Origin of the sequence: Oscillibacter valericigenes (genome assembly GCF_016902445.1) — a bacterium.
Taxonomy (GTDB): Bacteria; Bacillota; Clostridia; order Oscillospirales; family Oscillospiraceae; genus Oscillibacter; species Oscillibacter avistercoris.
Window position 1 is genome coordinate 57,101 of sequence record NZ_JACSNX010000003.1, and the last position, 53,926, is coordinate 111,026.

General features: G+C 62.1%; 61 protein-coding genes and 1 other RNA gene (2 of these 62 cut by a window edge). 24 read left to right on the forward strand and 38 right to left on the reverse strand.

From position 1 onward, the window contains the following. The 3 genes from H9X91_RS03800 to H9X91_RS03810 form a co-directional block, all read left to right on the forward strand. Positions 1–1,103 carry the 3' portion of a [FeFe] hydrogenase, group A gene (locus H9X91_RS03800; RefSeq protein ID WP_204802684.1) on the forward strand. Its footprint begins 604 nt before the window's first position, so only the last 1,103 of its 1,707 coding nucleotides appear in the window; its start codon lies beyond the left edge, outside the window; its stop codon occupies positions 1,101–1,103. A 142-nt stretch (positions 1,104–1,245) separates the two neighbouring features. Next, positions 1,246–1,653 (forward strand): ribonuclease Z, encoded by a 408-nt coding sequence (locus tag H9X91_RS03805; protein WP_204802686.1) that lies wholly within the window; start codon positions 1,246–1,248, stop codon positions 1,651–1,653. Beyond that, entirely contained in the window at positions 1,650–2,507 is an 858-nt protein-coding gene (locus H9X91_RS03810; protein WP_204802688.1) for a DNA/RNA non-specific endonuclease, read from the forward strand. Before H9X91_RS03805 ends, H9X91_RS03810 begins: the two co-directional genes overlap by 4 nt. Before the next feature lie 47 nt (positions 2,508–2,554). On the opposite strand, the gene H9X91_RS03815 is transcribed toward H9X91_RS03810, so the two are convergent. Then, positions 2,555–2,794, reverse strand: coding sequence for a hypothetical protein (locus H9X91_RS03815; protein ID WP_204802690.1), 240 nt, complete (start codon positions 2,792–2,794; stop codon positions 2,555–2,557). A 141-nt stretch (positions 2,795–2,935) separates the two neighbouring features. On the opposite strand from H9X91_RS03815, the gene H9X91_RS03820 reads away from it, so the two are divergent. From H9X91_RS03820 to H9X91_RS03830, 3 genes are read left to right on the forward strand one after another with little or no spacing between them, the layout of a single operon-like run. Beyond that, positions 2,936–3,439 carry a GreA/GreB family elongation factor gene (locus H9X91_RS03820; protein WP_204802692.1) on the forward strand — a complete coding sequence of 168 codons (504 nt, stop codon included), beginning with the start codon at positions 2,936–2,938 and terminating at the stop codon, positions 3,437–3,439. 30 nt (positions 3,440–3,469) lie between these two features. Then, the gene (locus H9X91_RS03825) at positions 3,470–3,820 is read left to right on the forward strand and encodes an arsenate reductase family protein (RefSeq protein WP_204802694.1); all 351 of its coding nucleotides are present in this window, start codon (positions 3,470–3,472) and stop codon (positions 3,818–3,820) included. Next, positions 3,817–4,782, forward strand: coding sequence for a tRNA dihydrouridine synthase (locus tag H9X91_RS03830; RefSeq protein WP_204802696.1), 966 nt, complete (start codon positions 3,817–3,819; stop codon positions 4,780–4,782). Before H9X91_RS03825 ends, H9X91_RS03830 begins: the two co-directional genes overlap by 4 nt. A 48-nt stretch (positions 4,783–4,830) precedes the next feature. Here the strand turns inward: H9X91_RS03830 and H9X91_RS03835 are convergent, their stop codons facing one another. Next, positions 4,831–5,250 (reverse strand): PPC domain-containing DNA-binding protein, encoded by a 420-nt coding sequence (locus H9X91_RS03835; protein WP_204802698.1) that lies wholly within the window; start codon positions 5,248–5,250, stop codon positions 4,831–4,833. Positions 5,251–5,395: 145 nt separating this feature from the next. On the opposite strand from H9X91_RS03835, the gene H9X91_RS03840 reads away from it, so the two are divergent. After that, positions 5,396–6,046 carry a helix-turn-helix domain-containing protein gene (locus H9X91_RS03840; RefSeq protein ID WP_204802700.1) on the forward strand — a complete coding sequence of 217 codons (651 nt, stop codon included), beginning with the start codon at positions 5,396–5,398 and terminating at the stop codon, positions 6,044–6,046. A 50-nt stretch (positions 6,047–6,096) separates the two neighbouring features. Here the strand turns inward: H9X91_RS03840 and H9X91_RS03845 are convergent, their stop codons facing one another. The 11 genes from H9X91_RS03845 to H9X91_RS03895 form a co-directional block, all read right to left on the reverse strand. Further along, positions 6,097–7,206, reverse strand: coding sequence for a PTS sugar transporter subunit IIC (locus tag H9X91_RS03845; RefSeq protein ID WP_204802702.1), 1,110 nt, complete (start codon positions 7,204–7,206; stop codon positions 6,097–6,099). Between the two features lie 113 nt (positions 7,207–7,319). Next, the gene (locus tag H9X91_RS03850) at positions 7,320–7,832 is read right to left on the reverse strand and encodes a transcription repressor NadR (RefSeq protein WP_204802704.1); all 513 of its coding nucleotides are present in this window, start codon (positions 7,830–7,832) and stop codon (positions 7,320–7,322) included. Between the two features lie 95 nt (positions 7,833–7,927). Then, positions 7,928–8,629, reverse strand: a complete 702-nt coding sequence (locus H9X91_RS03855) for an ABC transporter ATP-binding protein (RefSeq protein ID WP_204802957.1) — start codon at positions 8,627–8,629, stop codon at positions 7,928–7,930. 11 nt (positions 8,630–8,640) lie between these two features. Next, positions 8,641–9,462, reverse strand: coding sequence for an ABC transporter ATP-binding protein (locus H9X91_RS03860; RefSeq protein WP_243414420.1), 822 nt, complete (start codon positions 9,460–9,462; stop codon positions 8,641–8,643). Positions 9,463–9,481: 19 nt separating this feature from the next. Then, positions 9,482–10,558, reverse strand: a complete 1,077-nt coding sequence (locus H9X91_RS03865) for a branched-chain amino acid ABC transporter permease (RefSeq protein ID WP_243414414.1) — start codon at positions 10,556–10,558, stop codon at positions 9,482–9,484. Positions 10,559–10,567: 9 nt separating this feature from the next. Next, positions 10,568–11,488 (reverse strand): branched-chain amino acid ABC transporter permease, encoded by a 921-nt coding sequence (locus H9X91_RS03870; protein ID WP_204802708.1) that lies wholly within the window; start codon positions 11,486–11,488, stop codon positions 10,568–10,570. Between the two features lie 153 nt (positions 11,489–11,641). After that, positions 11,642–12,835, reverse strand: coding sequence for an ABC transporter substrate-binding protein (locus tag H9X91_RS03875; RefSeq protein ID WP_204802710.1), 1,194 nt, complete (start codon positions 12,833–12,835; stop codon positions 11,642–11,644). A gap of 90 nt (positions 12,836–12,925) precedes the next feature. Beyond that, positions 12,926–13,186: a hypothetical protein gene (locus H9X91_RS03880; protein ID WP_204802712.1), complete on the reverse strand. Its 261-nt coding sequence runs from the start codon at positions 13,184–13,186 to the stop codon at positions 12,926–12,928. A gap of 261 nt (positions 13,187–13,447) precedes the next feature. Beyond that, positions 13,448–14,623 (reverse strand): 4-hydroxybutyrate dehydrogenase, encoded by a 1,176-nt coding sequence (locus H9X91_RS03885; protein ID WP_204802714.1) that lies wholly within the window; start codon positions 14,621–14,623, stop codon positions 13,448–13,450. 75 nt (positions 14,624–14,698) lie between these two features. Beyond that, on the reverse strand, positions 14,699–15,673 hold the full coding sequence (locus tag H9X91_RS03890) for a transketolase family protein (RefSeq protein ID WP_204802716.1): 975 nt from the start codon (positions 15,671–15,673) through the stop codon (positions 14,699–14,701). Positions 15,674–15,687: 14 nt separating this feature from the next. Continuing rightward, a complete protein-coding gene (locus tag H9X91_RS03895; protein WP_204802718.1) occupies positions 15,688–16,521 on the reverse strand; it encodes a transketolase in 834 nt (277 codons plus the stop codon). Between the two features lie 105 nt (positions 16,522–16,626). Between H9X91_RS03895 and H9X91_RS03900 the strand changes: the two genes are divergently transcribed. From H9X91_RS03900 to H9X91_RS03920, 5 genes are all read left to right on the forward strand, one after another. After that, entirely contained in the window at positions 16,627–17,130 is a 504-nt protein-coding gene (locus H9X91_RS03900) for a hypothetical protein (RefSeq protein ID WP_204802720.1), read from the forward strand. 25 nt (positions 17,131–17,155) lie between these two features. Beyond that, on the forward strand, positions 17,156–18,160 hold the full coding sequence (locus H9X91_RS03905; RefSeq protein WP_204802722.1) for a LacI family DNA-binding transcriptional regulator: 1,005 nt from the start codon (positions 17,156–17,158) through the stop codon (positions 18,158–18,160). A gap of 58 nt (positions 18,161–18,218) precedes the next feature. Then, positions 18,219–18,947 carry a PHP domain-containing protein gene (locus tag H9X91_RS03910; RefSeq protein WP_204802725.1) on the forward strand — a complete coding sequence of 243 codons (729 nt, stop codon included), beginning with the start codon at positions 18,219–18,221 and terminating at the stop codon, positions 18,945–18,947. Then, a complete protein-coding gene (locus H9X91_RS03915; RefSeq protein WP_204802727.1) occupies positions 18,944–19,822 on the forward strand; it encodes a PfkB family carbohydrate kinase in 879 nt (292 codons plus the stop codon). Before H9X91_RS03910 ends, H9X91_RS03915 begins: the two co-directional genes overlap by 4 nt. Positions 19,823–20,112: 290 nt before the next feature. Further along, entirely contained in the window at positions 20,113–20,511 is a 399-nt protein-coding gene (locus H9X91_RS03920) for a hypothetical protein (RefSeq protein WP_204802729.1), read from the forward strand. A 55-nt stretch (positions 20,512–20,566) separates the two neighbouring features. Here the strand turns inward: H9X91_RS03920 and H9X91_RS03925 are convergent, their stop codons facing one another. Continuing rightward, positions 20,567–21,931: an MATE family efflux transporter gene (locus H9X91_RS03925; RefSeq protein ID WP_204802731.1), complete on the reverse strand. Its 1,365-nt coding sequence runs from the start codon at positions 21,929–21,931 to the stop codon at positions 20,567–20,569. Between the two features lie 183 nt (positions 21,932–22,114). Here H9X91_RS03925 and add point away from each other — a divergent pair, with 183 nt between their 5' ends. The 6 genes from add to H9X91_RS03955 all read left to right on the forward strand — a co-directional run bounded on the left by add (position 22,115) and on the right by H9X91_RS03955 (position 26,988). After that, complete coding sequence (gene add, locus H9X91_RS03930) at positions 22,115–23,122, forward strand: adenosine deaminase (protein ID WP_204802733.1); 1,008 nt, start codon at positions 22,115–22,117, stop codon at positions 23,120–23,122. A gap of 89 nt (positions 23,123–23,211) precedes the next feature. After that, positions 23,212–23,547 (forward strand): hypothetical protein, encoded by a 336-nt coding sequence (locus H9X91_RS03935; protein WP_204802735.1) that lies wholly within the window; start codon positions 23,212–23,214, stop codon positions 23,545–23,547. Positions 23,548–23,683: 136 nt separating this feature from the next. Then, positions 23,684–24,958 (forward strand): aspartate aminotransferase type Ic, encoded by a 1,275-nt coding sequence (locus H9X91_RS03940; RefSeq protein WP_204802737.1) that lies wholly within the window; start codon positions 23,684–23,686, stop codon positions 24,956–24,958. Further along, positions 24,955–25,824 (forward strand): radical SAM protein, encoded by an 870-nt coding sequence (locus H9X91_RS03945; protein WP_204802739.1) that lies wholly within the window; start codon positions 24,955–24,957, stop codon positions 25,822–25,824. The genes H9X91_RS03940 and H9X91_RS03945 overlap by 4 nt, the downstream gene beginning before the upstream one ends. 363 nt (positions 25,825–26,187) lie before the next feature. After that, on the forward strand, positions 26,188–26,460 hold the full coding sequence (locus tag H9X91_RS03950) for a CD3324 family protein (RefSeq protein WP_204802741.1): 273 nt from the start codon (positions 26,188–26,190) through the stop codon (positions 26,458–26,460). A 126-nt stretch (positions 26,461–26,586) separates the two neighbouring features. After that, positions 26,587–26,988 (forward strand): RNHCP domain-containing protein, encoded by a 402-nt coding sequence (locus tag H9X91_RS03955; protein ID WP_204802743.1) that lies wholly within the window; start codon positions 26,587–26,589, stop codon positions 26,986–26,988. A 40-nt stretch (positions 26,989–27,028) separates the two neighbouring features. On the opposite strand, the gene H9X91_RS03960 is transcribed toward H9X91_RS03955, so the two are convergent. The 11 genes from H9X91_RS03960 to H9X91_RS04010 form a co-directional block, all read right to left on the reverse strand. Further along, positions 27,029–27,895 carry a YitT family protein gene (locus tag H9X91_RS03960; RefSeq protein WP_204802745.1) on the reverse strand — a complete coding sequence of 289 codons (867 nt, stop codon included), beginning with the start codon at positions 27,893–27,895 and terminating at the stop codon, positions 27,029–27,031. Positions 27,896–28,090: 195 nt separating this feature from the next. Continuing rightward, a complete protein-coding gene (locus H9X91_RS03965; protein ID WP_204802747.1) occupies positions 28,091–28,516 on the reverse strand; it encodes an aspartate carbamoyltransferase regulatory subunit in 426 nt (141 codons plus the stop codon). 17 nt (positions 28,517–28,533) lie between these two features. Then, positions 28,534–29,454, reverse strand: a complete 921-nt coding sequence (gene pyrB / locus H9X91_RS03970; RefSeq protein ID WP_204802749.1) for an aspartate carbamoyltransferase — start codon at positions 29,452–29,454, stop codon at positions 28,534–28,536. 205 nt (positions 29,455–29,659) lie between these two features. Then, positions 29,660–30,301, reverse strand: a complete 642-nt coding sequence (gene pyrE, locus H9X91_RS03975; RefSeq protein ID WP_204802751.1) for an orotate phosphoribosyltransferase — start codon at positions 30,299–30,301, stop codon at positions 29,660–29,662. A 125-nt stretch (positions 30,302–30,426) separates the two neighbouring features. Beyond that, positions 30,427–31,131, reverse strand: coding sequence for an orotidine-5'-phosphate decarboxylase (gene pyrF / locus H9X91_RS03980; protein WP_204802753.1), 705 nt, complete (start codon positions 31,129–31,131; stop codon positions 30,427–30,429). A 39-nt stretch (positions 31,132–31,170) separates the two neighbouring features. Next, the gene (locus tag H9X91_RS03985) at positions 31,171–32,085 is read right to left on the reverse strand and encodes a dihydroorotate dehydrogenase (protein WP_204802755.1); all 915 of its coding nucleotides are present in this window, start codon (positions 32,083–32,085) and stop codon (positions 31,171–31,173) included. Continuing rightward, on the reverse strand, positions 32,079–32,816 hold the full coding sequence (locus H9X91_RS03990; protein ID WP_204802758.1) for a dihydroorotate dehydrogenase electron transfer subunit: 738 nt from the start codon (positions 32,814–32,816) through the stop codon (positions 32,079–32,081). Before H9X91_RS03990 ends, H9X91_RS03985 begins: the two co-directional genes overlap by 7 nt. Continuing rightward, positions 32,813–34,129 carry a dihydroorotase gene (locus H9X91_RS03995; RefSeq protein ID WP_204802760.1) on the reverse strand — a complete coding sequence of 439 codons (1,317 nt, stop codon included), beginning with the start codon at positions 34,127–34,129 and terminating at the stop codon, positions 32,813–32,815. Before H9X91_RS03995 ends, H9X91_RS03990 begins: the two co-directional genes overlap by 4 nt. 128 nt (positions 34,130–34,257) lie before the next feature. Further along, a complete protein-coding gene (locus H9X91_RS04000; RefSeq protein WP_204802762.1) occupies positions 34,258–34,902 on the reverse strand; it encodes a superoxide dismutase in 645 nt (214 codons plus the stop codon). A gap of 138 nt (positions 34,903–35,040) precedes the next feature. After that, entirely contained in the window at positions 35,041–35,448 is a 408-nt protein-coding gene (locus H9X91_RS04005; RefSeq protein WP_204802764.1) for a NifB/NifX family molybdenum-iron cluster-binding protein, read from the reverse strand. Next, complete coding sequence (locus H9X91_RS04010) at positions 35,445–35,807, reverse strand: DUF134 domain-containing protein (RefSeq protein WP_204802766.1); 363 nt, start codon at positions 35,805–35,807, stop codon at positions 35,445–35,447. The genes H9X91_RS04005 and H9X91_RS04010 overlap by 4 nt, the downstream gene beginning before the upstream one ends. 144 nt (positions 35,808–35,951) lie before the next feature. On the opposite strand from H9X91_RS04010, the gene H9X91_RS04015 reads away from it, so the two are divergent. Together H9X91_RS04015 and H9X91_RS04020 are read left to right on the forward strand one after the other, a co-directional pair. Further along, positions 35,952–36,350, forward strand: a complete 399-nt coding sequence (locus tag H9X91_RS04015) for a hypothetical protein (RefSeq protein ID WP_204802768.1) — start codon at positions 35,952–35,954, stop codon at positions 36,348–36,350. Positions 36,351–36,372: 22 nt separating this feature from the next. Then, a complete protein-coding gene (locus H9X91_RS04020; RefSeq protein ID WP_204802770.1) occupies positions 36,373–36,792 on the forward strand; it encodes a nuclear transport factor 2 family protein in 420 nt (139 codons plus the stop codon). A gap of 67 nt (positions 36,793–36,859) precedes the next feature. On the opposite strand, the gene H9X91_RS04025 is transcribed toward H9X91_RS04020, so the two are convergent. The 10 genes from H9X91_RS04025 to H9X91_RS04070 form a co-directional block, all read right to left on the reverse strand. After that, the gene (locus H9X91_RS04025; RefSeq protein WP_204802773.1) at positions 36,860–38,587 is read right to left on the reverse strand and encodes a phospho-sugar mutase; all 1,728 of its coding nucleotides are present in this window, start codon (positions 38,585–38,587) and stop codon (positions 36,860–36,862) included. A 47-nt stretch (positions 38,588–38,634) separates the two neighbouring features. After that, on the reverse strand, positions 38,635–38,949 hold the full coding sequence (locus tag H9X91_RS04030) for a putative signal transducing protein (RefSeq protein WP_204802775.1): 315 nt from the start codon (positions 38,947–38,949) through the stop codon (positions 38,635–38,637). A 13-nt stretch (positions 38,950–38,962) separates the two neighbouring features. Beyond that, complete coding sequence (gene rlmH / locus H9X91_RS04035; RefSeq protein ID WP_204802777.1) at positions 38,963–39,445, reverse strand: 23S rRNA (pseudouridine(1915)-N(3))-methyltransferase RlmH; 483 nt, start codon at positions 39,443–39,445, stop codon at positions 38,963–38,965. Then, a complete protein-coding gene (locus H9X91_RS04040; RefSeq protein ID WP_204802779.1) occupies positions 39,433–40,233 on the reverse strand; it encodes an MBL fold metallo-hydrolase in 801 nt (266 codons plus the stop codon). The genes rlmH and H9X91_RS04040 overlap by 13 nt, the downstream gene beginning before the upstream one ends. A 130-nt stretch (positions 40,234–40,363) precedes the next feature. Next, positions 40,364–41,662 carry a UDP-N-acetylglucosamine 1-carboxyvinyltransferase gene (locus tag H9X91_RS04045; protein ID WP_204802781.1) on the reverse strand — a complete coding sequence of 433 codons (1,299 nt, stop codon included), beginning with the start codon at positions 41,660–41,662 and terminating at the stop codon, positions 40,364–40,366. Positions 41,663–41,978: 316 nt separating this feature from the next. Beyond that, positions 41,979–42,779: a two-component system regulatory protein YycI gene (locus H9X91_RS04050; RefSeq protein WP_204802783.1), complete on the reverse strand. Its 801-nt coding sequence runs from the start codon at positions 42,777–42,779 to the stop codon at positions 41,979–41,981. A gap of 43 nt (positions 42,780–42,822) precedes the next feature. Further along, the gene (locus H9X91_RS04055; RefSeq protein WP_204802785.1) at positions 42,823–44,112 is read right to left on the reverse strand and encodes a hypothetical protein; all 1,290 of its coding nucleotides are present in this window, start codon (positions 44,110–44,112) and stop codon (positions 42,823–42,825) included. 37 nt (positions 44,113–44,149) lie between these two features. Then, positions 44,150–45,949 carry an ATP-binding protein gene (locus H9X91_RS04060; RefSeq protein ID WP_204802787.1) on the reverse strand — a complete coding sequence of 600 codons (1,800 nt, stop codon included), beginning with the start codon at positions 45,947–45,949 and terminating at the stop codon, positions 44,150–44,152. A 40-nt stretch (positions 45,950–45,989) separates the two neighbouring features. Continuing rightward, a complete protein-coding gene (locus H9X91_RS04065; protein WP_204802789.1) occupies positions 45,990–46,703 on the reverse strand; it encodes a response regulator in 714 nt (237 codons plus the stop codon). 14 nt (positions 46,704–46,717) lie between these two features. Further along, a complete protein-coding gene (locus H9X91_RS04070) occupies positions 46,718–47,266 on the reverse strand; it encodes an NUDIX hydrolase (RefSeq protein ID WP_204802791.1) in 549 nt (182 codons plus the stop codon). A gap of 153 nt (positions 47,267–47,419) precedes the next feature. Here H9X91_RS04070 and smpB point away from each other — a divergent pair, with 153 nt between their 5' ends. The 4 genes from smpB to ssrA all read left to right on the forward strand — a co-directional run bounded on the left by smpB (position 47,420) and on the right by ssrA (position 49,912). After that, positions 47,420–47,893, forward strand: coding sequence for an SsrA-binding protein SmpB (smpB, locus tag H9X91_RS04075; protein WP_325193135.1), 474 nt, complete (start codon positions 47,420–47,422; stop codon positions 47,891–47,893). Position 47,894: 1 nt separating this feature from the next. Beyond that, positions 47,895–48,425 (forward strand): peptidylprolyl isomerase, encoded by a 531-nt coding sequence (locus H9X91_RS04080; protein WP_204802793.1) that lies wholly within the window; start codon positions 47,895–47,897, stop codon positions 48,423–48,425. Positions 48,426–48,441: 16 nt separating this feature from the next. Then, positions 48,442–49,200: an SDR family NAD(P)-dependent oxidoreductase gene (locus tag H9X91_RS04085; RefSeq protein ID WP_204802795.1), complete on the forward strand. Its 759-nt coding sequence runs from the start codon at positions 48,442–48,444 to the stop codon at positions 49,198–49,200. A 348-nt stretch (positions 49,201–49,548) separates the two neighbouring features. Continuing rightward, positions 49,549–49,912: a transfer-messenger RNA gene (gene ssrA / locus H9X91_RS04090) on the forward strand. A gap of 124 nt (positions 49,913–50,036) precedes the next feature. Here ssrA and H9X91_RS04095 read toward each other — a convergent pair. The 3 genes in view from H9X91_RS04095 to H9X91_RS04105 are tightly spaced (at most 41 nt apart) and all read right to left on the reverse strand, a layout consistent with a single transcriptional unit that may run on beyond the window. Then, complete coding sequence (locus tag H9X91_RS04095; RefSeq protein ID WP_204802797.1) at positions 50,037–50,927, reverse strand: Kiwa anti-phage protein KwaB-like domain-containing protein; 891 nt, start codon at positions 50,925–50,927, stop codon at positions 50,037–50,039. A 5-nt stretch (positions 50,928–50,932) separates the two neighbouring features. Beyond that, complete coding sequence (locus H9X91_RS04100) at positions 50,933–51,457, reverse strand: hypothetical protein (RefSeq protein ID WP_204802799.1); 525 nt, start codon at positions 51,455–51,457, stop codon at positions 50,933–50,935. 41 nt (positions 51,458–51,498) lie between these two features. Next, positions 51,499–53,926 carry the 3' portion of a type I restriction endonuclease subunit R gene (locus tag H9X91_RS04105; RefSeq protein WP_204802801.1) on the reverse strand. The gene runs 488 nt beyond the window's last position, so the window shows 2,428 of its 2,916 coding nt (coding positions 489–2,916); its start codon lies off the right edge, out of view; it ends in the stop codon at positions 51,499–51,501.

Consider the following 53,926-nt stretch of genomic DNA (forward strand, 5'->3'; position numbering starts at 1 on the left):
CCGGCGCCATCACCATCTTCAATGAGATCGGCCGGGGCTGGCGGGCCCTTCACGACCCCAAGAAGCGGGTGGTGTTCCAGATCGCCCCGGCGGTCCGGGTGGCGGTGGGCGAGGCCTTCGGCCTGGAGCCCGGTGTCAACGCCATCAACAAGCTGGTGTCTGCCCTGAAGATGATGGGCGCCGACGAGGTGTACGACACCACCTTCGGCGCGGATCTGACCGTCATGGAGGAGGCGGACGAGTTCCTGGAGCGGCTGAAGAAGGGCGGCCCCTTCCCCATGTTCACCAGCTGCTGTCCGGCGTGGGTGAAGTACGTGGAGGAAGAGCGGCCCCACTTCCTGAAGAACATCTCCACCTGCAAGTCCCCCATGGAGATGTTTGCCGCCGTGCTGAAGGACCAGTACGCCAAGAAGGACGCGGAGGACGGGCGGACCACCTATCACATCGCCATCATGCCCTGCACCGCCAAGAAGATGGAGGCCAAGCGGCCGGAGTTCCAGCATGACGGAAAACCGGACGTGGATCTGGTGCTGACCACCCAGGAGATCATCAACATGATCAAGGAGTCCGGCATCCGCTTCGCGGAGCTGGAGGGGGAGTCCCCGGACCTGCCCTTCGGCATGGGCACCGGCGCGGCCACCATCTTCGGCACCACCGGCGGCGTGGCGGAGGCCGTGGCCCGGCGGGTGGTGGAGGACAAGTCCAAGAACACCCTCCAGGCCATCCAGTTCTCCGGTATCCGGGGCAGCGAGACCATCCGGGCCGTGACGCTGCCGGTGGGGGACCGGGCCCTGCGGATCGCCGTGGTCCACGGCCTGGTGAATGCCCAGAAGCTGCTGGACGATATCGAGGCGGGCCGGGAGTACTTCGACCTGGTGGAGGTCATGACCTGCAAGACCGGCTGCGTCGGCGGTGCGGGCCAGCCCTACGGACTGATCCCGGTGAAGCAGCAGCGGGCGGAGGGCCTCTACGAGGCGGACCGCACTGCCCTCATCAAGCGGTCCGAGCGGAACCCCATGGTCACCAAGCTCCTGGAGGGGGCTCTCAAGGGCCGCACCCATGAGCTGTTACACGTGGAGTACAAACGCCCGGACAAGGCGTGAGCGCGTTTTTGCGCGGGGAGCCCCTCCTGCTTGGGAGGGGCTTTTCCCATGCAGCGTCCGCTGCGGGCGGAGAAAAATTTTCCTTGCGTTTCCGGGCGGGATCCGGTATCGTAGAAAAAGAGCGCGAAAGGAGGACCAGAGCATGATCCTGATGGCCTGTGTGGACGGCCGGAACGGCATGGCCTTCAACTGCCGGCGGCAGAGCCGGGACCGGGCGGTGCGGGCGGACCTGCTGGCAGAGGCCGGAGAGGACCGCTTGTGGGTCAGTGAGGCCACGGCCCGGCAGTTTGCCCCGGAGGAGCAGAACCGCCTTCGCGTGGACGAGTCGTTTCTGGAGAAGGCGGGGCCGGGGGAGCCCTGCTTTGTGGAGGACCGCTCCGTGGCGCCCTGTGCCGGGCGCGTGGAGCGGGTGGTGCTGTACCGCTGGGACCGGGCCTATCCGGCGGACCTGTACTGGGACCTGCCCCTGGAGGGCTGGACCCTGGCCCGGCGGGAGGAGTTCCCCGGCTTCTCCCACGAGATCATCACGAAGGAAGTCTATATCCCATGAATCGAACCCGCATTTCCCTGACAGCGGTGCTGCTGTCCCTGTGCCTGTTCCTCTCCGGCTGCATGATGCCCCCGGCGGAGGGGACCGCTGCCTCTTTTTCCCTGGAGGACATCCCCGCTTATGCCGGAGACCCCTATGTGGTCATCGACGACAACCAGCCGGATTTCCCAGAGGAGGACCGGACCTCCACGGAGTCCTTTGAGACCTACAGCCCCCTGGACGCCCTGGGCCGCTGCGGCGCGGCCTACGCCAACGTGGGGCAGGACCTGATGCCCACCGAGGACCGGGGGAGCATCAGCTCCGTCACCCCCTCCGGCTGGATCAACAAGGAGTACGACGGCGAGTACCTGTACAACCGCTGCCACCTGATCGGCTTTCAGCTGACGGGGGAGAACGCCAACGAGGAAAATCTCATCACCGGCACCCGGTATATGAACGTGGACGGGATGCTGCCCTTTGAGAACCTGGTGGCGGACTATGTGAAAGAGACGGACAACCACGTCCTCTACCGGGTGACCCCGGTGTTCGAGGGTCAGAACCTGGTGGCCGGCGGCGTCCAGATGGAGGCCTGGTCCGTGGAGGACGCCGGGGACGGCGTGTGCTTCAACGTGTATGTGTACAACGTCCAGCCCGGCATCACCATCGACTACGCCACCGGTGAGAGCTGGCAGGAGGGCACAGAGCCGGCGGACGGGGACGTGACGTACATCCTCAACACCAACAGCCATAAATTCCACGATCCCGACTGTGCCGGCGCGGCCAGCATGAGCGACGCCAACCGGCAGGAGTACACCGGCAGCCGGGAGGACCTGATCGCCCAGGGCTACACCCCCTGCGGCCAGTGCGACCCGTAAGCGAAAGCCGCCCGGAACAGACGCTCCGGGCGGCTTTTTCAGGCGTCTTAACAGCAGCAGCTCAGCGGCCGGACGCAGTCGGCGGTGATCTGGGGCGGATCGCTCCGGGTCATGGCGCCGCTGAATTCGATGCAGACCTGCTGTCCCACCCGGAAGCAGCAGGCGTTGTCTGTATGGACCAGGACCTGTTGGTGGTTCTCGTGGTCGCAGACGCACAGCTCACAGGGGCAGACCCGCAGAACGGTTGCGCGCATGGTGACAGCAGCCTCGCAGGAAGTGCTCTCCATTTCCATTGCCTCCTCAACTCGTGATACAGTCCAGTCTATGCCCGGCGGCGGAAATGGTGCCCGGCGGCGGGCCTCCGGGGTTGTGCTTTCCGGCGGGGCGTGGTAGAATAGCCGCAAAGCGGCTTGGAAAGGAACGAGAGCATGTACGACGAACTGACGGAAGTGGACATCAAAAAGATGCAGGAGGAGATCAACTACCGGACCCAGGTCCTGCGTCCCCAGCTGATCGAGGAGGTGCAGACGGCCAGAGCCTTCGGCGATCTCAGCGAGAACTACGAGTACAAATGCGCCAAGCAGGCCAAGAACCGCAACGACAGCCGCATCCGCTACCTGGAGCGGATGATCCGCACCGCCAAGGTCATTGAGGTAAAGGACCAGGGCGACCGGGCGGGATTGTTCGACAAGGTCACCATCTACAACGAGCTGGCGAAGCAGGAGATGACCCTCCAGATCGTCACCACCCTGCGGCAGGACGCCCTGAAGGGCCTCATCAGCAAGGAGTCCCCTGTGGGAAAGGCTCTGCTGGGCCGCCAGGTGGGGGACCGGGTCCAGGTGGAGGTGAGCCCGGAGCTGAAATACTGGGTGGAGATCCGGACCATCGAAAAGGGCCGGGACGACGAGAGCCTGGAGATCAGCAGCTACTGAGCGGATATATCAAAAGAAGGAGAGAGCATCATGTTATTTCTGTGGTACCCCAAGTGCACCACCTGCCAGAAGGCCAAGGCCTTTCTGGATGAGCGGGGCGTCTCTTACGAGGCCCGGGACATCAAGCTGGAAAACCCCACAGCGGAGGAGCTGCGGGCCTGGTGGCAGAAGAGCGGCCTGCCCCTGAAAAAGTTCTTCAACACCAGCGGCCTGCAGTACAAGGCCCTGGGCCTGAAGGACAAGCTGCCGGAGATGAGCGAGGAGGAGCAGCTGGCCCTGCTGGCCACCGACGGGATGCTGGTGAAGCGGCCCATCCTGGTGGGGGAGGGCTTCGTCCGCACCGGCTTCCGCCCGGCGGAGTGGGAGACAGTCCTGGGATGATCCAGCGATACGACTTCGCCCCTCTGGACGGCATCACCAAGGTGGTGTTCCGGCAGGTGTACCACCGGCTGTTCGGCGGGGCGGACCGGTATTTCATCCCCTTTTTCTCCCCCACGGACCAGCACATCCTCACCAAGCGGGACCAGCGGGAGCTGGACCCGGCCGCCAACGCCGGGCTGCACGTGGTGCCCCAGGTGATGACCCGCCGGGCGCCGGACTTCCTCTGGGCGGCGGAGGTGGTGGCGGACATGGGCTACACCGAGGTGAACCTGAACCTGGGCTGCCCCTCCGGTACTGTCACCGCCAAGGGCAAGGGCTCCGGCTTCCTGGCAAGGCCCGAGGAGCTGGAGCGGTTCTTCGACGAGGTGTTCGCCTCGGTGAAGCTGCCGGTGTCCGTCAAGACCCGGCTGGGGGTGAAGGAGCCGGAGGAATTTGAACGGCTGCTGGAGATCTACAACCGCTACCCCATCGCCTGCCTCACCATCCACCCCCGCATCCAGAAGCAGTTCTACAAGGGCACGGTCCACCGGGACTGGTTCACCTGGGCGGCGGAGCGGAGCCGGAATCCCCTGTGCTACAACGGGGACCTGGTGACGGTGGAGGACTGCGGGGCCTTTGCGGCGGACTTTCCCGCCGTCGACGCGGTGATGATCGGCCGGGGGGCCATCGCGGACCCGGCCCTGCTGCGGAAGCTCCATGGCGGCGCCCCCGCCACCCGGCAGGAGATCCAGGATTTCACCCGGACGCTGTACCAGTCCTACCAGGACTTCTACGGCCAGGCAGGACCTGCGGCCCAGCGGATGAAGGAGGTCTGGTTCTTCCTGATCCACCTGTTCGAAGGCGGCGAGCGCCACCACAAGAAGATGCGACGCCTCCGGACACCGGCGGAGTACGAGGCGGTGGAGGCCGCCATCTTCCGGGAGCTGCCCCTGCGGGACCACGCGGAGGGCGCGTTTGGATAAAGAAAACGAGACCGGAGAACAGCGTTCTCCGGTCTTGCTTTTGCCTATTCAGAAGGAGATCAGGTTCAGACCCACCTCGTCGCTGAACACCCGGTCCGTCCGGCCGGGCAGACAGGTCACCACCAGCTCGCAGGTGGCGCTGATGACAGCCTCGTTCAGATGCCCGCCGAAGGCGTGGCCCTCCTGGTCGGCGGCACACATGTGGAGGTGGCAGTAGAACGCGTCGTTCATGGTGTTGATGGTGCCCACCAGGGAGACGATCTCATAGACTCCCTGGAAGCGGTTGGACTTGTAGACCTTGGCGCCGGTGTCGAACACCCCCACAGTGAAGTCCTTCACGGCGCCCAGGGCGGTGACGGAGGCCAGCTTGACGCCCTCCTGCTCCGCAAAGACCTTCAGCTGGGTCAGAATTTCCTCACCCGGGTCCATGCGGACGATGTACGTGTCTCCGAATTTCCGGTATTCCATTGACAGTTCCTCCTGTGTTTGATCTCAGATACCCTAACGATACCACATCCCAGGCCCCGCCGCAAGCCCCTGCGGCGGGCCGCAACGGTTTCTTGCGTGACAAATCGGCGGCCTATGTGGTATGCTGAGACCGGGAGGCGAGGCCATGAACGCGGTGGGAAAGAATCTGAAACAGCTGCGCCAGCGGGAGAAGCTGACCCAGGACGCCCTGGCGGGGCGGCTCCATGTGACCCGGCAGGCGGTCTCCTCCTGGGAGACCGGCAAGACCCAGCCGGACATTGAGACCCTGACCGCCCTGGCGGAGGCGCTGGGCGCCGACGTCCGGGAACTGATCTACGGCCCGGAGCGAGTGGAACGGCTCTATATTCGGTTCCAGCGGCGGTACATCGTCTGTACCGCCATCTGTATTCTGGCGTTTCTGGCCTGGTGCGTACTGGAGCTGACGCTGGCACCGTACCTGGCGGAGTTGCTGAAGAAGGGGTATCTGGGTTGGCCTAGCTATATTTTCGCCTGTACGGTGCCGCCTGTTGTATATGCCGCGGCGGGAGTCCTGCTGCCTTCCGCCATCTCCCTGTGGGGGGACATCCGGCTGCGCTCCGGCAGAGTGCGGCGGGTGCTGTCTGCCCTGGGACTGCTGCTCCTGGGCCACTATGTGCTGTGGGCGGTGGTGCCGTTGTTGGGCAACTGGTATTCGATTTTTCGGGACTGGTTTTATCTGCTGTTCCGCCTGCCTCTTTTGCGAAACAGCTCCCTGTTCCTTGCGGGCTGCCTCCTGTTTTTGGGACTGAACAAATGAGCGAAACTGGGTAAAAAAACCCGGACCGCATCGCGGTCCGGGCGTTTCCTTTACTGGGGCAGCGTCAGGTCTCCCGGCTTGATCCAGCCGATCTTCTGGAAGAACAGCCCGAAGAGCCAGGTGAGGACGGCGGGGAGGACGAAGGAGATCAGGATCAGCCCCGCCCAGTCAAAGGCCGTGGGGACAATGGCGGCGGCCCCGTTGGCCAGCGCCGCGTCGCTGGGGCTGACCCAGCCGGTCCAGACACCCAGCTGGCCGCACAGACCGCAGGTGCCCATGCCGGAGTTGATGGGGTCCCCGTTCATCTCCAGCTTGAAAAAGCAGGTGGCCAGGGGTCCGGTGACGGCGGAGGTCAAAATGGCCGGCAGCCAGATCCGGGGGTTCTTCACGATGTTGGGCATCTGCAGCATGGAGGTGCCGATGCCCTGGCTCACCAGACCGCCCCAGCGGTTCTCCCGGAAGGAGAGGACGGCGAAGCCCACCATGTTGGCGCAGCATCCCGCCACGGCGGCGCCCCCCGCCAGTCCGGTCAGCCCCAGGACGGAGCAGATGGCGGCGGAGGAGATGGGCAGCGTCAGGGCAATGCCCACCAGCACGGACACCAGCATGCCCATCCAGAAGGGCTGCAGCTCCGTGGTCCGCATGATCAGCTGGCCGAAGGCACTGGCCGCTCCGCCGATGGGCGGCGCGATGACCCAGGCAGCCCCCACGCCGATGAGGATGGTGACGATGGGCGTCACCAGAATGTCCACCTTGGTCTCCTTGCTGACGGCTTTGCCGAACTCCGCGGCGATGATGGCAACGAACAGCACTGCCAGAGGTCCGCCGGCCCCGCCCAGGGCGTTGCAGGCATAGCCCACCGTCACCAGGGAGAACAGCACCATGGGCGGCGCCTGGAGGGCATAGCCGATGGCTACCGCCATGGCGGACCCGCTCATGAACGACGCCAGTCCACCGATGGTGTATCCCACGCCGTTGATGGTGATGATCTGAGCCGTGAGGAAGCCGATGTGGAACTGAGAGCCGATGGTGTTGAGGATCGTGCCGATCAGCAGGGAGCAGAAGAGGCCCTGGGCCATGGCGCCCAGGGCGTCGATGCCGTACCGCTTGGCGGAGATGACGATGTTCTTGCGTTTGAGAAATCCTTTGAACCGTTCCATGGGAGACACCTGCTTTTATGTAGAATTGAAATACGGTTTACATGTGTCAAGACACCTGTAAACCGTATCATACACAAGAATCTTCCATCTGTCAACCGCTTTTTTGCAGCTGGTCACCCCTCCAGAAGAACGCCCAGCCGCCGCAGCTCCTGCCGGACCCGGTCAAAGGCCGCTTCGTCCGGACAGGAGAGGGTGTGGAGGTGGATGCCCTCCGTCAGCTCCGACAGGGGGCGGGCGTCCGGCTGGCTGCAGCGGGCGAGGAACTGGGCCACATCGTACCGGCTGACAAGCTGCAGGGGCCCCGTCAGCTGGCCGTAGATGGGATGCTCCACAATGACGTCCAGCACCGTGCAGCCCTGGTCCACCATGGCGTTCAGCTCCGCCTCCATACCGGCGGCATCGTGCTGGACAGCCACCTGCCGCACCAGGCCCGCCGTCTCCCGCAGGATCACATACCCCCGGGGCGTGGCGGAGATCTCCGCCCCCGCCGCCCGCAGCAGAGCGATGTCTCCCACGATGATTTGCCGGCTGACGGCAAATCGGGCCGCCAGGGCTGAGGCGCTGACGGGCTGTTTGGAATTCTGCAGAAGCTCCCGGATGGCCTGCCGCCGTTCCTCTGCGCGCATGGAGATCTCTCCTTTCTGTCATGACAGCAGTATAGCACATCCCCGGCGGATTGCAAAGAAAAAAGGAGAGCCGAGGCTCTCCTTTTTTTGCAGGCTCAGCCGCCCAGATAGGCACGCTTGATCTCCGGACTGGCCAGCAGCTCCTGCCCGGTGCCGGAGGTGACGATCCTGCCGGTCTCCAGCACATAGCCCCGGTCGGCGATGCTCAGAGCCGCCTGGGCGTTCTGCTCCACCAGCAGGATGGTGGTACCGGCTTTGTGAAGGGTCCGGATGATCTCAAAGATCTGCTCCACCAGGATGGGAGCAAGGCCCATGGAGGGCTCATCCAGCATCAGCAGCTTGGGACGGCTCATCAGGGCCCGGCCCATGGCCAGCATCTGCTGCTCACCGCCGGAGAGGGTGCCGGCGATCTGCCGCCGCCGCTCCATCAGCCGGGGAAAATGGGTGTAGACCTTTTCCAGGTCCTGGTCGATGCCGGCCCCGGACCGGGTGTAGGCCCCCATCTGAAGGTTTTCCTCCACGGTCATCTGCAGGAAGATCCGCCGTCCCTCCGGTACCTGGGCCAGCCCCTTGGCCACGATTTTGTGGGCGGGGATCCCCATCAGGCTCTCGCCCAGAAACTCAATGGAGCCGGTGCGGGAGTGGAGCAGGCCGGAGATGGTCTGCAGGGTGGTGGATTTGCCGGCGCCGTTGGCGCCGATCAGGGTGACGATCTCCCCGGGATTCACCTCGAAAGAGACGCCCTTGATGGCGTGGATGGCGCCGTAGTAGACGTTGATGTCGCTGACTTTCAGGATCGGTTCCATGGTCACGCCTCCTTCTGTTTGCCGAGATACGCCTCGATGACGGCGGGGTTGGACTGGATCTCTTCCGCCGTGCCCTTGGCGATGACCTGGCCGAAGTTCAGGACACAGATGCCCTCGCAGATATTCATGACCAGCTTCATGTCGTGCTCGATCAGCATGACGGCGATCTGGAAGGTGTCCCGGATCTTGACGATGTTCTCCATCAGCTCCGCCGTCTCGGAGGGGTTCATCCCTGCCGCCGGCTCATCCAGCAGCAGGAGGGAGGGGTTGGTGGCCAGGGCCCGGACGATCTCCAGCCGCCGCTGGGCTCCGTAGGGGAGGGAGCCGGCCGCATGGTCCGCCAGGTGCTCCATGCCGAAGATGGAGAGCAGCTCCATGGCCCGGTCATGGGCGGCTTTTTCCCGGCTCCAGTACCAGGGCAGCCGCAGCACGCCGGTGAGGGCGGAGTAGTGCTCCTGATTGTGGAGGCCCACCTTCACATTGTCCTCCACCGACAGATTGTTGAACAGGCGGATGTTCTGGAAGGTCCGGGCAATGCCCATGCGGTTGATCTGGGCGGTGGTCTTGCCGGAGGTGTCCAGCCCGTCCAGCAGGATGGTGCCCCGGGTGGGCTGATACACCTTGGTCAGCAGGTTGAAGATGGTGGTCTTGCCGGCGCCGTTGGGACCGATGAGGCCTGCGATCTCCGTCCGGCCGATGGTGAGGTTGAAGTCGTTCACCGCCCGCAGTCCGCCGAAATCGATCCCCAGGTGGCGGCACTCCAGGATGGGGGACTTGTCGATGTCCCGCTCCGGGATGATGGAGTGGCTGGGAACCGGGACCATCTTTCCCTTTTCGAATTTCTTATTCATCGATGGCAGCCCCCTTTCTTCTGGGAATGATCCGGCTGATCAGCGCCCGCACCTGCGGATTGTTGGTGGCCAGCATCACCAGGATCAGCACGATGGCGTACACCAGCATCCGGTAGTCGGAGAACTGCCGCAGAGCCTCCGGCAGCACATACAGGACCACCGTGGCGATGATGGAGCCCCAGATGCTGCCCAGGCCCCCCAGCACCACATACACCAGCACCAGGATGGAGGTGTTGAAGTCGAACTGCGCGGCAGTGACGTTGGAGTAGTTCAGGCCGAACAGGGCGCCGGCGGCACCCGCCAGGGAGGCGGAGGTGACAAAGGCGATCAGCTTGTACTTGGTGACGTTGATGCCTACGCTCTCGGCGGCGATCCGGTTGTCCCGGATGGCCATGACGGCCCGGCCGGTCCGGCTGCGGACCAGATTCAGCACCACCACCAGGGTGATCATGATCAGCACGAAGCCCATGGTGAACGTGGCGATGCGGGCATTGCCGGTGGCGCCCTGGGCGCCCTTGATGATCTCGATGCCGTTCTCGCTGAGGCCCAGGGAGGACATGCTCTTGGTGCCGTCCACGTTCAGGGCGATGTGCAGGCCGTTCTCGTCCCAGCCCACCAGCAGGCAGTTGATGAGGTCCTTGATGATCTCGCCGAAGGCCAGGGTGACGATGGCCAGATAGTCGCCCCGCAGCCGCAGCACCGGGATGCCCACGATGAAGCCCACGATGGCGGCGAAGAAGGCGCCCGCCACCAGGGCGATGACCATCCGCACCAGGTCATTGGGGACAGCGGACTGGAGGCTCATGGCGGTGATGATGCCGGAGAAGGCGCCCACGCTCATGAAACCCGCGTGGCCCAGGGACAGCTCCCCCAGGACACCCACCGTCAGGTTCAGGGAGACAGACATGCACACATAGCAGCAGATGGGCACCAGCATGCCGCCCAGGGAGCGGCTCACCAGCCCCTGGGACTGGCAGATGGACACCACGATAAAGGCCAGGATCACGCCCAGGTATGTGGCGTAATCCGCCTTGGTGATGGTCTTCATATTCTTGAAATAGCTCTTCATGCCGCCACCTCACACTTTCTCGGGCACGTACTTGCCCAGCAGGCCGGACGGCTTCACCAGCAGCACCACGATCAGCACGGCGAAGAGGATCGTATTGGACAGCTGGGTGGAGATATAGGCCTGGGCCAGGGCCTCGATGATCCCCAGCAGCAGGCCACCCAGGAAGGCGCCGGGGATGGAGCCGATGCCGCCGAACACCGCGGCGGTGAAGGCCTTGATGCCGGGCATGGAGCCGGTGGTGGGCTGGAGCACCGGGGAGTAGGAGCACAGCAGGACGCCTGCGACGGCCGCCAGAGCGGAGCCGATGGCGAACGTCATGGAGATGGTGGCGTTGACGTTGATGCCCATCAGCTGGGCGGCGCCCCGGTCCTCGGAGCAGGCCCGCATGGCCTTGCCCATCCTGCTCTTTCCGGTAAAGGTGGTGAGGCCCAGCATGATGACCACGCAGGCCGCGATGGTCAGCAGCGCCACATAGGAGATCCGCAGCTGACCGCCGAACAGGGTCAGCTGGCCGCTGACGATGGGGGTGAAGTTCTTGGGGTTGGCGCCGAACAGCAGCTGGGCCGCGTTCTGCAGGAAGTAGCTGACGCCGATGGCGGTGATCAGCACCGCCAGGGACCCGGCCTGGCGCAGGGGGCGGTAGGCCAGCCCCTCGATGACCACGCCCAGCACCGTGCACACCGCCATGGCCAGCAGGACGGACACCAGCGCCACGATACCCGAGGCCAGGGTGGAGGGATCGTCCCCCAGCAGGTTGCTGCCTGCAAACATGGTCACGTAAAAGGACACATAGGCGCCCACCATGATGACATCGCCGTGGGCGAAGTTCAGCATCTTGGCGATGCCGTACACCATGGTGTAGCCCAGGGCAATGATGGCATAGATGCTTCCCAGGCTGATGCCGGTGATCAGGTAGGATAGAAATTCCATACTTATTTTCCTCTCTTTCCCCTTCTATGGCAGAAACTGAAGCGGCGACGGGATCTCCGCGTCGGTTTCCGCCATAGAAGCCCAGGGAGGGCTGCCGGATGCCCGGCAGCCGGTCCCTGTCCTCTATTTCAGCGGAGTGTGTGTTCCACTGCTTCAGGGAGTGACGTAGGTGCCGTTCTCGATGATGACGGCGGTGGGGTCCTTGCTAACGGCGCCGTTGGCGTCCCAGGTCATCTCGGAACCGGCGCTGGTCAGGCCGGTGACGGAGATGGTGGGCATGACCTCGATCAGGGCGTCGCAGATGTCCTCGGTGGCCATGTCGGCGGTGACGCCGGCGGCCTGGATGGCCTGATACAGGGTGTAGATGGCGTCATAGGCGTCGGCGCCGAACTGGTTGGGGGTCCCGCCGTAGGCCTCCTGGTACTTGGTAACAAAGTTCTGGGTCATCTCGTCCTCCGCATCGGCGGAGAAGGGGGTCAGCAGGTACACGCCCTCGGCCAGGGAGGCGTCGAAGTTGTCGGCGGTCAGGATGCCGTCCATGCCGTCCACGCCGAAGAAGGTGGGCTTGTAGCCCAAGGCATTGGCCTGGGTAAGGATGGCGGAGGCAGGGGTGTAGTAGATGGGCAGGAACAGCAGGTCGGCACCGGCGGACTGAGCGGCGGTCAGCTGCACGTTGAAGTCAGTCTGGTTGGCCTCGGCGAAGGTGCCCTCGTAGACGATGTCCATGCCCCGGGCGTCGGCCTCGGCCTTGAAGTTGTCACGGATGCCGATGGAGTATTGCTCGTCGTTCTTGTAGATGATGCCGATCTTGGCGTCCGGGAAGTGCTCGTTGATGTACTGCGCGGAGCGGGAGCCCTGGTTGGAGTCGGTGAAGCAGATCTGGAACACGTTGTCGTTGTTTTCGATGACGTCATCACCGGAGGCGGAGGGAGTCAGCGTAAACACCCGGTCATCATAGGTCAGCGGCACCACGGACAGAGCCGGCTGAGTGGTGACGGTGCCCACCAGGATCTGCATCCCCTTGTCCATCAGACTGTTGTAGGCGTTGACGGAGGTTTCGGCATCGTTGACGTCATCGGCAGCGGGCAGCAGCTCGAACTGGATGTCGCCGCCCAGGGCGTTGATCTCGTCCACGGCGATCTGGGCGGAGTTGGCCACACAGGTGCCGTAGATGGCAGCGCCGCCGGTCAGGGGGCCGATGACGCCGATCTTGAAGGCGGTGCCGGTGGACACGGTGGTGTCAGAGCCGCCGTCATCCGCGGCGGACGTGTCGTTTCCACCGCCGCAGGCGGTGAGCCCCAGTGCCATGGTCAAAGCCAGGGCAAGCGCAAGTAACTTCTTCTTCATCTTGTATTCTCCTTTTCCTGGATAGAATTATACAAAAAAGCGGCCCCGCCAGATGCGGAGCCGCTTTACTGTATCACACAGTGATGCACCTCATCGCAATCTTGGCGAATCGCAATATTCCAATACCAACAGGACCAGTACCAGAATGGAAATGCCCGCTACAAATACGCTTACCAAAATGGTAATGGATACCAGCGCGCAAATAATAATGGACGCCAGCAGAATGGCGTCCAGAATGAGGGCGATATGGCTCTTGGAGGTGCAGGACATCGCGGCGGAATGCGCGCGAGAAGCAGACGTCGTACCGTTGGCAGACGCATCAGTCATGGTCATATTCTGGGTCATCATCATACAACCGGCCATTCTGTACGACTCCTTTCGCAGCAGACAACTGCTTGATGTTGACTCACATTCTACCGACTCTCTGCAAAAAAGTCAATCCGGAAGTTAGAAAATATTTGCCGGATTAGCGTCAAAAAATCAAAATATATTTATGCAGAATATACAAAAACGGCGGACGAGCCAGCGACAAAAGCAAAATTTAAGGCGGAAAAACACAAAAAAGGGGGAGACGGCGCATGCCGTCTCCCCTCTGCGTTGTCTGGAAAAATTTTAATAGCACTTGCGGTAGATGGCCTCTTCGCTCTCCAGGTCGAAGGGATAGTAGGCGTTGGTCATCAGGCGCTGCTGGTTGGCCTCGACAGACAGGGGGAAGGCCTTGAAGTCCGCCTCGGTGAAGCCGCAGTCCCGCAGGGGACGCAGGGGCAGGATGCGCTGCAGCAGGGCGTTCATCTCGGGGATGGCGTCCTTGACCTCGCAGCCCAGGATGCTGGCCACCAACTCCTTGAAGCGCATGATCTCGCCGTCGGGCTTATGCTCGTCATAGTAGTCCATGATGGCACCGAACAGCATGTAGTTGCTCTCGCCATGGGGCACGTGATAGGTGCCGCCCAGGGGGAAGCTCATGCCGTGGACCGGGCCGCAGCCGGCCTTCAGGAAGGCAATGCCGGCGTAGAAGCTGGCGGTGACGAACTGGTCCATATACTCGAACCGGGCATCCTGGCCCTTCTCGTCGATCAGCTTGAAGCCCTTCAGGATCATGTCCATGGCCTTCTCACTGAACAGCTCGGAGGTCATGGTCTTGCGATGGGGGCTCAGGAAGGACTCGGTGGCGTGGACCAGCGCGTCGATGGCGGAGCAGGCGAAGGGCTTGTAGGGCAGGGTCTTCAGCAGCTCGGGGATCAGGCACACCTTGTTGGGGATGATGTCGTCAGACACCAGGCCCAGCTTGGTCTCACCGCCGGTGAGCACGCCGTCCTTCTCGTCCTTGACGATGGCAACAGAGATGTTGGTGCACTCAGAGCCGGTGCCGCAGGTGGTGGGGATGGCGATGACGTCCTTCTCATGCACCACGGGGAACCGCTTGAAGTACAGGTTGTGGACCGTGTCGGGGCGCTTGCAGCCCAGCAGCTTGCACAGGTCCATGATGGCGCCGCCGCCCACGGCGATGACGCGGTCATAGCTGTCGTAGGGGATGGCGTCGTACATGACCTGGATCATTTCCTCGCTGGGCTCGCCGGCGCCGAACTTCTCCTGGAACACATAGTGGCACTTCAGCCCCAGATCCTTCATGAACGGGGTGTAGATGAACTCGTTGGTCAGCACCACGTCCCGCTCGTTCAGCTTGAACTCCTCCGCCATCTGGGCGAAAGTCTGGAACTTGTAGACGGTGGGCGCAAAGATGATCTCTCTCTTGTCAGCCATCAGGGAAGCGGAAAAAGCATCCATGATTCATGTCTCCTTTTCAAAATTGATTATGGTGATACAGGCGGGGCCACGGGGACCCCGCCGGGTATCCAAAAGTTATTTGCGGGCGATGGCCTTCTTGACGGCGGCCACGATGTTGGCGGCACGCAGGCCATACTCATCCATCAGGAAGTCCTGGGGACCCACCTGGCCGAACCGATCCTGCACGCCCACGAACTCCTGGACCGTGGGGGCGTTCTTGGCCAGGCAGTTGGCCACCACGGAGCCCAGACCGCAGGTGACGTTGTGGTTCTCGGCGGTGACGATGGCGCCGGTCTCCTTGGCGGCCTTGACCACCAGCTCCTCATCCAGGGGCTTCCAGGTGAACATGTCGATGACCCGGACGGAGATGCCCTCCGCCTGCAGGGCCTCATAGGCCTTCAGGGACTCGTCCACCATGATGCCGGAGGTGATGATGGTGGCCTGGTCCTTGTCAGACTCGTGGAGCACCACGCCCTTGCCGATCTCGAACTCGCTGCCCTCGCCGTACACCTGGATGATGCCCTTGCGGACGAACCGGGTGTAGGTGACGCCCTTGTCGATGTTCACCAGCTGGCGGGTGATGCTGGCCAGCTGATCGTAGTCGGCGGGATCCAGCACAGTGGTCTCGGGAATGGACAGGTACATGGCCGCGTCCTCCAGGGGCATGTGGGTGCCGCCGTTGAACGCGGCGGTGACGCCGGCGTCGGAGCCCAGCACGTGGACCGTCAGCCCGGCATAGGCGGCGGACATGTAGATCTGGTCATAGCACCGGCGGGAGGAGAAGGTGCCGAAGGAGTGGAAGAAGACCTTCTTGCCGGTGGCGGCGAGACCTGCGGCCACGCCGGCGGCGTTGCCCTCGGCGATGCCGGCCTCAAAAGCCCGGTCAGGGTAGTTCTTCCGCAGCTGCTTGGTGTTGATGCAGCCCATCAGGTCGCAGTCCACGTAGCAGATGGACTTGTCCTGCGCCATCATCTCGTTCAGTGTCAGAGCGAGACCATCCCGGCAGGCCCGGGAATCCTTTTCATGCTTTCCGATCAGTTTCACGTTCATGGATCTCACCCTCCTCAAGCGTTTTTGATGTCTTCCAGAGCCTTCTCGGATGCGGCCAGCGCCTCGGCCCACTGCTCTTCATTGGGCTGAGAGGAGTGGTCGTGCTTGGGCTCGGCAAACGTGGCGCCCTTGCCCTTGCAGGTGTCCAGCACGATGCAGCTGGGCACGCCCTTCTTGGCATAGGCGTTCTGGATGGCATCGTAGATGGCCTTCACGTCGTGGCCGTCGATCTCCTGCGTATACAGGCCGAAGGCCTCCGCTTTCTTGGCAAGGCTGCCGTGGGCCAGGATATCGTCCGTGGGGCCGTCCAGCTGATAGCCGTTGTTGTCGATGAAATAGATGATGTTGTCCAGCTTGTGGGCATAGGCGAAGTGGAAGGCCTCCCAGACCTCGCCCTCGTCGGCCTCACCGTCGCCGATGACGCAGAACACGTGGCTGTCACGGCCGTCGATCTTGTTGCCCAGGGCAGCGCCGGTGGCGGTGGAGGCGCCCTGGCCCAGAGAGCCGGTGGTCAGATCCACGCCGGGGGTCAGCTTGCGGTCCGTGTGGCTGGGGAAGTGGGTGTGGGGATGGTTGAGGGTATAGGCCTCTTCCATGGGATAGTAGCCCATGAGACCGAAGGTGGCGTAGGCCACGGGGCCCGCATGGCCCTTGGACAGGACCAGCCAGTCCCGGTCTTCCCACCGGGGATTCTTCGGATCGAACTTCATGACCTCTCCGTACAGGACGGCCATCAGGTCCGCCAGGTCCATGGAGCCGCCCACGTGGCCGAAGCCCCGGGAGTGGATGACCTTCAGCGTTTCCAGCCGGATCTCAGCCGCCAGAACTTTGCATTTCTTCTCGTTCATGGGGAGTTTCTTCCTTTCCGTTTCTTAAATTGCACGCCGTGCACGCCGCGCGGCGTGGAATCAGCGGGGAGACAGCATCTCTCCGCAAAGGGAAACCGTTCATATGTGTACGCCAACAGAAATGGCAAGAATACCACTTCCGCTTCAGGATATCACAAAAAGAAAAAATTTAAAAGGCCTTTCTTGGGAAAAACAGGGTTTTTCAGAGGCAAATTCAACCCTCCAAACAAAAATCAGAGGATTGAACAATATTATCGAACAAAAATGTGTGATTTGCACAAAAACAAATCCGGCTTTTTCTATATTTTACCCCAAGTTCCTATAGCACGTCAACCAACGTTTCGTTTTTCACAAGGAAATTTCCGCCGGGATCCGGTGCCGCAGCGCCGTTCCGGATGTAAAAAGGGCGGAAAACGTTTGCGCCCTACGGGAAGATCCGGACCAAAGAAAAGATCGGATGTCTGCACTGCTGAAATCGCAGATTTTATCTGGAAAATTCAGAGAAATTTCATTGACAAGGATTCAAAAATTCGATATTCTAAAGAAGCAAGAAAACGCAAATGTGTTTTATTTTTTCGAGAAATGCGGAAACGTTTGCGAAAATCCTGACTTTGATGCAGAAAGGCGGTGCGAGATGAAGAGCGTCACGCTGAAGGATGTGGCCCGGGCGGCAGGAGTCTCCTATTCCACCGTCTCCCGTGCCCTTTCGGACAGCCCGCAGATCGGGCAGGAGACCCGGGAGCGGATCCGGCGGCTGTGTGACGAGATGGGCTATACGAAGAACTATATCGCGCGCTCCATGGTCATGAAGAAGACGGACCTGATCGGACTGGTGGTCCCTTCCATCGACAACCACTACATGTCTGAGCTGGCATATTATGCGGAGGTCAGGGCACAGGCCAGAGGCTACAACATCATGCTGTGCAACTCCGCGCCGGATCTCCGGCAGGAGCGGACGGTGGTCCAGCTGCTGGTGAACCGGCAGGTTGACGGGATCCTGATCGTCCCGCAGGAACACCATAGCTGCGAGGACCTGAAGCCATACGCGGATCAGGTGCCCATGGTGTTTCTCAGCGAGGATCTGCGGGACCAGCCCCAGAGCTGTGTCACCACAGACAATGCCCGGGGTGCCTATCTGGGCGTGGAGTATCTCTACAGCCTGGGACACCGGGACATCCTGTATTTCGGCCGGCGTCGGGCCGTCACCCACCAGCTGCGGGCGGAGGGATACCTCCAGGCCTGCCGGGACATGGGGCTGACGCCGCGGGTGGTGGACAGCAGCTTCTCCCGCTCCTCTCCTGAGGGCGGATATGAGATGGCAAAGGAGCTCTTCCGGAAGCCCATCGACTACACGGCCATTTTTGCCTCAACAGATTCCAATGCGCTGGGGATCATGCGGGCGGCGGACGAGATGGGCATTCAGATCCCGGAACAGCTGAGCCTGATGGGGTTTGACAACATCTCCGCCAGCGCCCTGTCGCGGATCGACCTGACCACAGTGGAGCAGTCCAAACGGGAGATGGCCACCCAGGCAGTGGACATCCTTCTGAACAAGATCGAGCGCGGAACCCGGGGATATGTGCATCAGATCCTCATGCCCAGCCTGATCAAGCGCGGATCCTGCCGGATGGTGGGATGAGCGGGCACGGTCCAATTTCGGCGGCTACGCCGTTCAGCAGAAGGAGGAAGCAGCAGATATGAACGGATATCTTTACGATCCCCACACCCATACGGCAGAGACCAGCAAATGCGGCCACCTGCCGGCGGCGGAGGTGGTGGACCGCTACGTGCGGCAGGGCTTTTCCGGCCTGGTGGTGACGGATCACCTCCACCCGGAATACCTGTCCCGGATCGACACGGACCACGACTGGAACAAGGTCATGGACCACTATCTCAGCGGCTACCGGGCCTCCAAGGCCCGGGGCGACGAGCTGGGATTCGACGTGATCCTGGGCGCGGAGCTCCGATTCCCGGAAAATGACAACGACTATCTGGTCTACGGCATCGATGAGGCATGGCTCCGGGGAAACCCCTACATGTGCTGCATGAGTGCCCGGGAGTTCTTTCAGAAGTTCCACGACCAGGTGCTGATCATCCACGCCCATCCCTATCGGGACGGCAACACCACCGTGTTCGAGGACGCCGTCCACGGGACGGAGATCATCAACGGCAATCCCCGGCATGACAACTACAATGACCGTGCCCTGGAGCTGGCCCGCCGCCATCCGGAGTACCTCCGTCTGGCCGGGTCCGACACCCACCAGAGCGGCGATGAGTGCCGGGCGGGCGTGCTCCTGCCGGAGCGGGTGAGGGACTCCTTTGCCTACCGGCGGATGATCGAGGCACATCGTTTCCAGCTGTGGGGACCGGAATTTTCGGAATTCGTCCGGGCGGACGAGGAAATGCGGAAGGAGGCCCGAAAATGAGCACCTTTGACACGCTGATCATCGGCGAGGTGGCGCTGGATACGAATGTGGACTATGACGGCACCACGGTCCAGGCGATTGGCGGCGCCGTTTACTACTCCGGCTTTGCCGCCGCCAACATCGGCCACAGGACCGCCGTGCTGCCCAAGGCGGATATGACGGCGGAGGAGCTGCGGGCGGCCTTTGCCCAGGCTCCCAACGTCACGGTGTATCCTCTTCCCAGCAGGGCTTCCTTCGTGACGAAGAATGTCTATCACACACCGGACCGGGAGCGGCGGACCTCCACGGTGTCCAGCATGATCGACCCCTACCGGCCGGAGGAGATCCCGGCGGTGGACGCCGCCGTCTGGCATCTGGCGGGACTGGTGAGGGGCGACCTGCCCAATGAGCTGATCCCCTACGCCGCAAAGCATGCCCAGGTAGCCATCGACGTGCAGTGCATGCTGCGCTGTGTGGAGAACGGCGGCATGGTGTACCACGACTGGGCGGAGAAGAAGGAGCTGCTGCCCTATGTCCGCTTCCTCAAGACCGACGCGGCGGAGGCGGAGATCCTCACCGGCCTCACGGACCGGGCGGAGGCGGCCAAACTGCTGTACAGCTGGGGCGCAAAGGAGATCATGATCACCCACAACTCCGAGGTGCTGGTCTACGACGGCAGGGAGATCTACACCTGCCCCATCCGGTCCCGGAACCTCTCCGGCCGCACAGGGCGGGGAGACACCACCTTTGCCGGGTACATCAACGAACGGCTCACCCACGATGTGCCAACGGCCCTCCGCACGGCCACGGCGCTGGTCTCCCTGAAGATGGAGACCCCCGGCCCCTTCCTGGGGACCCGGGCGGATGTGGAGGCATACCAGAGGGAATTCTTCTGAGAACAAGAGAAAGCACCGCTCCGGCGGTGCTTTCAGCTTGGCGAAAAAGTCTTTTCGCCAAGCTGCCTGCGTTTTTCAGAACTTCAAAAAGTTCTGAAAAACGGTTGATGGAAAGCGAAAGACACCCTTCCTGGGTTTCTTTCGCAGCTATCTTCCTTCCCGTTTTCCCGGATTTCCGGGTTTATTGACAGTCTGAAAGCACCGCTCCGGCGGTGCTTTCTTCCTTGACAGGGGGGATTTTCCCCGGATATAATAAAGGCGGCCAAACATGGGGCAAGGGGGGTGAAGGGATGCGGAAGAGCATTGTGGTACTGATCGTCGCAGTATTGGCAGCGGCGGCCGGGGCGGTGATGCTGTCCCTGTCGGCCCCCGTGCTGGATGAAGACGTGGAATACCAGCTCACCTCCCTTTATTACCGCGGGGAAGAGATCTTGTCCCAGGTGGACGAGGACGAGGTGCTGGACCTGCTGGAGGGCGCCACCCGCGGCCTGATCTCCCGGGGCGGGCTCCCGGCCCACGCCTTCCAGGATCTGGTGGAGGTGAATCTCTCCGGCGGAGAGGAGACGCTGCACGTGGTCCTCTCCGCAGAAGACGGGCTCTTCGCCGTCTATCAGGATGCAGACTGGAGCTACAGCATCCGGGAGGGCGAGGCGCTGGCCGCCGCGGTGCAGGCGCTTCTGCCCGCATAAGCGGACTGAAGAGAGAGGCCCCCGCAGCTGTTGCTGCGGGGGCCTTTTTGCGGCTTCAGACCTTGGCTGGCTGCATCCGGGCCATCTGCCGCAGCACATACAGCTGGGTGGGGATCGCCACGGCCAGCGTCAGAAGGTCCGAGACGGACTGGGACATCTGGATGCCCAGCAGCCCCAGAGGAGACAGGGACAGGATCCACACCAGGGGAATGAAGAACACGCCTTGGCGGGCCATGGCGATGAACGTGGCGGGCACCGTCCGCCCGATGGTCTGGAGCATCATGTTGCTCATGGTGATCCAGCCCTGGAAGAAGAAGGTGACGCACTGGAACCGCAGCGCCACAGTCCCGATGGAGATGACCTCCGGGTCGTCCCGGAACAGGGCGATGAGCTGGGGCGCGAAGACGAATCCCACCGCGCCGGCGGCCAGCAGGAAGACGGTGGCCACCTTCACGCAGAACCAGAAGCCCTCCCGCACCCGGTGGTACAGCTGGGCCCCGTAGTTGAAGCCGCACACCGGCTGGAAGCCCTGCCCGAAGCCGATCATGGCGGAGGCACCGAAGGTGGTGATCCGCTGCACCACGCCCATGGCGGCGATGGCCGCGTCCCCATAGGGCATGGCCGCGTGATTCAGGCAGATGGTTGCAACGCTGGCCAGACTCTGCCTGGCCAGCGAGGGCAGCCCGCCCTGGATGATCAGCTTGAAATAGGACCACTTCAGCTGAAAGCGGGAGAACTGGATGTGCAGATTCCCGCCCCGGGTGCAGCCTGCCAGCAGCAGGCAGAAGCTGGCAAACTGGCTGATGATGGTGGCCCAGGCGGCACCGGCCACGCCCATGTCAAAGGTGAAGATCAGCAGCGGGTCCAGCCCGATGTTCAGCACCGCCCCGCTGACGATGCCGATGGTGCCGTAGATGGCGTTGCCCTGGAAGCGGAGCTGGTTGTTCAGCACCAGGGAGGCGGTCATCCACGGGGCACCCAGCAGGATCACGCCCAGATAGTCCTTGGCGTAAGGCAGAATGGTGGGGGAGGAGCCCAGCAGCGTAGCCAGCGGCGTCAGGAAGATCTCCCCCAGGATGCAGATGGCAAGACCGGTGAACAGGGCGGTAAAAAAGCCGGTGGCCGCCATATTGGAGGCTTCCTCCATATGGTGCTTCCCCAGCTCCCGGGAGATGAAATTTCCGCTGCCATGGCCGAAAAAGAAGCCGATGGCCTGAATGACTGCCATCATGGAGAACACCACGCCCACAGCGCCGGTGGCGGCATTGCTGCGCAGCATCCCCACAAAAAAAGTGTCCGCCATGTTATAGAAGGCGGTGACCAGCATGCTGATGATACAGGGAACAGCCAGCTGGGAGATCAGCCGGCCCACAGGCTCTTCTGTCAGCTGGTGAAATTTCTGCTCCTGCTTTTCGTCCATGGATCGGCCTCCTGACAGCGTTTTGTAAATTCATAACAAAATTATAGCATGAATTTTACAAAAGGGAAGGGGCTTTTCTGAAAAGTGATTCAAACACGGCAGGCACCGTGGTACAATAAAAAGACCCGGCCGCGGCAGCAGCCGGCCGCACCGGAAGAGGTGCGGAAGGAAGGAGCGGATCAGATGGAAGACCTGACTGTTTTTCTCCGCAGGATGCCAAAGGTGGAGCTCCATGTCCACCTGGAGTCCACCATGCCGGGCGAGATGCTGGCGCGGTTCGCGTCCCGTCAGGGCCGGGAACTGCCCCGCCCCGCGGAGCAGCTGTATGACTGCTCGGCCGAGGACCTGAGCGACTTCCTGTCCTTCCTGGACGGGATCTGCTCCTTTGTGGGCACGCCGGAGGAGCTGACAGAGGCGGCGGAACACGCGGCTCTGGCCGCCGGAGAGGAGAATATCCTCTACAGTGAGCTGATTTTGAACCCGACCCACTGGCCCCAGTTCACGGCGGCGGAGATCATCGCCGCCGTGACGGCAGGGTTTGACCGGGCGGCGGAGCGGGGCGGCGCCGACTGCCGGTTCACTCTGTCTCTCTCCCGCACCCAGACGGGGGAAGAGGCGATGGCGCTGGTGGAGACTATGCGGGCCTGCCGGACGCCCCGGCTGGCTGGTCTCTCCATCGACGGGAACGAGGCCTTGGCGGGCCGGACCGGGGAGCGGTTCCGCCCGACGTTCCTGGCGGCGAAGGCGGCGGGCTTCGGCTGCACCGTCCATGCCGGGGAGAGCAGCGGCCCGGAGGGCGTGCGGGACGCCCTGGACCTGCTGAGAGCGGACCGTCTGGACCACAGCGTCCGGGCGGCGGAGGACCCGGCGCTGGTGGGTCGCCTGGTCCGGGAGCAGGTGCCGCTGAACATCTGCCTGACTTCCAACCTGGCGCTGCTGTACCGGCATCCGGAGGACCACCCGCTGCGCCGGCTGCTGGACGCGGGGGCGGCGGTGACCCTGAGCCGAGACGACCCCACCTTCCTGGGTGGGCTGACGCTGACGGAGGAGCTGCGCCGGGCAGCGGAATTTGCCCACATGAGCCGGGAGGAACTGATCCGCTGTCAGGAGGCGGCGGTGGATGCCGCCTTCTGCGGACCGGAGAGCAAGGAACGCCTGCGCCGGGCCCTGGCGGAGTTCCGGCGGAGCTGACAGGCGCGGCGGAGGCATCCGGCGCATAGGATGGGGTGGACGCCGGACCGACGTCCGGTGTACCATCTTGAAGAAACGAGGGAATTCCTTTGCGTATCAGTGAAGCCTATGAGCACGAGCCCATTTTACCATATCAGTCCGAGGAGTCCTGCCCCCTGAATGGCTGCAACAAGGTCAGCACCCAGTGTGTGGATGTGACGGCTCCTGTGATCCTGGTGCCCACCGCTGCCATGGGCAGCCCCACAGTCACCTGCCAGGGCAGCCCCAAGATCACCTGCGCCACCAATGCGGACGGAACCATGTGCACTGTGACGCTGACCCAGCAGGTGTGCGTGTCCATTCCGGTCCGCTACGGCGTGACCATGTCTACCTGCGACCCCACCATCTCCTGTGCTGACAGCTGCACCGGCTGCGGCTGCTGCTGAGAGGCCCTGGACCGGGCCCTGCTGTCGGCGGGGCCCGGTTTTCTTTTGGAACTGGGGAAAGAGGCTTGCAACTTGCGGGAAAACTCGATATACTAAATAAGATTCATGACAGAAAGCAAAGAAAGGAAGCGTTGAAATGACTGATTATCCCAAGATGACCGCCGAGGAGCGCAAGGCGGAGTACGCCAAGGTGACCAAGGAATATGAGGACCTGAAGGCCCGGGGGCTGAAGCTGAACATGGCCCGGGGCAAGCCCGGCAAGGCCCAGCTGGATCTGGTCAGCGACATCTTCTCCCTGATGCAGAAGCCGGAGGACTATGTGTCCGACGGCATCGACGTGCGCAACTACGGCGAGCTCTCCGGCCTGCCCGCCGCCAAGCGGCTGTTCGCGGAGATCCTGGGCTGTAAGCCGGAGCAGGTGTTCGTGGGCGGCAACGCCAGCCTGCAGCTGATGTACGACACCATCTCCAAGGCCTACACCCACGGCCTGCTCCACAGTGAGCGGCCCTGGTGCAGGGAGCCGGTGGTGAAGTTCCTGTGCCCCTCTCCCGGCTATGACCGCCACTTCAAGGTGACGGAGTCCTTCGGCTTTGAGCTCGTCACCATCCCCATGACCGACGAGGGACCGGACATGGACGCCGTGGAAGAGGCCATCAAAGACCCCGCCGTCAAGGGCATGTGGAACGTGCCCAAGTACTCCAACCCCGACGGCATCATCTACTCCGCCGAGACCATCCGCCGCATCGCCTCCATGAAGCCCGCGGCGCCGGACTTCCTGCTGATGTGGGACAACGCCTACTGCATCCATGAGTTCGAGGGGGACTATGTGGAGTTCCCGGACATCCTCAGCGAGTGCGAAAAGTACGGCAATGCCGACATGGTGTTCGAGTTCGCCTCCACCTCCAAGGTGACGCTGCCCGGCGCCGGTATCTCCTGCTTCGCCTGCTCCGAGGCCAACATGGCCTATATGGAGAAGCTGCTCACCGTCCAGGTCATCAGCTTTGACAAGGTGAACCAGCAGCGTCACGTGCTGTACCTGAAGGACAAGGCCCACACCCTGGAGCTGATGAAGAAGCACGCTGCCATCATGGGCCCCAAGTTCCGCTGCGTGGTGGAGGCGCTGGACCGGGAGATCGCCCCGCTGGAGATCGCCTCCTGGCGGCGGCCCAAGGGCGGATACTTCGTCTCCCTGAACGCCATGCCCGGCACCGCCAAGCGGACCCTGGCCCTGTGCAAGGAGGCGGGCGTCACCATGACCGGCGCAGGCGCGACCTTCCCCTACGGCAAGGATCCCCAGGACAGCAACATCCGCATCGCCCCGTCTCTGCCCCCCGTTGAGGAGCTGGAGCAGGCCATCGCCGTGCTGTGTGTGTGCCTGAAGATGGCGGCCCTGGAGAAGCTGGGCGTATGAGATACTACGGAAGCGTCTACCGTCCCCCCTCCGAGGCGTACAGCCTCATCGTCCAGGTGACCTACGGGTGCAGCCACAACACCTGCGCCTTCTGCAGCATGTACAAGGAGAAGCGGTTCGCCATCCGCCCCCTGGAGGAGGTGCTGGAGGACTTCCGCATCGCCCGGCGGACCTATGCCCGGGTGGGCCGGGTGTTCCTGGCGGACGGCGACGCCTTGGTCCGGAAAGCCAATGAACTTTACACCATCCTGGATACCATCCGGGAGCTGTTCCCGGAGTGCGAGCGGGTCACCAGCTACGCGTCCCCTGCCTCCATCCGCATCCGGACGGAGGAGGAGCTGCGGACGCTGCGGGACAAGGGCCTCACCATGGTCTACATGGGGCTGGAGTCCGGCTGTGACGATGTGCTCAAGCGCATGCGCAAGGGCCACCTGTCCGCGGAGATCGTGGAGATGGGCCAGAAGGTCCGCCGGTGCGGCATGGCCCTGTCCGTCACCGCCATCACCGGCCTTGGGGGCCCGGAGCTGCTGGAGCGCCACGCCATTGAGACGGCGGAGGCCTTCAACGCCATGAACCCGGAGTATATCGGCATGCTGACGCTGATGGTGGAGCCGGAGACGCCCCTCTACGACTGGGTGAAGGACGGCAGCTTCCGGCTGCTGACCCAGCCCCAGGTGCTGCGGGAGACCCGTCTGCTGATGGAGCATCTGGACAGCCCCGGCAGCGTGTTCCGCATGAACCACGCCAGCAACTATCTGGTGCTGAAGGGCACGCTGAATCAGGACAAGGAGGCCATGCTCCGCACCATCGACGCGGCGGAGCACGACCTGAGCCGCCTCCGGCCGGAGGAATGGCGGGGCCTGTAAAACCCAATAAGCTGCGGCAAGCTGCGGAGCATCTGCTCCGCAGCTTGTTCTTTTCTGCCTTTCTGGAAGCGGACTTGACAGCGCGCGCCGGGGATGGTATTCTGTTGCTGATTTCCAAGTGAGGTGTGTGGATGTCGGTCCTGTGAGCAAAACCGAATACCGGGCTGTGAAAGGGGGATGGCGTCCCCCTGTTTGGTGTTGCCCGGACACCCTTGGAAATCCAACGTGAAATGAGGGAACCTCGTTGCAACTGAATCATTGTGCTTCGGCGTTTGACGCATAGCAGGGGCTATCGCGTCAAACAAAGAGATTTGGCATATAGCCTCTGCTCATTCCAAATCACAAGAGCTTTGGAGGAGCATCATGCGCTATATGAGAGCAGCCGACGTGCTGCCGCCGGATCTGCTGGAGCAGATCCAGGCGTATATCGACGGGGAGTATCTGTACATCCCCCGGCGGGAGACCGAACGAAAGCCCTGGGGCGCGGCCAACGGCCGCAAGGCGGAGACCCTGGCCCGAAATCTGGAGATCTATCGGCGCTATCGGGAGGGGACCTCTGTGGACCAGCTGGCGGAAGATTACTTTCTGGCGCCGAAGAGCATCTGGAAGATCATTGCCCGCCTGAGAAACGAATAAGGCTGTGAGCGCCATGCGGCATCCGCATGCCGCTTTCTTTTTTCTGAATCGAATCGGCGGTTGCGGGACCGGCCCGGGGCGCGGTATGCTGGGAACAGAAAGAAAACACCGAGGAGGAAGATCATCATGTCCCAGCGCATCCCGCAAAAACCGAAACGCCGCCGTCCGGACTTCCGGCAGGACCCCTGCCAGGATGTGTTCACCTGCCGGGTCTGCGGCTGGCCGGTAGGGCCCCAGGCCGCCGGCACCCAGCACCGGAATCACTGCCCCAACTGCCTCGCCAGCGTCCACCTGGACGACGAGCCCGGCGACCGGGCCGCCGACTGCGGCGGCACCATGGAGCCGGTGGCCGTCTGGGTGCGGAAGGGCGGCGAGTGGGCCATCATCCACCGCTGCAGGGTCTGCGGCGTGCTCCACTCCAACCGGGTGGCGGCGGACGATGACCCCACGGTGCTGATGAGCCTGGCGGTGAAGCCGTTGGCCATGCCGCCGTTCCCGCTGGAGCGGCTGAACCGGTCGGCGGAATAAACGAAACACCAGCGGAGACCGCGGCCCCCGCTGGTGTTTGCTATGCAATGTGCTTGAAGTTGCCCAGGGTCTCGTTGACTCCGGAGACATAGGCAAAGGTATCCGGGAACCGGGACAGCACCTCCTGGAACCGGACCACCTGGTGGCGGTTCACCACGCAGATCAGCAGATACCGGGGCGTCTCAGAGTACATGCCCTCCGCCTGCAGGACCGTGACGCCGTGGTGCAGCTGGTCCATCAGCTGGTGGGACAGGGCCTCCGGCTGGCGGGTGATGACCTCGAATTTCAGGGCGGACTTGCCGCCCTTCAAAATGGCGTCGCTGATGCTGGAGCTGAGGTAGCAGTAGATCAGGCACAGGATCACCGGCTCGAACTGATAGCCGTAGACGAAGAAGGACAGCACCGCCACCGTGGCGTTGAGGGTGAAGATCAGCCAGACGAGGCTGGCCTCCGGCCGCTTTTTCCGGACCCAGGCAGCCACGATGTCCGTTCCGCCGGTGGAGCCGTTCCGCCGGATCACCCAGCCGTAGACGGCACCGCTGACCACGCCGGCGGCCACAGGCCCCAGAATGGCAGAGGAGCCGGAGTCATAGGCGATGCCGCTGAGATCCACCTGCCCCAGGATCAGCGTGATGCCGGAAAACACCAGCACGAACACCAGCGTCTTGCGGGCAAAGTCCCGGTCCACCTTTTTCCAGGCCAGCAGGATCAGCGGCAGGTTGATGAGCAGGGAGAGGTAGCCGATGTTGACATGCAGCAGATACTGCAGCATGGTGGCCAGGCCGTTGATGCCCGCCGGGGCAAAGGCGTTTGGAAAGACGAACAGCTCATAGCTGACGCCCATCAGGCAGGCCAGACCTGCCACTGCAAGATAGCTGCCCCATGTGCTCCTGAGAAAACGCTTCATATCAGGTACCTCCGTTTGCGTTCGTCCGGGAGGAAGTATAAGCGTTCTTTCCACAAAATGCAAGGAAAAATGCAAAAAAAGTTCTGCATTGCAGGAAAACTTTCCTGCAATGCAGAATTGCGGCTCCAGTCCCTTCTGAGGCGGAGGTCAGCGGCCTCCGGCGCAGTCTGGAGACGGCCCGCCGTCATGGAGAGATCAGAACTTCTTGTCCTTGGCCGTCTCGCAGTAAGCGCAGCGGTAGGTGTGGGTGGCCGGGTCGCTCAGCAGGAAGATGGCGTCCAGCTGAGGCTCCGACACGGTGATGCAGCGGGGGTTCTTGCAGTGGATGATGTTCACCAGCTTCTTGGGGAGCTCCACATGCTTTTTATCCACCCGGATGCCGTCCCGAATGATGTTGACGGTGATGTTGGGGTCGATGTAGCCCAGCACGTCCAGATCCACCTCCATGGGGGAGTCGATCTTGATGATGTCCTTCTTGCCCATCTTGCCGCTCTTCACATTTTTGATGATGGCCACGGAGCAGTCCAGCTGGTCCAGATGGAGGTAGCGGTAGATGTCCATACTCTTGCCGGCCTGGATGTGGTCCAGGACCACGCCGTTTTGGATGCTGTCGATATTCATGATCTATGCCCTCCTTCTCACACCTGGATGCCCAGCAGCTTCATGATCAGTGCCATGCGGATGTACTTGCCGTTCTTCACCTGTCTCCAGTAGGCGGCCCGGGGATCCTTGTCCACCGCCACGGTGATCTCATTGACCCGGGGCAGGGGATGGAGGATGGACAGGTCCGCCTTGGCGTGCTCCAGCTTCTCCGGCGTCAGGATGTAGCTGTCCTTCAGACGCAGATAGTCCTCCTCGTTGAAGAACCGCTCCTTCTGGACCCGGGTCATGTACAGGATGTCCAGCTGGGGGATGACGGACTCCAGGTCCGTGGTCTGGGTGTAGGGGATGCCCTTCTTCTTCAGGGCCTCCTCTTTCACGTACCGGGGCAGCTTCAGCTCTGTGGGGGAGATCAGCACGTAGTTGATGTTCTCATACCGGCTCAGGGCGTTCACCAGGGAGTGGACGGTCCGGCCGAACTTCAGGTCGCCGCAGAAGCCGATGGTGAAGCCTCCCAGCCGGCCCTTCTCCCGGTGGATGGTCAGCAGGTCCGTCAGGGTCTGGGTGGGGTGGTTGTGGCCGCCGTCGCCGGCGTTGATGATGGGCACCTCACTGTACTGGGACGCGGCGAAGGGCGCGCCCTCCTTGGGATGGCGCATGGCGATGATGTCGGCGTAGCAGCTGACAGTGTGGATGGTGTCGCCCACGGTCTCGCCCTTGGCGGTGGAGCTGGAGCTGGCCTCGGAGAAGCCCAGGGTGCTGCCGCCCAGGGCCAGCATGGCGGACTCGAAGGAGAGCCGGGTCCGGGTGGAGGGCTCGAAGAAGAGGGTGGCCAGCTGCTTGTGGGCGCAGGCGTCCTGGTATTTTGCCGGGTTGGCGATGATGTCCTCCGCGGTGGCGATCAGCTGATCGATCTCCTCCACGGAGAGGTCTGTGATATCGATGAGATTTCTGGGCATGATGGACTCCTTTCAGGGGAATGGTTGGAAGGGGTGCTGCTCTCCAGGCAGCGGTGGACCGCTTTCGGCGCGAGCCGGAAGCGGAACAAGCGAAGTCAGATCGGGGTCCCCGCCGAAGCCCAGCGGAGCGGGTTCGGTGGGGAAAGGAGAAATAAACAGAGCGGGTGCAGCTTTCGGCGCAAGCCGGAAGCGGAACAAGCGAAGTTTATTTCGACGCTATCCAGGACTCGTCACTGGGATCGGCCCGGAACTTCTTCAGCCGCTCGATATCCTCCGGCTTGATCTTCCCTTCCTCGGCGGCCACTTCACAGACGGCGTCGAAGTTGGACAGGGAGTGATTGATGACATGGGCGGCGGCCAGGCGGTCCAGGCCCTTCTGGAGCCCGTAGGTGAAGATGGACGCGACACCGAGGACTTCGGCGCCGGCCTCCCGCAGGGCCTCCACCACTTCGATGCAGCTGCCGGCAGTGGAGATCAGATCCTCCACTACGACGACTTTCTGCCCCTTTTCCAGTTTGCCCTCAATGCGGTTCTGGCGGCCATGGTCCTTGTTGCCGGAGCGGACGTAGCCCATGGGCAGGTCCATCAGGTGGCCCACGATAGCGGCGTGGGCGATGCCGGCGGTGGACGTGCCCATCAGCACCTCCACATCCGGGTAATGGGTGCGGATCAGCTCCACCAGCCCCTTCTCTACGTCCGTGCGGACGGCGGGGGCGGTGAGGGTCAGGCGGTTGTCGCAGTAGATGGGGCTCTTGATGCCGGAGGCCCAGGTAAAGGGCTCGTCCGGCCGCAGGAATACGGCACCGATAGACAGAAGGTCATGGGCGATCTCGCGTTCTAAGTTCATATAAACATCCTCCTCTTGATCCGATATTGATGGTGAGATAAAAGATAAGGGATAAGAGATAAAAGATTTTCTTCGTCACAGGTCATCTCTTATCTTTTATCTTTTCACTTTTATCTTTTGCGGCTTTAGCCCAAAAAGTCTTTCACCGCTCTCCGATATGCCGCCACCGGGTCCTCCGCCTGGGTGATGGGGCGGCCCACCACGATGTAGTCACAGCCGGACTTGCCCGCCTTCTCCGGGGTCATGATCCGCTTCTGGTCGCCGGCGGCGCTGTCGGCAAACCGGATGCCGGGGGTGACGGTGAGGAAGTCCGCACCGCACCGCTCCTTCACCAGGGCAGCCTCCAGGGGAGAGCAGACCACGCCGTCCAGACCGCTGGCGGCGGCGTTCTTGGCGTAGGAGAGCACCGTCTCCGCCATGGGGGTATCGATCAGCAGCTCGTTTTTCAGGGCGGCGGCGTCGGTGGAGGTCAGCTGGGTGACGGCGATCAGCAGGGGGCGGGTGCCGTCAGGGCGGGTCAGGCCCTCCAGAGCGGCACGCATCATCTCGGCAGTGCCGGCGGCGTGGAGGTTCACCATGTCCACGTCCAGGCGGCTCAGAACTGCCATGGCCCGCTTCACGGTGTTGGGGATGTCGTGGAGCTTCAGGTCCAGGAAGATCTTGTGGCCCCGGGCCTTGATGTCCCGGACCACCTGGGGGCCCTCGGCGTAGAACAGCTCCATGCCGATCTTCACAAAGGGCTTCTCCCCGGCGGGGAACTGGTCCAGGAAGGAGAGGGTCTCCTCACGGGTGGGGAAGTCCAGGGCGATGATGACGTCTTTTGCGCTCATATTCAAACAGTCCTTTCTGTAAATTCCAATGTGTGCCGCTCAGCCGTGGGCGGCGCCGGTCAGGTCCGCGATCCGCCCCACGCCCAGGCGCTCACATACGCCCGGCAGGTCCTCGACGATCTTCTTGCAGGCGTAAGGGTCCCGCAGATTGGCGGCGCCGATCTCCACGGCGCTGGCCCCCGCCAGCATCATCTCGCACACGTCCTCGGCGGAGCTGACGCCGCCGCAGCCGATGATGGGCAGCTTCACCGCCTCGTACACGTCCCATACCATCCGCACCGCCACCGGGAACACCGCCGGGCCGGACAGGCCGCCGGTGCGGTTGGCGATGAGGGGCTTTTTCGTTTTCAAGTCGATCCGCATGCCCAGCAGGGTGTTGATGAGGCACAGGCCGTCGGCCCCCGCGTCGGCGCAGGCCTTGGCGATCTCCGCGATGTCGGTGACATTGGGCGTCAGCTTCATAAAGACCGGCTTCTTCGTCACCGCCTTCACCGCCCGGGTGACCTCCGCCGCGGCGTGGGGGTCACAGCCGAAGTTCTTCCCCCCGGCGTGGACGTTGGGGCAGGAGATGTTCACCTCCAGGATGGCCACCTGGTCGATGTCGCTGAGCTTGGCGCAGTTCTCCGCGTACTCCTGGAGGGAGAAGCCCCCCACGTTGGCGATCACCGGCCCGTGGAAGATTTCGGCGATGTGGGGCACCTCATCCGCGATGACCGCATCGATGCCCGGGTTCTGGAGCCCCACGGCGTTCAGCATGCCGGAGGCGGTCTCCGCGATGCGGGGCTGGGGGTTGCCCAGCCGGGGCGCGGCGGTGGTGCCCTTCCAGGAGAAGCTGCCCAGAATGTCCAAATCGTACAGCTCTGCATACTCCCGGCCGTAGCCAAAGGTGCCGGAGGCGGGGATCACGGGGTTTTTCAGCTCCACGTCTCCCAGGCGGACAGACAGGTTCACCATACGATCTCCTCCTTATACAGAATGGGGCCGTCCTTGCACACCCGCTTGTAGCCGTTCGTCGTGGGGACGGAGCAGCCCATGCAGGCGCCGAAGCCGCAGCCCATCCGGGCCTCGAAGCTGAACTGGCCGCCGGTGAGCTGGCCCAGGCCGTGGACGGCCTTCAGCATGGGGGTGGGGCCGCAGACGAAGGCGTAATCGCACTCCGGGACGTTCTTGGCCAGGTCGGTCACAAAGCCGCGGGTGCCCAGACTCCCGTCCTCTGTGGCCACCAGCAGGCGGCAGCCCAGCTTGGAGAACTCCTCCAGATAGAAGGCATCCTTCCCGGACCGGAAGCCCAGCCCCACCGTGGGCGTGATGCCCGCCTCCAGCATCCGCTGGGCCAGGCCGTACAGGGGCGCGATGCCGATGCCGCCCCCCAGCAGGATGGGGTGCGCACCGCCCAGCGTCAGGTCGAAGCCGTTGCCCAGGCCCGACAGCACGTCCAGCTCCGTGCCGGGGACGCACCGCACCAGGTCGTGGGTGCCCTCGCCCACCACCCGGACCAGGAGCAGCAGGGCGTCCTCCGTCCAGTTGCAGATGGAAATGGGCCGCCGGAGGAATTTGCCGGGCAGCTGGATATTCACGAACTGCCCCGGCGCCGTGACGGCGGAGGTGTCGCCGGAGAGCACCAGCTCATAGGTGTCGGCGGTCAGCTGCCGGGCGTGCTCCAGGGTAAAGAGAGACTGTTTCATATATAATCCTCCTGACAGGGGGGAATGGGGGTCTTGTTGACGTTGTGGGAGCTGGCGGTGTACACCAGATTGCCGTTGCAGATGGTCTTGTCCACCCCGGCGGTGACGGTCCAGCCGTCAAAGGGCGTGGCCCGACCCTGGGAAAAGAAGGTGGTGCTGTCAATGGTGTGGGGCCAGTTCAGGTCCAGCACCGTGAGATCCGCGATCTCGCCGGCTTCGATCTTCCCGCCCGGCAGGCGGAACAGCCGCCGGGGATTGACGCACAGGGCGTTCAGCAGCGTGGCGAAGGGCACGACGCCCGGCTCCACCAGCTGGGTGTACAGCACCGGGAAGGCGCACTCCAGCCCCACGATGCCGTTGAGGCTGCGGAGCCCCCGGGACTTCTCCTCCGCACTGTGGGGGGCGTGGTCCGTAGCGATGCAGTCGATGGTGCCGTCCAGCAGACCCTCCACCAGGGCGTCCCGGTCTGCGGCGGAGCGGATGGGGGGGCTCATCTTGAACCGGCCGTCATCCATCAGATCCTCGTCGCAGAGGATCAGGTAGTGGGGCCCGGTCTCACAGGACACCGGCAGCCCTTCCGCCTTGGCTTGGCGGATCAGGGCCACGCTCTCTTTGGTGGAGACGTGGCAGACGTGGTACCGGCAGCCGGTCTCCCGGACCAGCTCCAGGTCCCGCTCCACCTGCCGCCACTCGCTTTCGGAGTTGTTGCCGGGGAAGCCGTTCCGTTTTGCCCAGTCCCCGTTGTGAACGCACCAGCCGGGGGTGAGAAGGGACTCGTCCTCACAATGGGCGGTGATGGGCTTGTTCAGCTCCTTGGCAAGCAGCATGGCATCGCGCATCCGCTCCCGGGACTGGACGCCCTTTCCGTCGTCGGAGAAGCCGCAGACAAAGGGCTTCATCGCCCGCAGCTCCGCCAGCTCCGCCCCTTTTTCGCCCCGGGTGATGGCGCCGTAGGGATACACCCGCACACGGGCATCCCGGGCGACGGCATCCAGCTCCGGCCGCAGGTGGTCCAGAGCGTCCGGCACCGGGTCCAGATTGGGCATGGCGCACACCGCTGTGTAGCCCCCGGCCGCGGCTGCGGCTGTGCCGGAGGCCACGGTCTCCTTATAAGAAAATCCAGGCTCCCGAAGATGAACATGTACATCAACGAAACCTGGAACAATGACTTGATCCTGACATTCAATTACGGAAAAACCTTCCTGGGAAAGGGAGGGAGAAACGGAAACAATACGGCCTTTGGAAATGGCAACATCCATATTCTGGAAAGTTCCATCCCGGAAAACGACCCCGCCGGTCAGTAAGAAATTCATGGGTACGCTCCTTCCTCTGTGTCTTCATTCGACACATTATCATAACGGAAAAGGAAGCGGTTGTCAACGCCTAATTTCTGGAGTTTTCCAAAAGCGGCGGCCGCTGCCGCCGCTTCCGGGATCTGGCATCAGGGCTGGGGCCTGGGCGGGCGGCAGGACAGGCAGTGATCGTAGAAGCGGGAGACCTGGGGCCAGTCCACCAGCCGCCACCAGGCCTCGAAGTAGTCCGCCCGGCGGTTCTGGTACTGGAGGTAGTAGGCGTGTTCCCACACGTCGCAGCACAGCAGGGGACACAGCGGCAGCGGCGTGTCCTGGTTGGCGGTCTTCTGGACGGCCAGGCGGCCGTCGCCGTCCGCGGACAGCCAGGCCCAGCCGGAGCCGAACTGCCCCAGGGCCGCCTGCTTCATGGCGGCCTTCAGCCCGGACATGCCGCCAAAGTCCCGGGTCACGGCGCCCGCCAGCGCCGGGTCCGGAGCGGAGACCGGCAGCGGGTGGAGGGTGCGGAAATACAGGTCGTGGTTGAAGACGCCGCCGGCGTTGTTCCGGACGCCCTGCCGGAGGTCGTCCGGCAGCTCCCGCCAGTCCAGGCACAGCCTCCACAGGGGCCAGGACTGATAGGTAGGCGCGCGCTCCAGCAGCTGATTCAGGGTGTCCACATAGGCGGCGAAGTGCTTGTCGTGGTGAAAGTGCAGCACCCTTTCAATCAGTTCCGGCGCCAGAGCGTCGTAGGCGTAGGGCAGAGGCGGCAGGGTGAAGGGATAGTGCTGTTCCATGTATTGCTCCAAGGCGATCATCCTTTCCGGCGGGAAGTCAGCATCCGCTGTTCCCATCCTATGCGGAACGCGGATCCCCTATTTCCAAAATCTGCCGGACAAAAAGCCGGGAGGGCAGTCTGCCCTCCCGGTCCGGACTCAGCAGTGTCCGCAGGTGTGGCCCTCTTCGTGATGGCCGCAGCCGTGGTCGCCGCAATCGTGATGCTCGCCGTGGTGATGATCACAGGTAGCCCCGTCCGCGCTGACCAGCGTGCCCGCCAGCAGCTCCGCCACCCGTTGGTCCGCATCGCCCTGGCAGCCGGCGTACAGCCGGATGCCCGCCTCCGCCAGCGCCATTTGGGCCCCGCCGCCGATGCCGCCGCAGATCAGGGCGTCCACCTGGTGGTCCTTCAGAAAGCCCGCCAGGGCCCCGTGGCCGCTGCCGTTGGTGTCCACCACCTGGGAGGAGACGACCGCGCCGTTCTCCGCGTCGTAGAGCTTGAACTGCGCCGTGTGGCCGAAGTGCTGGAACACCTGGCCGTTTTCATAGGTGACTGCGATTTTCATGATGACGCTTCCTTTCCTTGTTGGGAGTGGCAGCCGCCGCAGGGCCTGCCGCAGCCCCGGCAGTTCTCCTGGGGACAGAGAGCGTAGCTGCCGCCGCCGATCTGCAGCGGCCTACCCTCCACCAGAAACGCCGCCAGCTTCCGCCGGGCCTGGGCGTAGATCCGCTGGACCGTAGTCCGGGCCACCCCCATCTGGGCGGCGGCTTCCTCCTGGTTCAGCCCCAGGTAGTCCATCAGCCGGACGGCCTCGTACTCTTCCACCGTCAACTCCACGGCTTCCCCGTGGGCGGGCTGCTCCGGGGAAAAGCGGCAGTGGGCCGGCATCTGGCAGACCCGGCGGCACTTGGCATTCCGCGGCATGGATGTCCCTCCCTTGTTTTGAACATATGTCCATTATACATTGTTTTGAACATATGTCAAGAACGGCTTTGGTAAAATCCGCGTTCCGTCTTGACAGGCCCGGCGCGAACCCCGTATGATGGAGCCAGAGAGGGGGCGGTCCGAGTGAAAAAGAAGGGGAAAATCTTACTGATGTGCGTCGTGGCGCTGGCCGCAATCGCCGCCTGGTGCTTTGTCCCCCGTGTGGTGGCAGAGGGGGAGTACCGGGTCTATTATGTGGCGTCTGGCCAGGGTTTGACCAACGTCACCGATCAAGTGGATCTGGATGCGCTGGGGAGCCTGCTGCGGGGTGTGGAGCGGCGGGGATACCGGATTGGGGTATTTCCCGTGCAGACCAGGGACAGCAGCGTGGAGATCGGAGTGCTTGGCGACGGCTGGCACTGCTACCTCTACATGGACGAGGACACCTGCGTGGTCTACGATGACGCAGGAAAGGGCTGCTGCCCGATCATCGACGGCGGAGCGTTGCGGGACCAGGTCTGGGCCCTGCTGCCGGAGCCGTGATTGGAAAGTGAGGAATGATCAGATGGAACAGCGGGAAGCGGCCATCCGCCGGTGGTTCGACATGTGGCTCACCAAGCGGGACACTGGCATCCGGGATCTCTTTGCCCCGGACGCGGTGTACATCGAGAGCTGGGGCCCGGAGTACCACGGCGCGGACAAGATCGCCTGGTGGTTCACCGAGTGGAACCGCCGGGGCACGGTGGAGCGGTGGGACATCCGCCAGTTCTTCCACAGGGGGGACCAGACCGTGGTGGAGTGGATCTTCGCCAACCAGATGGACGACGGCCGCCAAGAGGTGTTCGAGGGCATGACCCTGGTCCGCTGGACGGCGGCGGGGCAGATCGCCCGTCTCCAGGAGTTCGGCTGCAACCTGGACCGCTACGATCCCTATGCCCACGGCCCGGAGCCCCGGTTCCGGGACCAGCAGGCGGCCTGGTTCTGAACAGCGCAGAAAACGGCGCCCGTTCCGAAAGGAGCGGGCGCCGTTGTTCGTATCAAAAAGGGAGCGATTACTTCTGCAGCGTCTTGACCCACTGGCCGTACTTCTCCAGATTGGCGTCGCAGGCGGCGGCGTCTGCGCCCTGGGTCAGGATATAGACCTTGATCTTGGGCTCCGTGCCGGAGGGCCGCACCAAGATGGTGGTGCCGTCCGCCAGCTCGAACCGCAGCACGTTGGAGCCGGAGAGCTCCATGGAGCTCTTTGCCCCGGTGGCGCAGTCCACCACGGACCCGTCGGTATAGTCCTTCCGGGTGACCACCTGCACGCCGGAGATTTCCGCCGGGGGATTTTCCCGGAGGTCCTTCATCAGCTCCGCCATGTCCTTCAGGCCGTCCAGGCCGGGCATCACCAGGTTGTGGGTCTTTTCGGCGTAGTGGCCGTACTTCTCATACAACTTCTCCAGGGCGTCGAACAATGTCTGCCCCTGAGCGGCGTACCAGGCGGCCATCTCCGTCAGCAGCATGGAGGCGGTGACGGCGTCCTTGTCCCGGACGTAGTCGCCCAGCATGTAGCCGTAGCTCTCCTCGTAGGAGAAGATGACCTTCCCCTCGCCGGCGGCCTCCAGGGCGTTCTTCTTCTCCGCCATGAACTTGAAGCCGGTGAAGGTGTCGTAGCAGGTGACGCCGTTGGACTCCGCCACCTTCCGGGCCATCTCCGTGGTGACGATGGTCTTGAGGGCCACGGGCTTCTCCGGCATCTTACCGGAGCGGCGCATGGCGCCGATGAGGTAGTCCAGCAGCAGCACGCCGGTCTGGTTGCCGGTGACGGGGCGGTACTCGCCGCTGTGGTCCCGGATCATGATGCCCACCCGGTCGCTGTCCGGGTCCGTGCCCAGGATGAAGTCCACGTCGTTCTCCCGGGCCAGGTCAATGGCCAGGTAGAAGCCCTCCGGGTTCTCCGGGTTGGGGGAGACCACGGTGGGGAAATCCCCGTCAATGACCATCTGCTTGGGCTCGCAGATCAGGTGCTTGATGCCCAGGGTCCGCAATGCCTCCGGCACCAGCTTGTAGCCGCAGCCGTGGAAGGGGGTGTACACCAGCTTGAAGGTGTCCGCCACCTTGGCCACGGTCTCCTTGTCGTTGATCATGGCGGTGACGTTGGCCATGAAACGCCGGTCCGTCTCGTCGCCCATGGTCTCGATGAGGCCGGCCTTCACCGCCTCGTCGAAGTCCATGCGCCGGATGTCGTTGAAGACGTCGATCTTCTCCAGGGCGGCGGCGATGGCGTCGGCGTGGTGGGGGGGCAGCTGGGCGCCGTCCTCCCAGTAGACCTTGTAGCCGTTGTACTCCTTGGGGTTGTGGCTGGCGGTGACGTTGATGCCCGCCTGGCAGTGGTACTCCCGCACGGCGAAACTCAGCTCCGGCGTGGGGCGGAGGGACTCAAAGATCCGCACGTGAATGCCGTTGGCGGCGCAGACCTCCGCCGCCGCCCGGGCGAACTCCATGGAGTGGTTCCGGCAGTCCATGCAGATGGCCACGCCCCGGCGCTTGCCCTCCTCGCCCTCGGCGCAGATGACCTGGGCAAAGCCCTGGGTGGCCCAGCGGATGACATGGATGTTCATGTTGTGCAGGCCTACTGCCATGATGCCCCGCAGGCCGGCGGTACCGAACTCCAGCGGGCCGTAAAAGCGGCTCTCGATCTCCTTGGGGTCGTTCCGGATGGCCTCCAGCTCCTGATGCTCCGCCTCGGACAGGGCGGGACTGGCCAACCACTTTTCATATTCCTTCATAAAGTCCATGCGCGAGATACCTCCTGTTGTGTAATTTGAGAACGGAGACAGGACCGTCAGTCCTGCTCCGGTGATGTCTCTTCCGTGGGGGCGTCCAGCAGCGCCTGGGCCTCCTCCAGCCGGGAGGCGGGGACCCAGATCTCCACGCCCTGGGAGGCGAATCCCCCCAGCACCTTGCCGAGAGACCCGTTCTGAAACGCCGGGATGCCGCAGCTCTCCAAAAACGACACGGTGATGTCCGCCTGGCTGTCCAGCTCCCACTGGATGTCCAGCTTGGCGGCAGGCTCCGGCGCGCCGGAGGTATCCTTGGGCCAGCGGGCCAGCAGGTCCCGGTCTGCCCGGGCCCAGAAGTCCTTTGCCGGTTCTGTCATACGACCACGTCCTTTACTTGTGATATCGGGTGCCCGCGTTGATCTGATAGGCCCGGTAGATCTGCTCCAGCACCATCACCCGGGCCAGATGGTGGGGAAACGTCATGGGAGACATGGAGAGCCGCAGCTTTGCCGACCCCTTGATGGAGGGATGCAGGCCGAAGGACCCGCCGATGAGGAACACCAGCTGGCTCACGCCCTGGCCGGCCCAGGCGGCCATCTGCCGGGCCAGGGCCTCGCTGGAGCGCAGCTCCCCCTCCACGCACAGGGCGATGAGGGCGGCGCCGGCGGGGAACTTGGCCCGGATGGCGGCAGCCTCCTTCAAGAGGGCGGCCTCAATCTGGGCGGGGGAGGGATCCTCCGGCAGCCGCTCCTCCGGCAGCTCCACCAGCTCCAGCTTGCAGAAACGGGAGAGGCGCTTGGCGTACTCCGCCGCGGCATCGATATAGAACTTTTCCTTCAGCTTCCCCACGCAGAGGACCGTCACCTTTTGCATACAGACCTCCGGCAGACCACATGGGCGGGCCCCAGGCAGTCCCTGGGAGCCACGGACAGCAGGGGAGCGGCCCCTGCTGCGGAGAGGGCCTGCTCCACGGCGGTCTGCGCCATGGCAGGCGTATTGTTCTCCCGGCTCAGATGTGCCAGCACGATCTCCGACGCGCCGCTCTCTGCCAGGGCGGCGGCAAAACAGGCGGCATCGGCGTTGCTGAGATGGCCCTGGGGCCCCAGGATGCGCTGCTTCAGATAGTAGGGATAGGGGCCGCTGCAGAGGGTCTCGACGTCGTGATTGGCCTCCAGCACCGCCAGGTCCACCCCCAGCAGGGCGTCGGCGGCCTCGTCGGTGACATAGCCGGTGTCCGTCAGGACGCCCACGGAACCGTCCTCCGTGTCCAGCCGGAAGCCGCAGGAGCCCGGCGCGTCATGGGAGGTGGGGACCGCCGTCACGGCGCATTCCCCGATGGACCGGGAGCCGCCGAAGTCCAGCGTCTCCAGCCGCGCCTCCACGGCCGGCAGCCGCCAGGCCAGCTCCCGGCCCGCCCGCTCTGTGGCGAGGACCGGGGCATCGCAGCGCTTCAGCAGCGTCTGCAGGCCGGAGATGTGGTCCGCATGGGTGTGGGTGATGAGGATGGCCGACAGACTGCCCGGCTCCAGGCCCAGTTCCCGCAGGGCGGCGGTGATGCGTCGGCAGGAGATGCCGGCGTCCAGCAGGATCCGGCTCTCTCCGCAGGAGAGCAGCAGCGCGTTCCCGGAGGAACCACTGGCCAGCGTATGTACAATGGTCAAAAAGCATACCTCTTCCGGAGAAAAATGAGACGTCCGCAAGGGAGGCCGTCGACGAAAGTCGCCACCCTCCATCGCGGACGTAGAATCGCTGATCGATGATAGAGCTTGTAATACAGACAGCGGCTGCCGTTCAGCCGATATGGGCCTCCAGCTCCTCGGACTCGCCGGGGACCTCCACCGCGCGGATAGTGGCGCCCAGACCCTGGAGCTTGGTGACGATGTCCTCATAGCCCCGTTCGATATACTGGACACAGCTGATCTCGCTCTCTCCCTGGGCAGCCAGGGCGGCGATGACCAGCGCCGCACCGGCCCGCAGATCGCAGGCCTGGATGGGCGCGCCGGTGAGATGGTCCACGCCTTCCACCACGGCGGTCTTGTCGTCCACCTGGATATTGGCGCCCATGCGCTTGAGCTCATCCACATAGCGGTAGCGGTTGTTCCAAACGCTTTCCGTCACCAGGGAGGTACCCTCCGCCAGGCAGAGGACTGTGGTGATCTGAGGCTGCATGTCGGTGGGAAAGCCCGGGTAGGGCATGGTTTTCACATTGGCTTTCTGCAGGGGGCCGCTGCGGCGGACCAGAAGGGTATCCTCCCGCTCCTCTACTTCCACCCCCATCTCCACCAGCTTGGCGGTGATGCAGTCCATGTGCTTGGGGATGATGTTTTTCACCAGGATCTGTCCGCCGGTGGCGGCCACAGCGGCCATGTAGGTGCCGGCCTCGATCTGGTCGGGGATGATGGCGTAGCTGCCGCCCCGCAGACGGTCCACGCCCTGGATCTTGATGGTGTCGGTGCCGGCGCCCCGGATGTTGGCCCCCATGGAGTTGAGGAAGTTGGCCAGATCCACGATGTGGGGCTCCTTGGCGGCGTTTTCGATGATGGTGTTGCCCTCCGCCCGGACGGCAGCCATCATGATGTTCATGGTGGCGCCCACAGACACCACATCCAGATAGATGTTGGCCCCCTTCAGGCGGCCGTTTTCCGTGGAGGCGTTGATAAAGCCGCCCTCCACCATGACCTTGGCGCCCAGGGCGGTGAAGCCCTTCACGTGCTGGTCGATGGGGCGGACGCCGAAATTGCAGCCGCCGGGCATGGCAACTTCTGCCTGGCCGAACCGGCCAAGCAGTGCGCCGATGAGATAATAAGAGGCCCGCATCTTCCGGGCCAGCTCATAGGAGGTCCGGGTAGAACGGATGTGGCTGGAGTCGATCTCCACGGTGTGGCGGTTGATGACACGGATGCCGGCCCCCAGATGCTCCAGGATCTTCAGGGACAGCGTCACGTCGGAGATCTGGGGGATGTTCTCGATCCGGCAGACCCCGTCCACCAGCAGCGCGGCGGGGAGAATGGCGACAGCAGCGTTCTTGGCGCCGCTGATCTCTACTTCACCAAACAGGGGATGACCACCCTGCACGATATACTTTGTCAAAGTCGATACCCTCTCTTCAAAAGGCGCTTTCTTTTGTGGCGGCACCCGTGTTTTTCTATCAAACAGTGTGCCCGGCCTGTGCGGCTTCATACCAGCAAAAGACCCGGGAAAGCGGCAGAAATTTCCGCCCGGAAAAGCTCGCACACACAGACTATACCATATCCCCGTATAAAATGCAAACCCTTCCTGCAGGACCGGCCGGTCTGATGGCAAAATTCGTCAAAATTCCGAAAAAAACGACCCCCGGTCCAGGACGCTGAAAACGGCATCCTGACAGATGGAAGGGAAAAACCGAAAAAGATTTCTGCCTGCCGGCTCAGCCGGTGGAGACCTCTCCGGTAAAACAGTTTACATAATAATAAGCGGTGTCTGTGACCACACACCAGGCAGGGACCAGGGCCATGGGGGTGGCGGTGGTGCTCTGCAGTTCGTAGCAGAGATACAGGTCCGTCACCGCGGTGACCACGGCGCCGCTGCGGATGGTGCTGAGAACTTCATTCAAGGCCGCCAGGGCAGATAGAGCGTTCCCGCTGCCGGATGCCTGCCCCTCCTGAGGAAGGTGGGTGCCGCTGACGGAGACCACGCTGCCCCCGCTGATGGAGAAGGTGACAGAGCAGTTGACCACCGGTGCCCCGTCGAAGGACTGGACGGCCGCTGCGCTGCCGTCGGTTCCCTCCAGGGTAAAGGTCAGCCCCTCATAGTGGAATGCCCGGCAGAATGCCCGGCAGAGGGCGTCGGCCGTCTCGCTGCTGTGCTCCATCACCACGTCAAAGGTGCCGTCGGAGCGGAAGACGGCGCTGCCGTTCCGGTTCTGGTAAGTGCTGACGCCCCCGCCTCCGTCAGAGGCAGAGACCGCCTCCCCCAGAAGGAATTCCGCCAGCTTCTGCTCTTCCTCCGGGTCCCGTGTCAGCGTCAGCCCGGCGGGCGGATCCGTGCTGGGGATCAGGTCGCCGTCCAGAGACACGCCCTCCGCCGCGAACAGCTGCACCATCTGCTGCCGCGCCTCATCCCGGGCGGCGTAGCCGGTGGTGAATCGCATGGTCAGAAGGCCCAGCAGGCAGAGATTCGTCAGAGCCAGGATCAGGATGATGATGTTTTTCAGTCGGGAGGTCTCCATCCCTCACGCTCCTTTCCGTGGCCTCCGGGGGCCGGTCGTGCGGTCAGTCTGCCAGCCAGCTGGCGGACACGGTGTCTCCGCCGCCGTCCGCATATCCCACAGAGAGCTCCACGCCGGGATGGTCCGCGGCGATGGCCAGCGTCTGCCGGAGCGGCAGCAGGAGAGACTGCTCATTGGTGGTGCTGTACTGGCGGAATCGCAGTGTCAGGCGGGTGATGCTGGTGCCGGAGAGGGTGATCTCCGCGGCACTGCCGCCGTCAGAAAACCGGATGGGCGTACCGGCAAGCTGGTATCCGAATCGAAGCTGTGTGGAGTCTCCGCTCTCGCTGACGGACTGCAGGTACAGGCTCGCCTCGCCGGTGAGCCCCTCCGTCAGCTCCTGCAGCAGGATGCTGCACCCAAGCGCGGATTCCGCTGCAGTGGGGTTCTGCTCCTGAGCGGAGATCTCCGGCGTGGCCTCTGTGCCGCTGCGGTAGACGATGCTCCCGTCCGGCTGGATGTGGAGGGAGCGGTCTGTCTCCACCTCTGTGATGACCTCAGTGCCGTCTGCCTCCGTGTACCGCTCCTTGGTGTTGCTGTTGAAGCCGAAGAACGGCAGCAGCCAGTCGGTGTCGGAAAGGGGAGAGGCGGCGGAGAGGACCGGCAGCTCCGGCAGTTCCGTGGGCAGGATGGAGAGGGGGAACAGCTCCCCGTACAGGGGATCGACCTCTACATCGTCAAAGGCGAAGGAGACCCCGCCGAAGCCGGACTGGCCGGCGGCCTCGGTCAGTGTATCCGCGGAGAGGGAGGTGGCGGGGACTGCGCTTTTGAAGAAGCTCTCCGCCCCGTCCCAGAGATACAGCCAGACGGTCTCATCCTCCTGGGCTGCCAGCAGCAGGCAGCGGGCATCGCCGGTGAGCGGCGTCTCATCCACCCCGATCAGGCCTGCCAGCACGGAGAGCGGGAGCGGCTCCAGAAAGTCGAAATACACCGATGTGACGGAGAGGGCAGCGCGGAATTCATCCACCGAGGAGGGCGCGAGGCTCTGGAGGGACCCCAACGCCTCCCGCAGGCCCAGCGCGGAAAAGCTGCTGCTGTTGGTGGTGAGGTCCAGGCTGCCGTACCGGCCGTAGGAGTCTGTGATGACCACCCGCACCGGTGCGGGAAACTCCCGCAGCTGAGAGGGAGATTCATCCGGCAGGGTGCCTGTCAGCCGCTCCAGATAGTGGGGATCTTCCGTCGTGTCCAGATTGTACAGCTGCAGCTGGGCAAAGAGGAACACCGCCGAGACAGTCAGGCAGGCGATGACGATATTCTGGATGAGATTGCGGCGCTTGTGCCGGGCGGCGTCCATAGGCGGCCTCCTTTCTTGCGGTCTGCGGCGGCGTCGGTCAGGCGGCGGGACCGGAGGGCCCGCCGATGGGCAGCGTCAGCCGGATGGTGGTGCCCGGCCCCTCGTGTGGGGCCAGCGCGATGGAGCCGTGGTGGCGCTGGACGATCTCCTTGGCGATGGAGAGCCCCAGGCCTGTGCCGCCGGACTCCCGGGAGCGGGCCTTATCCACCCGGTAGAACCGGTCGAAGATCCGGTCTCGGTCCTTTTCCGGGATGCCGATGCCGTCGTCGCAGACCTCCATCCACACCTCTGCCTCCGTGGATCCTGCGGTGATGGAGATGTGCCCGCCGTCGGGCGTGTACTTGATGGCGTTGCCGATGACGTTCATCATCACCTGCTCCAGCCGGCTCCGGTCCCCCACGATGAGGGGCAGGCTCTCCGGCGGGGTATAGACCAGGGCATGGCCGTGCTGCTTGGCTGCAAGGGCATTGGCGCGGGTGACGCTCTCGATGGCATCCCCGAAGGGGAAGCGGGAGAGCACCAGCTCCGCATTGCCGGCGTCCAGCCGGCTGAGGGTCAGCAGGTCCTGAACGATGTGGGTCATGCGGTCCGTCTCCGTGATGATGATGTCCAGAAAGCCGTTGGCAGTCTCCGCCGGCAGGTCGCCCTCAGCGTCCCGCAGGGTCTCCGCGTAGCTGCGGACGTTGGTGAGGGGGGTGCGCAGCTCGTGGGACACGTTGGCCACGAACTCCTTGCGGCGCTCCTCGTTGCGGTGCTGCTCCGTCACATCGTGCAGCACCACCAGCACGCCGCCGCTGGCCTGGTCAGAGAAGGGGGCCAGGAACAGCTCCAGCGTCCGGTCGCCCACCTCCATCTCCGCCTCGGCATAGTTGGGCCGCTGGAGGGCCAGCGTCTTCTGGAAGGGATAGACCCTGCCGAAGAGGGCGTCATAGGTGGTGCCCTCCGGCACGCTGCGATGGAGCATGTTGGTGGCGGCGGGATTGCAGTGGATCAGCAGACCGTCGTGGTCAAAGGCCACCACGCCGTCGGTCATGTGCAGGAACAGGGTATCCAGCTTGTTGCGCTCGTTTTCCACGGCGGCCAGGGTGGACTGCAGGACCCCGGCCATCTCATTGAACGTGCCGGTGAGGATGCCGATCTCATCGGTGGACTCCACCGGCAGCTGGCTGTCGAAGTCCCCGGCGGCCACCCGCTCGGCTCCGGCGGTGAGCTTTTCGATGGGGCCCACCATGGTCTTGGACAACAGGAAGCTCAGCAGTACGGAGATCAGCAGGCCGATGACCAGTGCCTGCATGATGATGAGGAAGATCTGGGAGTTCAGGTCGGTGACCGTGTCCTTGTTGTCCAGAATGTAGATGATATAGGCGTTGTCGCCCCCTATGATGGGGATGGCTACATCCATGTAGTCGGCGGTGATGTCGCTGCGGTCTCCCACCCGGGTGCTGTCCCCCCGGGATACGGCGTTCCGGGCGGTGAGCAGGTTTGCCGTCTGTTCCCGCGGGAGCGACGAGGCGTCTGTCGAGCCGTCCAGGTAGGTGCCGCTCTGTCCGTCCAGAATAAAGTAGTTCCGGGTGCGGTAGTCGATGCCCAGGGAGCCGGCACGGCTCTCCAGCATCTCCTTGAGCCCGGAGGCTCCATCCGGCTCAGCGGCCCGGGCCCGGAGGGTGGAGATATAGCCGTCGCTGTCGTCGCCGAACACGGCGTTGATCTGTTCATAAAAGGTGTCGATATAGAAGCTGGAGATGCTGGTGGTCAGGAACGCGCCCACCACCGCCATCAGCGAGGTGATGAGCAGCAGCAGGATCAGCGTCAGCTTCATGTGCAGGCTGCGGAACACGGCAAACACCTTCCTTCCTAGAGAGTGGGCGGGGACATGCTCACTTCACGGAGAAGTAGTATCCGGCGCCCCGCCGGGTGAGGATGAAGACGGGGTTGGCGGGATCGGCCTCGATCTTCTCCCGCAGCCGACGGACCGTCACGTCCACGGTCCGCACGTCATCTCCCACATAGCCGTAGTTCCACACCTGCTCCATCAGGTCGATGCGGGAGTAGACCTTGTTGGGATGGCTGGCCAGAAAGGTCAGCAGCTCATACTCCCGCTGGGTCAGGTCGATGGCCTTGCCGGAGCGGAAGACCTGATGGCTGTCCGTGTTGATAGACAGATCCCCGGACACCGGCATGGCGGCGGCCGCGGCAGAGGCAGCCGCCGGCGGCGTCATGGCGGTCCGCCGGATGTTGGCCCCCACCCGGGCCACCAGCTCCCGCATGGAGAAGGGCTTGGTGATATAGTCGTCGGCGCCGATCTCCAGTCCCAGGACCTTGTCCGCCTCCTCCTCCCGGGCGGTGAGGATGATGACGGGCACGCTGCTGCCCTGGTCCCGCAGGGCCCGGCAAACGTCAAAGCCATTTTTCTTGGGCAGCATCACGTCCAGCAGGATCAGGTCCGGGTTGGCGGACAGGGCCTGGGCCAGTCCGTCCTCGCCGTCATAGGCCTCCAGCGTCTGGTAGCCCGCCCGCTGCAGATTGAACTTCAGGATATCCACGATGTTTTTCTCGTCCTCCACGATGAGGACGGTTTTCGGCTCGCCCATCACAGCGCCTCCTCTCAAAGATCCAGAAGCACTTTGGCCTTCAGCACGGCGGCGATGGTCTTTCCGTCCTCGATCTCTCCGTCCATGACGCGGTGGACCATTTCGCTGAAGGGGATGCGCTCCACATTCAGGAATTCATCTTCATCCAGATGCTGCTTTTCCATATGCAGTCCCCTGGCGAGGAAAAGATGCAGCCGTTCGCCCAGGCAGCCGGGGGAGGGCAGGACGACACCCATGGGCAGGAACGTGTCCGGCACAGCGCCGGTCTCCTCCTTCAGCTCCCGCAGGGCACCGGACACCGGGTCCTCGCCGGGCTCCAGCTTGCCGGCGGGGATCTCCAGCAGGGGCCTGCCGAACACATAACGGTACTGGGTGACAGTGAGCACGTTGTTCCGGTCGTCCAGGGCCAGGATGGCCACGCCGTCCACATGCTCCACCACCTCCCGGAAGGAGGTCTTCCCGTTGGGCAGCTGCACCTGGTCCACATGCAGGCTCAGAATATTCCCCTGATATTTCTCTTCACGGCTGAGGGTCTTCTCCGTCAGATCTGCCGTCTGGTTCATGTATCATTCCACCTTGTGTCTGTTTTTCGTGTATTCAGGACATACTCAATCACTTTATTATAGCATGCCCTGCCGGAAAAGCCAACTGTGAGTTTCTCTTGAAGGATCCGGAAAAATATGCTATACTAAAACGACTTCCCACAGAAGAAAGAGGTGAGTCCCACGGAGAAAAAGGGGATCAAGATCGCGGCCCAGAACCGAAAGGCCTTCCACGACTACTTCGTGGAGGACCGGTACGAGGCGGGCATCGAGCTGGCAGGCACGGAGGTCAAGTCCATCCGGGCCGGCACGCTGAACCTGAAGGACTCCTACTGCACGGTGAAGGACGGGGAGCTGTTCGTCCACAGCATGCACATCTCCCCCTATGAAAAGGGCAACATCTTCAACCGGGACCCGGTGCGCTCCCGGCGGCTGCTGATGCACAAGCGGGAGATCCGCAAGCTCCACGCCCTGGTGAAGCAGGACGGCTACGCCCTGGTGCCCCTGTCCGTCTATTTCAAGGACTCCCGGGTAAAGCTGGAGATCGGCCTGTGCCGGGGCAAGAAGAACTATGACAAGCGGGCGGCGGCATCCCAGCGGGACGCCAAGCGGGAGATCGACCGCACCTTAAAAGAAAGGAATCGATGATATGTCTGACGTGAAGAATCCCATTGTCACCATCACCATGGAAAACGGCACCGTGATGACCGGTGAACTGTACCCCGACAAGGCCCCCAACACGGTGGCCAATTTCATCTCCCTGGCCAACAAGGGCTTTTATGACGGCCTGATCTTCCACCGGGTGATCCCCGGCTTCATGATCCAGGGCGGCTGCCCCCAGGGCAACGGCACCGGCGGTCCCGGCTATGACATCCGGGGCGAGTTCTCCGGCAACGGCTTTACCCAGAACGACCTGAAGCACACCACCGGCGTGCTGTCCATGGCCCGGGCCATGCACCCGGACTCCGCCGGCAGTCAGTTCTTCATCATGGTGGCCCCGGCCCCCCATCTGGACGGCCAGTACGCCGCCTTCGGTCAGGTGACCGAGGGCGTGGAAGAGGCCATCCGCATCTCTGAGGTCCCCACCGACTGGAACGACAAGCCCAAGACGCCGGTGGTCATCCAGAGCATCCGGGTGGATACCCAGGGCGTGGATTATCCGGAGCCCAAGAAGCGCTGAAAGGGGGCAGATCCCAATGAAGACGGCCATCATCACCGGAGCGTCCTCCGGCCTGGGGCGGGAGTTCGCCCGCCAGCTGACGGACGTGTTCCCGGAGATCGAGTGCTGCTGGCTCATCGCCCGCCGGGAGGACCGGCTGGAAGAGATCGCCCGGGAGATGGTGGGGGTGGAGACGGTCTGCCTCCCCCTGGATCTGTGCGACTCCATGTCCTTTACCACCCTGCAGGAGAAGCTGGCGGCGGAGAAGCCGGAGGTGGCGATGCTCATCAACAACGCCGGCTGCGGCTATCTGGGCCGGGTGGGGGAGACGGAGACCACCCGGCAGACCCGGATGGTGGACCTGAATGTCCGGGCCCTGACGGCGGTGACGAATCTGGTCGTTCCCTATATGCCGGCAGGAGGGCGCATCCTCAACACGTCCTCCATCGCCTCCTTCTGCCCAACGCCCCGGATGACGGTGTACGGCGCCAGCAAGGCGTACGTGTCCTCCTTCACTGTAGGCCTCAGCGAGGAACTGCGGCGGAAGGACATCACGGTCACGGCGGTGTGCCCCGGTCCCATGAAGACGGAGTTTCTGGATGTGGGCAGCATCACTGGCCGCTCCCCGGCCTTCGAGTACCTGCCCTACTGTGACCAGGTGCGGGTGGCGGCGGGAGCGCTGCGGGCCGCCAAGGCGGGCCGGACCATCTATACGCCGAAGCTGTTTTACAAATTCTACCGGCTGCTGGCCAAGGTCACGCCGGTGAAGCTGATGGTGAAATTCACCAAAACCTGAAATGTCATGGAATTGTAACACATTCCGACGCCGGGATGTGTTACAATCTCCATTGATATCCTGCCAGATATCCCAAGAAAGACCCCAGTATGGAGCTCTCTTTGCAGCCGACACCGTTCCCAGCGCAGCGTTTGCGGTGGAAAGAGGAGGGACAACGGAGCGCTGTGAGCTTTGGCCGCAGGCCGAAGCGAACAGAGCGGACTTTGCCCAAATACCCAGGGCTCCCATCACAAACCAGCGCAGCGTTTGTGATGGGAAGAGGAGGAGCAAGGGAGCGAGCGCAGTTTTCGCAATCAGCCGCAGGCTGACTGCGGAAACGGAGACGAGCGGACTTTGCTCCGACGATAGGGGGGTGTACCGGTTTCGACGGGGGTATGGAGGCGGGACCAGCGGGCGGCGGCGCCTGACCGCCATAAAACGGGCAATTTATAAATCAAATAACAACAGACAAGTTGCTATTGCTGCCTAATTAAAGGCGGCCGTCTGAACCGGGGTGGCCACAGACCGGGGAAGGCGTCGTTGATGTGGCGTCCGTGCGGCGGGTAAGAGTTGCCCCGCCCACGCATGATGACTCTCACCCGACTTCCTGGCGTGACGGCTTGCCAGGGAGGAGGGGAACAGGAAGGAAGACTTCCGCAATAACCGTCTGCGCCCGGAGAAAGTCCCGTTAAAGTGCTTTCGGACAGGGGTTCGACTCCCCTCACCTCCACCAGATGGACATTACACGAACACCTACTTTTTCAAAGGCGGCTTTGCCGTAAGGGTGTGGCTGTAATGTCAAAACAGAACCAGCGGGCCAAGGTACTATGTACTTTGGCCCGCTGGCTTTTTTATGTTTAGACCTGCTTTTTGACTGGCCGCTTAGAGTTTGCAAGAAGAGTGGCTTTCGAAAATGGGCCTTTATATACCTCTTCATCAAGAAATCCCAGGACAATTTTCATTTGCTCTTTATCCTCGGGAATTACAATCTTTTCGTCTTCCACGTCAATTTTAATGCCTACTGATTTAGCTGATTTTTGGATTTTGGCAGCTGAATTATTTTTCAGAACGCCAGAATCATTGATCATTGCAATCTTTCGGCGAACCCATGTATTGGCCATGTTTTTGAATTCTTGCGGCTGCGCTATAGATAATAGTTTGCTGGAGGCGAAAGCGTCTACTTCTTGGTCAGTAGCAGAGCGGTAGTATTCACTCAAATCAAAAACTTGCCGTGCGAAGAAAAAGGAAGAAAATTGCAATTCTCCTTTGGTGTAATAGCAATCTATCCGCTCCGATATGTTGATTCCAAAATTACTCTCGCAGCGAAATGTATTGCCAGCAAAGTAGAGATTAAACCCTCTTGTCGAAATGTACTGTTCTTTTCTAAAGCGTTGAAAGGCAACCCTAAATTTCTCTGTTCCATTTCTTTCTATGTGTTCACCAACAAAAACGGCTTTGATTTCAGGAAATTCTCCGTCCTCTTTTTTGTACGCCATAACTCCCATGGGATTCCGAATAGCCTCTTTAATCTCATCTGGCAGCGTGAAATTCTCAACGGACAAGAATTCATCGTCATTGGGTTTATAGCTGCCGTCAAACGGAATTCTAGTTTTGCCCTTTACCAAGTCTGCTACAACCTCTGAAAAAGTCTGACAAATCGCCTGTTGTGTTGCTTTGTCTACTTCTAATCGGAGGATTTGTGACGGATCATCCGCCCTGATGACCATGATAGAACAATCTTTGAACATCCTCTTTATCCCTCCGAATCAATAAGTAAAAATTCAAAAACACGTTTTACTGTTGTAATATGCTTGGCGTTTCGCAGATCCCTTTTACATATCAGCAAGTAACCTGATACACCATTTTCAGCACTGATCTCATAGAAATGATACTTTTGCAAGAAAAGCAACGGATTAGGAGTAACTGAATTTGCAAACAGAATGATTGCTATCAATAAGATCGCAATGATTCCGCATAGAATTGCGTCAAAATCATCTATTGCCATACTGGCAAACGGAAGAAGATAAGAGATGCCATATGCCACTATCCAGCCATCTTTAGGTGATACATCCGTGACTCGAATCATAATGGGGGCCACATGCTTTTTGGCATACGAAAAGGAACGCGCAAAGCACAGCGCAAAAAAGGAACCCAGGCAAACGCAAATGGCTGGAACGATCAATGTCTGCTTTTGGATATACCAGAGAATTGCGAAGGTGAAGCACAGCGGCGAAGCAGCCGATAGATTATAGATAAGTTTTTGTAAGTTGTTAGCCATACTGCGCTTCTCCCTTCCTCAAATAGCTTTATCTTGTGATCTTAATAGTACTGCTCAATGTAGCTATAAGCCTTGTCAAAGACTTCCTTGTCCTTGATTTTGTACTTCACCCACACCACGCTGCGCAGCGCTTTCTTCACTTCCTGCCGGCCGGCGGTTGTGTTCTGCCAGCCGTCGAAGCGAACGATTTTCACGATATCGTCAATATCGGTGACCACACGCTCCACGATGACCGGGGTATTGATGTTCTTGACGCCATTAAATAGCTCGGTCAAAGCGGCCTTGCCTTTGTCGATCTCCTCCTCCGGCACGACTTCCTTTTCCGCCTGGGCTGCTTCTTTGGCCAGTTCCAGCAGCATCTTCAGAAATTCAATGCTGTTGATGAGGCCCTGCTCATGCTGCTCACGCAGACGCTCCAATTTGTCCCCGAGACGCACGAACTTGGGATCGTCGCTATGCTGATGGATTCTGGCGACCAAATCGATTTCCACCTTTTTGGAAGCAGTCTTCGCGTTCTTGTATTTCTCGATGAAGGAGTCAATCAGTTCGGCATCCAGGGAGAGAATCTCCTCCTCATCATGGACTTGTCCCACATCCAGGTTGGAATTGACGATCTCCATAGTTTTTGGACCGAGTGCGGCCCAAATCAGTCCGCCGCCGCCGTTGGTAGGCTTTATGGACTCATAAACTTTGCTCAGCCACACGTAGTCTGCCTGAATTGCCGTTAAGATCGGGTCGGGGGAAATCGCGTTCCAGGCGCGGTTCAGTACCTGATAGTCCGCTGCGAATTTGTCCTTTTCCTTATTGGTGGGCAGACATTCCTGAGCGGCCATCAGGCCCTCCCAGCCTTCCACGGTCCGATCCACTCCCATGAAGTAGCTGAGGCATTTCCGAAGCAGCGCCGGAATCTGTTTCTTCACTTCTTCAATGTTGGTAATGACCTTCTTCATGCTGCCCTCGTCAAAGTCCAGTGCCTTGGCAACATTGTCGAAGATACCGATGTAGTCCACAATCAGTCCGTTGGTCTTGCCCTCGTCGTAGGTGCGGTTGGTGCGGCAGATGGCCTGGAGCAGAGTGTGGTCCTTCATGGGCTTGTCCAGGTACATGACCTGCAAAATCGGCGCGTCAAAGCCAGTCAGCAATTTGGCGGTCACGATGACGATTTCCAGCGGGTCATGAGGGTCCCGGAAGCGGTCGAGAATTTTGGCTTCCTCATCCTTGGTACGGCGGTAGGGCTTGTACTCATCCGCTTTGTCATCGTTGGTATCCATCACGATGGTGGAACACTTTTCGCCCAGCAGCTTGTCCAGCTCTGCTTTGTACTTGATGCAGCAGGGGCGGTCATATACCACGACCTGTGCCTTATAGCCGTTGGGCCTAATTTTTTCTGTAAAGTGCTTGGCAATGTGGGCACAGACCTTGTGGATGCGGGCCTCGTTATACATGATCGCCTTCATATTGACCCGCCGGGAAAGTTCTCCCCGCTCCGCGTCGGAAAGTCCTTCGGTCAGGACATCAAACTCCCGGTCCATGGTATCCTTGTCCACCCGCAGGTCCACCGGAACCGGCTCAAAGTTCAGCGGCAAGGTAGCATGGTCACGGATGGAGTCGGAGAAGGAGTACTTGCTCATGTAGCCGCTGCGGTCCTCTGTGGCACCAAAGGTGGCAAAGGTGTTCTTGTCGATGCGGTTGATGGGGGTACCTGTCAAGCCAAAGAAGAACGCATTCGGAAGAGCAGCACGCATTTTAATGCCCAGATCGCCTTCCTGGGTGCGGTGGCACTCGTCCACCATGACAATGATGTTATCCCGCAGGCTCAGTTCGCCGGTGACCTCCTGGAAACGAAAAATCGTGGTTATGATGATTTTCCGAATATCCTGCCGCAGCATGGTCATCAGTTGTTCACGGGTAGAGGCAGACTCCAAATTTCCCACATCAGAGGAATGGAACTGGGCGGTGATCTGAGACTCCAAATCCAGACGATCGTCCACGATCAAGACCGTGGGGTTCATCAGATCCGGGAGCATGCGCAATTTTACTGCGGCAAACTCCATCAGATAGGATTTGCCAGACCCTTGAAAATGCCAGATCAGGCCCTTTTTCGGATAACCGGCCCGGACACGGTCCACGATCATATTCGCGCCCTCATACTGCTGGTACCGGGCGATGACCTTATATTTACGATACTTGCTGTCAGTGGCATACAGGGTGAAGAACTGGAACAGGTCCATCATCTTGTAGGGCGTAATCATATCTTGTACGCTGGTCTGAACCGCCGCCAGAGAGCCGTCTGACTTATCCTCGGTGGTATGCCAGGGACCGTACTTGGACGCAGGCATACAGACGGAACCGTAACGGTAGCAGCGGCCCTCGGTGGCGAAGTTGAACACATTGCTCACAAACATCTGGGGGATGCTCTGCTCATACTTGTTGATATCTTGGGCACCGTCCAACCAGGTGATGGCAGCC

What these genes read in the sequence shown, in the direction of transcription:
- H9X91_RS03835 (WP_204802698.1), bottom strand. Translation starts at nt 5,250, where the DNA reads ATGGAATACCGGAAATTCGGAGACACGTACATCGTCCGCATGGACCCG.
- H9X91_RS03815 (WP_204802690.1), bottom strand. Translation starts at nt 2,794, where the DNA reads ATGGAGAGCACTTCCTGCGAGGCTGCTGTCACCATGCGCGCAACCGTT.
- H9X91_RS03885 (WP_204802714.1), bottom strand. Translation starts at nt 14,623, where the DNA reads ATGGATGCTTTTTCCGCTTCCCTGATGGCTGACAAGAGAGAGATCATC.
- H9X91_RS03920 (WP_204802729.1), top strand. Translation starts at nt 20,113, where the DNA reads ATGCGGAAGAGCATTGTGGTACTGATCGTCGCAGTATTGGCAGCGGCG.
- H9X91_RS03905 (WP_204802722.1), top strand. Translation starts at nt 17,156, where the DNA reads ATGAAGAGCGTCACGCTGAAGGATGTGGCCCGGGCGGCAGGAGTCTCC.
- H9X91_RS03805 (WP_204802686.1), top strand. Translation starts at nt 1,246, where the DNA reads ATGATCCTGATGGCCTGTGTGGACGGCCGGAACGGCATGGCCTTCAAC.
- pyrE (WP_204802751.1), bottom strand. Translation starts at nt 30,301, where the DNA reads ATGAACTTAGAACGCGAGATCGCCCATGACCTTCTGTCTATCGGTGCC.
- H9X91_RS04065 (WP_204802789.1), bottom strand. Translation starts at nt 46,703, where the DNA reads ATGGGCGAGCCGAAAACCGTCCTCATCGTGGAGGACGAGAAAAACATC.
- H9X91_RS03995 (WP_204802760.1), bottom strand. Translation starts at nt 34,129, where the DNA reads ATGAATTTCTTACTGACCGGCGGGGTCGTTTTCCGGGATGGAACTTTC.
- H9X91_RS04000 (WP_204802762.1), bottom strand. Translation starts at nt 34,902, where the DNA reads ATGGAACAGCACTATCCCTTCACCCTGCCGCCTCTGCCCTACGCCTAC.
- H9X91_RS03880 (WP_204802712.1), bottom strand. Translation starts at nt 13,186, where the DNA reads ATGATGATGACCCAGAATATGACCATGACTGATGCGTCTGCCAACGGT.
- H9X91_RS04055 (WP_204802785.1), bottom strand. Translation starts at nt 44,112, where the DNA reads ATGGACGCCGCCCGGCACAAGCGCCGCAATCTCATCCAGAATATCGTC.
- H9X91_RS04080 (WP_204802793.1), top strand. Translation starts at nt 47,895, where the DNA reads ATGTCTGACGTGAAGAATCCCATTGTCACCATCACCATGGAAAACGGC.
- H9X91_RS04050 (WP_204802783.1), bottom strand. Translation starts at nt 42,779, where the DNA reads ATGGAGACCTCCCGACTGAAAAACATCATCATCCTGATCCTGGCTCTG.
- H9X91_RS04085 (WP_204802795.1), top strand. Translation starts at nt 48,442, where the DNA reads ATGAAGACGGCCATCATCACCGGAGCGTCCTCCGGCCTGGGGCGGGAG.
- H9X91_RS04010 (WP_204802766.1), bottom strand. Translation starts at nt 35,807, where the DNA reads ATGCCGCGGAATGCCAAGTGCCGCCGGGTCTGCCAGATGCCGGCCCAC.
- H9X91_RS03910 (WP_204802725.1), top strand. Translation starts at nt 18,219, where the DNA reads ATGAACGGATATCTTTACGATCCCCACACCCATACGGCAGAGACCAGC.
- H9X91_RS03810 (WP_204802688.1), top strand. Translation starts at nt 1,650, where the DNA reads ATGAATCGAACCCGCATTTCCCTGACAGCGGTGCTGCTGTCCCTGTGC.
- H9X91_RS03965 (WP_204802747.1), bottom strand. Translation starts at nt 28,516, where the DNA reads ATGAATATCGACAGCATCCAAAACGGCGTGGTCCTGGACCACATCCAG.
- H9X91_RS04005 (WP_204802764.1), bottom strand. Translation starts at nt 35,448, where the DNA reads ATGAAAATCGCAGTCACCTATGAAAACGGCCAGGTGTTCCAGCACTTC.
- H9X91_RS03830 (WP_204802696.1), top strand. Translation starts at nt 3,817, where the DNA reads ATGATCCAGCGATACGACTTCGCCCCTCTGGACGGCATCACCAAGGTG.
- H9X91_RS03990 (WP_204802758.1), bottom strand. Translation starts at nt 32,816, where the DNA reads ATGAAACAGTCTCTCTTTACCCTGGAGCACGCCCGGCAGCTGACCGCC.
- H9X91_RS03890 (WP_204802716.1), bottom strand. Translation starts at nt 15,673, where the DNA reads ATGAACGTGAAACTGATCGGAAAGCATGAAAAGGATTCCCGGGCCTGC.
- H9X91_RS03985 (WP_204802755.1), bottom strand. Translation starts at nt 32,085, where the DNA reads ATGGTGAACCTGTCTGTCCGCCTGGGAGACGTGGAGCTGAAAAACCCC.
- H9X91_RS03940 (WP_204802737.1), top strand. Translation starts at nt 23,684, where the DNA reads ATGACTGATTATCCCAAGATGACCGCCGAGGAGCGCAAGGCGGAGTAC.
- H9X91_RS03875 (WP_204802710.1), bottom strand. Translation starts at nt 12,835, where the DNA reads ATGAAGAAGAAGTTACTTGCGCTTGCCCTGGCTTTGACCATGGCACTG.
- H9X91_RS03860 (WP_243414420.1), bottom strand. Translation starts at nt 9,462, where the DNA reads ATGGTCCCGGTTCCCAGCCACTCCATCATCCCGGAGCGGGACATCGAC.
- H9X91_RS03895 (WP_204802718.1), bottom strand. Translation starts at nt 16,521, where the DNA reads ATGAACGAGAAGAAATGCAAAGTTCTGGCGGCTGAGATCCGGCTGGAA.
- H9X91_RS03865 (WP_243414414.1), bottom strand. Translation starts at nt 10,558, where the DNA reads ATGAAGAGCTATTTCAAGAATATGAAGACCATCACCAAGGCGGATTAC.
- H9X91_RS03820 (WP_204802692.1), top strand. Translation starts at nt 2,936, where the DNA reads ATGTACGACGAACTGACGGAAGTGGACATCAAAAAGATGCAGGAGGAG.
- H9X91_RS03915 (WP_204802727.1), top strand. Translation starts at nt 18,944, where the DNA reads ATGAGCACCTTTGACACGCTGATCATCGGCGAGGTGGCGCTGGATACG.
- H9X91_RS03840 (WP_204802700.1), top strand. Translation starts at nt 5,396, where the DNA reads ATGAACGCGGTGGGAAAGAATCTGAAACAGCTGCGCCAGCGGGAGAAG.
- H9X91_RS03850 (WP_204802704.1), bottom strand. Translation starts at nt 7,832, where the DNA reads ATGCGCGCAGAGGAACGGCGGCAGGCCATCCGGGAGCTTCTGCAGAAT.
- H9X91_RS03955 (WP_204802743.1), top strand. Translation starts at nt 26,587, where the DNA reads ATGTCCCAGCGCATCCCGCAAAAACCGAAACGCCGCCGTCCGGACTTC.
- H9X91_RS04070 (WP_204802791.1), bottom strand. Translation starts at nt 47,266, where the DNA reads ATGAACCAGACGGCAGATCTGACGGAGAAGACCCTCAGCCGTGAAGAG.
- H9X91_RS03945 (WP_204802739.1), top strand. Translation starts at nt 24,955, where the DNA reads ATGAGATACTACGGAAGCGTCTACCGTCCCCCCTCCGAGGCGTACAGC.
- add (WP_204802733.1), top strand. Translation starts at nt 22,115, where the DNA reads ATGGAAGACCTGACTGTTTTTCTCCGCAGGATGCCAAAGGTGGAGCTC.
- H9X91_RS04025 (WP_204802773.1), bottom strand. Translation starts at nt 38,587, where the DNA reads ATGGACTTTATGAAGGAATATGAAAAGTGGTTGGCCAGTCCCGCCCTG.
- H9X91_RS04100 (WP_204802799.1), bottom strand. Translation starts at nt 51,457, where the DNA reads ATGGCTAACAACTTACAAAAACTTATCTATAATCTATCGGCTGCTTCG.
- H9X91_RS03845 (WP_204802702.1), bottom strand. Translation starts at nt 7,206, where the DNA reads ATGGAACGGTTCAAAGGATTTCTCAAACGCAAGAACATCGTCATCTCC.
- pyrB (WP_204802749.1), bottom strand. Translation starts at nt 29,454, where the DNA reads ATGCCCAGAAATCTCATCGATATCACAGACCTCTCCGTGGAGGAGATC.
- H9X91_RS04030 (WP_204802775.1), bottom strand. Translation starts at nt 38,949, where the DNA reads ATGACAGAACCGGCAAAGGACTTCTGGGCCCGGGCAGACCGGGACCTG.
- H9X91_RS03925 (WP_204802731.1), bottom strand. Translation starts at nt 21,931, where the DNA reads ATGGACGAAAAGCAGGAGCAGAAATTTCACCAGCTGACAGAAGAGCCT.
- H9X91_RS03825 (WP_204802694.1), top strand. Translation starts at nt 3,470, where the DNA reads ATGTTATTTCTGTGGTACCCCAAGTGCACCACCTGCCAGAAGGCCAAG.
- rlmH (WP_204802777.1), bottom strand. Translation starts at nt 39,445, where the DNA reads ATGCAAAAGGTGACGGTCCTCTGCGTGGGGAAGCTGAAGGAAAAGTTC.
- H9X91_RS03950 (WP_204802741.1), top strand. Translation starts at nt 26,188, where the DNA reads ATGCGCTATATGAGAGCAGCCGACGTGCTGCCGCCGGATCTGCTGGAG.
- pyrF (WP_204802753.1), bottom strand. Translation starts at nt 31,131, where the DNA reads ATGAGCGCAAAAGACGTCATCATCGCCCTGGACTTCCCCACCCGTGAG.
- H9X91_RS03870 (WP_204802708.1), bottom strand. Translation starts at nt 11,488, where the DNA reads ATGGAATTTCTATCCTACCTGATCACCGGCATCAGCCTGGGAAGCATC.
- H9X91_RS04095 (WP_204802797.1), bottom strand. Translation starts at nt 50,927, where the DNA reads ATGTTCAAAGATTGTTCTATCATGGTCATCAGGGCGGATGATCCGTCA.
- H9X91_RS04020 (WP_204802770.1), top strand. Translation starts at nt 36,373, where the DNA reads ATGGAACAGCGGGAAGCGGCCATCCGCCGGTGGTTCGACATGTGGCTC.
- H9X91_RS03960 (WP_204802745.1), bottom strand. Translation starts at nt 27,895, where the DNA reads ATGAAGCGTTTTCTCAGGAGCACATGGGGCAGCTATCTTGCAGTGGCA.